Annotated in this window: 50 protein-coding genes, 1 tRNA gene and 3 pseudogenes (1 of these 54 only partly in view); 29 read left to right on the top strand and 25 right to left on the bottom strand. The window is 61.1% G+C overall.

Annotation, left to right across the window (positions count from 1 at the left end):
• From HJC00_RS17355 to HJC00_RS17320, 8 genes are all read right to left on the bottom strand, one after another.
• A protein-coding gene (locus tag HJC00_RS17355) for a metallophosphoesterase (protein ID WP_210630354.1) crosses the window boundary here: on the bottom strand, window positions 1-566 show its 5' portion. The gene continues 175 nt to the left of window position 1, outside the view; 566 of the gene's 741 nt are visible here — the first part of the coding sequence; its start codon is at window positions 564-566; its stop codon lies off the left edge, out of view.
• Window positions 567-923 carry a hydroxyisourate hydrolase gene (gene uraH, locus HJC00_RS17350; protein WP_210630353.1) on the bottom strand — a complete coding sequence of 119 codons (357 nt, stop codon included), beginning with the start codon at window positions 921-923 and terminating at the stop codon, window positions 567-569.
• Window positions 920-1,441 carry an ureidoglycolate lyase gene (locus tag HJC00_RS17345; RefSeq protein WP_221146933.1) on the bottom strand — a complete coding sequence of 174 codons (522 nt, stop codon included), beginning with the start codon at window positions 1,439-1,441 and terminating at the stop codon, window positions 920-922. The genes uraH and HJC00_RS17345 overlap by 4 nt, the downstream gene beginning before the upstream one ends.
• Window positions 1,425-1,787, bottom strand: a complete 363-nt coding sequence (locus HJC00_RS17340) for a DUF86 domain-containing protein (protein WP_210630351.1) — start codon at window positions 1,785-1,787, stop codon at window positions 1,425-1,427. Before HJC00_RS17340 ends, HJC00_RS17345 begins: the two co-directional genes overlap by 17 nt.
• Window positions 1,784-2,284: a 2-oxo-4-hydroxy-4-carboxy-5-ureidoimidazoline decarboxylase gene (gene uraD / locus HJC00_RS17335; protein ID WP_221123051.1), complete on the bottom strand. Its 501-nt coding sequence runs from the start codon at window positions 2,282-2,284 to the stop codon at window positions 1,784-1,786. Before uraD ends, HJC00_RS17340 begins: the two co-directional genes overlap by 4 nt.
• On the bottom strand, window positions 2,284-3,207 hold the full coding sequence (gene puuE, locus HJC00_RS17330) for an allantoinase PuuE (RefSeq protein WP_221164404.1): 924 nt from the start codon (window positions 3,205-3,207) through the stop codon (window positions 2,284-2,286). The genes uraD and puuE overlap by 1 nt, the downstream gene beginning before the upstream one ends.
• 113 nt (window positions 3,208-3,320) lie before the next feature.
• Window positions 3,321-4,028 (bottom strand): DUF1045 domain-containing protein, encoded by a 708-nt coding sequence (locus tag HJC00_RS17325; protein ID WP_221123053.1) that lies wholly within the window; start codon window positions 4,026-4,028, stop codon window positions 3,321-3,323.
• Between the two features lie 114 nt (window positions 4,029-4,142).
• Window positions 4,143-5,321: an FAD-binding oxidoreductase gene (locus HJC00_RS17320; protein ID WP_221164403.1), complete on the bottom strand. Its 1,179-nt coding sequence runs from the start codon at window positions 5,319-5,321 to the stop codon at window positions 4,143-4,145.
• Between HJC00_RS17320 and mnmD the strand changes: the two genes are divergently transcribed.
• Window positions 5,320-6,048: a tRNA (5-methylaminomethyl-2-thiouridine)(34)-methyltransferase MnmD gene (mnmD, locus tag HJC00_RS17315; RefSeq protein ID WP_210630344.1), complete on the top strand. Its 729-nt coding sequence runs from the start codon at window positions 5,320-5,322 to the stop codon at window positions 6,046-6,048. The genes HJC00_RS17320 and mnmD overlap by 2 nt on opposite strands.
• Window positions 6,049-6,052: 4 nt before the next feature.
• Here the strand turns inward: mnmD and HJC00_RS17310 are convergent, their stop codons facing one another.
• Window positions 6,053-9,448, bottom strand: coding sequence for a response regulator (locus HJC00_RS17310; RefSeq protein WP_210630342.1), 3,396 nt, complete (start codon window positions 9,446-9,448; stop codon window positions 6,053-6,055).
• A gap of 321 nt (window positions 9,449-9,769) precedes the next feature.
• On the opposite strand from HJC00_RS17310, the gene HJC00_RS17305 reads away from it, so the two are divergent.
• From HJC00_RS17305 to HJC00_RS17285, 5 genes and pseudogenes are all read left to right on the top strand, one after another.
• A complete protein-coding gene (locus tag HJC00_RS17305; protein WP_210630340.1) occupies window positions 9,770-10,075 on the top strand; it encodes a hypothetical protein in 306 nt (101 codons plus the stop codon).
• Window positions 10,076-10,144: 69 nt separating this feature from the next.
• Window positions 10,145-11,259: pseudogene (locus HJC00_RS17300) on the top strand (DNA alkylation repair protein).
• A gap of 248 nt (window positions 11,260-11,507) precedes the next feature.
• The gene (locus HJC00_RS17295) at window positions 11,508-13,229 is read left to right on the top strand and encodes a DEAD/DEAH box helicase (protein WP_210631580.1); all 1,722 of its coding nucleotides are present in this window, start codon (window positions 11,508-11,510) and stop codon (window positions 13,227-13,229) included.
• A 310-nt stretch (window positions 13,230-13,539) separates the two neighbouring features.
• Window positions 13,540-14,529, top strand: a complete 990-nt coding sequence (locus HJC00_RS17290; protein WP_221164402.1) for an AraC family transcriptional regulator — start codon at window positions 13,540-13,542, stop codon at window positions 14,527-14,529.
• 59 nt (window positions 14,530-14,588) lie between these two features.
• Complete coding sequence (locus tag HJC00_RS17285) at window positions 14,589-15,797, top strand: MFS transporter (RefSeq protein ID WP_210630335.1); 1,209 nt, start codon at window positions 14,589-14,591, stop codon at window positions 15,795-15,797.
• A 133-nt stretch (window positions 15,798-15,930) separates the two neighbouring features.
• Here HJC00_RS17285 and HJC00_RS17280 read toward each other — a convergent pair whose 3' ends face one another.
• The gene (locus tag HJC00_RS17280) at window positions 15,931-16,830 is read right to left on the bottom strand and encodes a DMT family transporter (protein ID WP_210630333.1); all 900 of its coding nucleotides are present in this window, start codon (window positions 16,828-16,830) and stop codon (window positions 15,931-15,933) included.
• Window positions 16,831-17,443: 613 nt separating this feature from the next.
• Here HJC00_RS17280 and HJC00_RS17275 point away from each other — a divergent pair.
• Genes HJC00_RS17275 through HJC00_RS17265 form a run of 3 tightly spaced genes read left to right on the top strand, consistent with a single transcriptional unit; the run spans window position 17,444 to window position 20,631 of the window.
• Window positions 17,444-18,853 carry a circularly permuted type 2 ATP-grasp protein gene (locus HJC00_RS17275; protein WP_041678724.1) on the top strand — a complete coding sequence of 470 codons (1,410 nt, stop codon included), beginning with the start codon at window positions 17,444-17,446 and terminating at the stop codon, window positions 18,851-18,853.
• Complete coding sequence (locus HJC00_RS17270) at window positions 18,853-19,794, top strand: alpha-E domain-containing protein (RefSeq protein WP_210630331.1); 942 nt, start codon at window positions 18,853-18,855, stop codon at window positions 19,792-19,794. The genes HJC00_RS17275 and HJC00_RS17270 overlap by 1 nt, the downstream gene beginning before the upstream one ends.
• Window positions 19,795-19,806: 12 nt before the next feature.
• Window positions 19,807-20,631, top strand: coding sequence for a transglutaminase family protein (locus HJC00_RS17265; protein WP_210630329.1), 825 nt, complete (start codon window positions 19,807-19,809; stop codon window positions 20,629-20,631).
• A gap of 21 nt (window positions 20,632-20,652) precedes the next feature.
• Here HJC00_RS17265 and HJC00_RS17260 read toward each other — a convergent pair whose 3' ends face one another.
• From HJC00_RS17260 to chvE, 8 genes are all read right to left on the bottom strand, one after another.
• A complete protein-coding gene (locus HJC00_RS17260) occupies window positions 20,653-21,063 on the bottom strand; it encodes a type II toxin-antitoxin system VapC family toxin (protein ID WP_221123062.1) in 411 nt (136 codons plus the stop codon).
• A complete protein-coding gene (locus HJC00_RS17255) occupies window positions 21,060-21,302 on the bottom strand; it encodes a type II toxin-antitoxin system Phd/YefM family antitoxin (protein WP_210630325.1) in 243 nt (80 codons plus the stop codon). Before HJC00_RS17255 ends, HJC00_RS17260 begins: the two co-directional genes overlap by 4 nt.
• A gap of 146 nt (window positions 21,303-21,448) precedes the next feature.
• Entirely contained in the window at window positions 21,449-23,188 is a 1,740-nt protein-coding gene (gene araD / locus HJC00_RS17250) for an L-arabinonate dehydratase (protein WP_221164401.1), read from the bottom strand.
• A gap of 61 nt (window positions 23,189-23,249) precedes the next feature.
• A complete protein-coding gene (locus HJC00_RS17245; RefSeq protein ID WP_210630322.1) occupies window positions 23,250-24,683 on the bottom strand; it encodes an aldehyde dehydrogenase family protein in 1,434 nt (477 codons plus the stop codon).
• Window positions 24,684-24,750: 67 nt separating this feature from the next.
• Window positions 24,751-25,746, bottom strand: coding sequence for an AraD1 family protein (gene araD1 / locus HJC00_RS17240; protein ID WP_210630320.1), 996 nt, complete (start codon window positions 25,744-25,746; stop codon window positions 24,751-24,753).
• A 116-nt stretch (window positions 25,747-25,862) separates the two neighbouring features.
• A complete protein-coding gene (gene mmsB, locus HJC00_RS17235; RefSeq protein WP_210630318.1) occupies window positions 25,863-27,074 on the bottom strand; it encodes a multiple monosaccharide ABC transporter permease in 1,212 nt (403 codons plus the stop codon).
• Window positions 27,071-28,609, bottom strand: a complete 1,539-nt coding sequence (mmsA, locus tag HJC00_RS17230; protein ID WP_064804299.1) for a multiple monosaccharide ABC transporter ATP-binding protein — start codon at window positions 28,607-28,609, stop codon at window positions 27,071-27,073. Before mmsA ends, mmsB begins: the two co-directional genes overlap by 4 nt.
• A gap of 96 nt (window positions 28,610-28,705) precedes the next feature.
• Window positions 28,706-29,770, bottom strand: coding sequence for a multiple monosaccharide ABC transporter substrate-binding protein (gene chvE / locus HJC00_RS17225; RefSeq protein ID WP_004668889.1), 1,065 nt, complete (start codon window positions 29,768-29,770; stop codon window positions 28,706-28,708).
• 271 nt (window positions 29,771-30,041) lie between these two features.
• Between chvE and HJC00_RS17220 the strand changes: the two genes are divergently transcribed.
• The 3 genes from HJC00_RS17220 (at window position 30,042) to HJC00_RS17210 (ending at window position 32,762) form a co-directional block, all read left to right on the top strand.
• Window positions 30,042-31,049 (top strand): LysR family transcriptional regulator, encoded by a 1,008-nt coding sequence (locus HJC00_RS17220; RefSeq protein ID WP_210630316.1) that lies wholly within the window; start codon window positions 30,042-30,044, stop codon window positions 31,047-31,049.
• A gap of 93 nt (window positions 31,050-31,142) precedes the next feature.
• Window positions 31,143-31,604: a hypothetical protein gene (locus HJC00_RS17215; protein ID WP_221164400.1), complete on the top strand. Its 462-nt coding sequence runs from the start codon at window positions 31,143-31,145 to the stop codon at window positions 31,602-31,604.
• Between the two features lie 306 nt (window positions 31,605-31,910).
• Complete coding sequence (locus tag HJC00_RS17210) at window positions 31,911-32,762, top strand: Hint domain-containing protein (protein ID WP_221164399.1); 852 nt, start codon at window positions 31,911-31,913, stop codon at window positions 32,760-32,762.
• Window positions 32,763-32,935: 173 nt separating this feature from the next.
• Here HJC00_RS17210 and HJC00_RS17205 read toward each other — a convergent pair whose 3' ends face one another.
• A complete protein-coding gene (locus HJC00_RS17205; protein ID WP_221164398.1) occupies window positions 32,936-33,220 on the bottom strand; it encodes a hypothetical protein in 285 nt (94 codons plus the stop codon).
• Window positions 33,221-33,377: 157 nt separating this feature from the next.
• Between HJC00_RS17205 and iolG the strand changes: the two genes are divergently transcribed.
• On the top strand, window positions 33,378-34,370 hold the full coding sequence (gene iolG / locus HJC00_RS17200; RefSeq protein ID WP_221164397.1) for an inositol 2-dehydrogenase: 993 nt from the start codon (window positions 33,378-33,380) through the stop codon (window positions 34,368-34,370).
• A gap of 273 nt (window positions 34,371-34,643) precedes the next feature.
• On the opposite strand, the gene HJC00_RS17195 is transcribed toward iolG, so the two are convergent.
• Window positions 34,644-35,867, bottom strand: a complete 1,224-nt coding sequence (locus tag HJC00_RS17195) for an ROK family protein (protein ID WP_210630306.1) — start codon at window positions 35,865-35,867, stop codon at window positions 34,644-34,646.
• A 273-nt stretch (window positions 35,868-36,140) separates the two neighbouring features.
• Between HJC00_RS17195 and xylF the strand changes: the two genes are divergently transcribed.
• The 5 genes from xylF (at window position 36,141) to HJC00_RS17170 (ending at window position 40,709) form a co-directional block, all read left to right on the top strand.
• Window positions 36,141-37,181 carry a D-xylose ABC transporter substrate-binding protein gene (xylF, locus tag HJC00_RS17190; protein ID WP_085860222.1) on the top strand — a complete coding sequence of 347 codons (1,041 nt, stop codon included), beginning with the start codon at window positions 36,141-36,143 and terminating at the stop codon, window positions 37,179-37,181.
• 262 nt (window positions 37,182-37,443) lie between these two features.
• Window positions 37,444-38,757 carry a sugar ABC transporter permease gene (locus tag HJC00_RS17185; protein WP_210630304.1) on the top strand — a complete coding sequence of 438 codons (1,314 nt, stop codon included), beginning with the start codon at window positions 37,444-37,446 and terminating at the stop codon, window positions 38,755-38,757.
• 14 nt (window positions 38,758-38,771) lie between these two features.
• Complete coding sequence (locus HJC00_RS17180) at window positions 38,772-39,554, top strand: ATP-binding cassette domain-containing protein (RefSeq protein ID WP_085738045.1); 783 nt, start codon at window positions 38,772-38,774, stop codon at window positions 39,552-39,554.
• A 202-nt stretch (window positions 39,555-39,756) separates the two neighbouring features.
• A tRNA-Arg gene (locus HJC00_RS17175) sits at window positions 39,757-39,833 on the top strand.
• A gap of 534 nt (window positions 39,834-40,367) precedes the next feature.
• Window positions 40,368-40,709: an NIPSNAP family protein gene (locus HJC00_RS17170; protein ID WP_138393473.1), complete on the top strand. Its 342-nt coding sequence runs from the start codon at window positions 40,368-40,370 to the stop codon at window positions 40,707-40,709.
• A gap of 595 nt (window positions 40,710-41,304) precedes the next feature.
• Here HJC00_RS17170 and HJC00_RS32635 read toward each other — a convergent pair.
• Window positions 41,305-41,508, bottom strand: a pseudogene (locus HJC00_RS32635) (ATP-dependent DNA ligase); the annotation flags it as partial.
• A gap of 2 nt (window positions 41,509-41,510) precedes the next feature.
• Here HJC00_RS32635 and HJC00_RS32630 point away from each other — a divergent pair.
• From HJC00_RS32630 to HJC00_RS17160, 3 genes and pseudogenes are all read left to right on the top strand, one after another.
• Window positions 41,511-41,624, top strand: a pseudogene (locus HJC00_RS32630) (thermonuclease family protein); the annotation flags it as partial.
• A 760-nt stretch (window positions 41,625-42,384) separates the two neighbouring features.
• Window positions 42,385-44,361 (top strand): acyltransferase family protein, encoded by a 1,977-nt coding sequence (locus tag HJC00_RS17165; protein ID WP_210630302.1) that lies wholly within the window; start codon window positions 42,385-42,387, stop codon window positions 44,359-44,361.
• A gap of 128 nt (window positions 44,362-44,489) precedes the next feature.
• Complete coding sequence (locus HJC00_RS17160) at window positions 44,490-45,857, top strand: DUF882 domain-containing protein (protein ID WP_221164396.1); 1,368 nt, start codon at window positions 44,490-44,492, stop codon at window positions 45,855-45,857.
• A 538-nt stretch (window positions 45,858-46,395) separates the two neighbouring features.
• Here the strand turns inward: HJC00_RS17160 and HJC00_RS17155 are convergent.
• Window positions 46,396-46,683: a DUF982 domain-containing protein gene (locus HJC00_RS17155; RefSeq protein ID WP_259665254.1), complete on the bottom strand. Its 288-nt coding sequence runs from the start codon at window positions 46,681-46,683 to the stop codon at window positions 46,396-46,398.
• Between the two features lie 271 nt (window positions 46,684-46,954).
• Between HJC00_RS17155 and HJC00_RS17150 the strand changes: the two genes are divergently transcribed.
• The 4 genes from HJC00_RS17150 (at window position 46,955) to HJC00_RS17135 (ending at window position 49,089) form a co-directional block, all read left to right on the top strand.
• Complete coding sequence (locus HJC00_RS17150) at window positions 46,955-47,227, top strand: BON domain-containing protein (RefSeq protein WP_210630298.1); 273 nt, start codon at window positions 46,955-46,957, stop codon at window positions 47,225-47,227.
• Window positions 47,228-47,350: 123 nt separating this feature from the next.
• Window positions 47,351-47,746, top strand: coding sequence for a DUF1236 domain-containing protein (locus HJC00_RS17145; protein WP_221164395.1), 396 nt, complete (start codon window positions 47,351-47,353; stop codon window positions 47,744-47,746).
• Window positions 47,747-47,840: 94 nt separating this feature from the next.
• Complete coding sequence (locus HJC00_RS17140; protein WP_221164394.1) at window positions 47,841-48,629, top strand: DUF1236 domain-containing protein; 789 nt, start codon at window positions 47,841-47,843, stop codon at window positions 48,627-48,629.
• Window positions 48,630-48,762: 133 nt separating this feature from the next.
• A complete protein-coding gene (locus tag HJC00_RS17135) occupies window positions 48,763-49,089 on the top strand; it encodes a GYD domain-containing protein (RefSeq protein ID WP_210630292.1) in 327 nt (108 codons plus the stop codon).
• A 91-nt stretch (window positions 49,090-49,180) separates the two neighbouring features.
• Here the strand turns inward: HJC00_RS17135 and HJC00_RS17130 are convergent, their stop codons facing one another.
• Both HJC00_RS17130 and HJC00_RS17125 read right to left on the bottom strand, forming a co-directional pair.
• Window positions 49,181-50,179, bottom strand: coding sequence for an ABC transporter permease (locus HJC00_RS17130; protein ID WP_085779084.1), 999 nt, complete (start codon window positions 50,177-50,179; stop codon window positions 49,181-49,183).
• Window positions 50,180-50,211: 32 nt separating this feature from the next.
• Window positions 50,212-50,955 (bottom strand): ATP-binding cassette domain-containing protein, encoded by a 744-nt coding sequence (locus HJC00_RS17125; protein ID WP_210631578.1) that lies wholly within the window; start codon window positions 50,953-50,955, stop codon window positions 50,212-50,214.
• 243 nt (window positions 50,956-51,198) lie between these two features.
• Between HJC00_RS17125 and HJC00_RS17120 the strand changes: the two genes are divergently transcribed.
• Both HJC00_RS17120 and HJC00_RS17115 read left to right on the top strand, forming a co-directional pair.
• On the top strand, window positions 51,199-52,179 hold the full coding sequence (locus HJC00_RS17120; RefSeq protein WP_210630291.1) for an NAD(P)-dependent oxidoreductase: 981 nt from the start codon (window positions 51,199-51,201) through the stop codon (window positions 52,177-52,179).
• Between the two features lie 46 nt (window positions 52,180-52,225).
• Window positions 52,226-53,218, top strand: a complete 993-nt coding sequence (locus HJC00_RS17115) for a sugar-binding protein (RefSeq protein WP_210630289.1) — start codon at window positions 52,226-52,228, stop codon at window positions 53,216-53,218.
• A 42-nt stretch (window positions 53,219-53,260) separates the two neighbouring features.
• Here the strand turns inward: HJC00_RS17115 and HJC00_RS17110 are convergent, their stop codons facing one another.
• Window positions 53,261-54,136: a LysR family transcriptional regulator gene (locus tag HJC00_RS17110; protein WP_221146919.1), complete on the bottom strand. Its 876-nt coding sequence runs from the start codon at window positions 54,134-54,136 to the stop codon at window positions 53,261-53,263.
• Window positions 54,137-54,260: 124 nt separating this feature from the next.
• Between HJC00_RS17110 and ampC the strand changes: the two genes are divergently transcribed.
• Window positions 54,261-55,415, top strand: a complete 1,155-nt coding sequence (gene ampC / locus HJC00_RS17105) for a class C beta-lactamase (protein WP_221146918.1) — start codon at window positions 54,261-54,263, stop codon at window positions 55,413-55,415.
• Window positions 55,416-55,785: 370 nt separating this feature from the next.
• Window positions 55,786-56,766, top strand: coding sequence for an NAD-dependent epimerase/dehydratase family protein (locus tag HJC00_RS17100; protein ID WP_221164393.1), 981 nt, complete (start codon window positions 55,786-55,788; stop codon window positions 56,764-56,766).
• Window positions 56,767-57,369: the final 603 nt, after the last annotated feature.

Raw genomic sequence — 57,369 nt, 5'->3', positions numbered from 1 at the left:
TGATAATAGGGCAGCACGTCATCATAGGCAGGGCAGCCGACACTGCCGGGATTGACGATAAGCCGGCCATTGGAGAGGCGAACGGCGCGAGGCACATGGCTGTGGCCGCAGAGGATCAGCGGCAGGTCGATGCCTTCGGCGAGCGCCTCGATCGCTTCGATCGGCTTCAGGAAGACAAGCCCTTCCGGCGAGACGGACTCAAGCCAGTAGAGATTGTCGTCCTTCGGCGTTGCGTGGCAGAGATAGGCCTCGCCGCGATAGACGGTATCGAACGGCAGACCCCGCAGCCAATCGAGATGGGATGGCGTCAGTTGCCGGTAGGCGACGGCATCCGAGGCGTGCATTAGGGCCGGGTCCTGCTCGATGAGATAGCGGTCGTGATTGCCGCGCACCGAGGTCAGGCCGAGCGCCATCAGCAGATCAGCTGTCCGGCCGGCATTCAGCGGACTGCTGAAGAAATCACCAAGATTGACGATCTCCTCGATGCCCTGCGCCTGAATATCGGCAAGCACCGCCTCGAGCGCCAGATAGTTGCCGTGAATGTCGGCGATTGCGGCAAAACGCATCTAGCTTCCCCGGTAGGTGGAATAGCCATAGGGCGAAAGCAGCAGCGGCACGTGATAGTGCGCAGTGACATCCGCGATACCGAAGCGGATCGGCACTAGGTCGAGGAAGGCCGGATGCGGCAGCGGCGTGCCGCAGGCCCTGAGATACTCACCGGCGTGGAAGACCAATTCGTAGGTGCCGACGTGAAAGTTTTCGCCGGCAAGCATCGGGCCACCATCGACTCGGCCGTCCGCATTGGTCTCCACCGTTTTCAGATGTCTGCGGATCTCGCCGTCGAGCTGGAAAAGATCGATCCTGAGGCCCTCGGCGGGCTTGCCGAGGGCGGTGTCGAGCACATGTGTCGTCAGTCCGGTCATGGGGCTGGCTCTTTGATGACATAGGGGGTTTCGAAGAAGAATTCCTCAAGATTATTGCCAGGGCCGTCGCGGTCGACGACCAGGAAATCGGAGGTCTGGCCGAGCGCCATCAGGGGGTGATGCCAGACATTGCGGCGATAGTTCACACCCTGGTTTCCGCGCGCGAAAAACACCTGCGGCCTGCCCGGACGTCCGCCCTCGTCCTCGGAGACGACGACGAGGAAGGGGCGGCCGGAAATCGGCGAGAAACTCTGACTGCCGAACGGATGGCGCTCCATCATGTCGACGTCATAGGGGAAGCTGCGCGGCTGGCCGCGAAAGATATTGATGATGACGCGCGCGCCCTCGCCCGCCGCCTCGGCTGCGGCCAATGCATGAAAGCGCTCGGTCGTGCCGCCGTTGATGAGCCGCATCGAGGCTGGATCGGCTTCGATCACTTCGCCGAAGGGGGCGAAGGCCGATCTGGTAAGCGGGCGGATGTCGAGAAAATCAGACAATGGTTCACTCGCCTTCGGCATGCCAGTGACGAATGGCGTCGATCTCGACGAGAAGTTCCGGCAGCGTGCGATAGGTTGCATCCCAGATGTCGGAGGCATCGAGGGCGAAGACGTCTTCCAGGATACGGTTGCCCGTTCCGCAGATTTTTGTCCACGGCAGAGTGGGATGCTCGGTTGCGAATTCCGGATGGGTTACGAGCAGTCGGGACGCAGCCGCGCCGATGGTGAAGTGGCAGAAGGCAACCGCCTTGAAGGTGAGATTGTCCTCGGCGAAGGCCGCCTCATCCATTCCGCCCACGAAGTATAGCGCTTCGGCTGCCGCCTTCTGCATTTCATTGAGATAGTCGATAGCACGATGCTCGCTCATTCGCCCTCCGGCAACATCGATGTCAGGCGCAGCAGCGCGATCCGCTCGACCTGTGTCGTGGCGGTCGCGAATTCCTCATCCAGGTCATTGCCGATCCGCGTTTCGAAGGCAGAAAGGATATCGTCCTTGTCGAGCCCTTTGACGGCGATGATGAAGGGAAAGCCGAATTTTTCGACATAGGCTGCATTAAGTTCGGTGAAGCGGGCATGTTCGGCCGGGCTCAGCCGATCGAGACCGGCGCCGGCCTGCTCCTTGCGGCTGTCTTCCGTGAGTTCACCTGCTATCGCCAGACGCCCGGCAAGATCGGGATGGGCGCGCAGAATGCCGAGACGCTCATCCCGGCTTGCCGCACGGAAGACGGCGGTGAGCGCTGCGTGCACAGCTGATGCCGTCAGCGGCTCCGTTAGGCTGCCCGCGTCATAGGCGCGTTCAGCAATGAAAGGGGAATGCTCGAAGACGCCGCCGAAGCGGGAAACGAAATCCTCGCGCGACAGCATTAAAGCGCATCCGGCTGATGATGCTTGTGCCAGTGCTCGGCGATCTCGATGCGGCGCGGGATCCAGACCTTGTCATGTTTCAGCACATATTCGATGAAGCGCCTCAGAGCGGCCGCCCGGCCCGGACGCCCGACGAGGCGACAATGAAGGCCGACCGACATCATCTTCGGGCTGCCGTCCTTCCCTTCCTCATAAAGCGTATCGAAAGCATCCTTGAGATAGGTGAAGAACTGATCGCCGGCGTTGAAACCCTGCGGCGTGGCAAAACGCATGTCATTGGTTTCGAGCGTATAGGGGATGATCAGGAAGGGCTTCCCGTCGATGCCCTTCACCCAGTAAGGCAGGTCATCAGCATAGGAATCGGAGGAATAGAGGAAACCGCCCTCTTCCTGCACCAGTCGCAGCGTGTTGTCGGAAGGTTTTCCCTGGTACATCCCGAAGGGCCGCTCGCCGGTAATTTCGGTATGCAGGCGCACGGCTTCGAGAATGTGCTTGCGCTCCAGATCCTCGGGGAAATCCTTGTATTCCAGCCAGCGATAACCGTGGCTGGCGATCTCCCAGCCGGCCTCTTTCATGGCCGCGACGGCTTCGGGATTGCGGGCCATCGCCAGCGTCACGCCGTAGACGGTCGCCTGCACCTTGAGACCGGTTAACATCCGCCAGAGCCGCCAGAAGCCTGCCCGCGAACCATATTCGTAGATCGATTCCATGTTGAGATTGCGCTGCCCCGGCCAGGCGGCCGCGCCGACGATCTCCGACAGCAGGTTTTCGGAAGCCGGATCGCCTTCGAGGATGCAGCTTTCGCCGCCCTCTTCGTAATTGATGACGAACTGCACGGCGACGCGGGCGTCGCCCGGCCACTTCGGATCGGGCGTCTGACGCCCGTAGCCGACGAGATTGCGCGGGTAGGTCTCGGATACCATCAAATCACCTTCTGAAAAGACGGGGAACGGTATCATCCGCAGCCGGAATGTCGAGACGGAAACTGCGCAGCAAAATTTCTCTGTCATTCACAATGGCTTAGCTTGATATCGGCTCAGGCGATCCTGCGCGCGCTGACCTTGCCCATCGGGTGGAGCGAGTGAACGCGGAAGGGGCCGCCGGTGCCTTCCTCGATCATCAAAGCCACATTCGAAACCATCACCGGCTCCCTCAAGACGGGCTCGAAGATCGTTCGCAGCACCGGCTCGATGCGGGGCATGTCGATCGCATTGATGGGGCCCGTCACCGGCATATGGAAGCGGAACTCCTCCATCACATAGGGATTGCCCCAACGATGCAGATTGGCAAATTGCGCCGCCGACAACCCGTCGGGATCACTTCGCTCGATGTCGGCTTCACTCAGCGGCGCCCGGAAACGATCAAACTCCTGGACGATCGCCGAAGCCAGATACTGGATCGGCTCACAGGGAGCGCTCGGCATCAGGCTGTAAAAACTGCCGAGCCGGGCGATCTCCAGACGGGGAATCTGGAAAGGGGCATAGGTCCCGGCAAAACGCATGAGATCGCGCAGGAGTTGCGATTCCGACGTGCCGGCGGACAGGTGAAAAGGCGCCTTCAAAACACCGTGAAAACCATAGCGTCGCGGCACGGCGGTATAAAAGGCGATCTCGTGAATGCCGAGGCCGCGGACGGCCGGAGGCTCCACCATATCGCCCGAAAACACGTTTCGGCCTAGCCAATTGGCGGCCACGAGCGACAGGGGGTCGCTCGCCGGAGGCGTGAAGCAAATGGCATAGCGCATGCAATTTCCTCCATCAAGGAAGTGAGCGCCGGCAAGATCCGGCGCTTCCAATGCGCAAGCAGATAGGTGATTTGCATGACAGAATAACGAAACGCAGCTGTATCTAATTCACGTTTAACGTGAAGCGACAGCAATATGGCTTGATATCGCGAAGCTTTCCGGCAGCGAAAATTCACAATCTGTATCGCCGGCGATACAAATCGCAGCTTCCGCCAGCCGATGCGCCAGTCCGAAGCTGACCTTGAAACCGCCGGTCAGTGCGATCAATCGGGGATGGACGGGATGGCGGCCGATCATCGGATCGCGGTCGATGGCCTTCGGGCGAAGCCCTGCCCAGCGCTCGATGACAGGGGCGTTGCGGAGCGCCGGCGCGATCGCCCGCGCCGCCTCGATCAGCGCGTCGAGTTGCGCGTCGGTCGAGCCGGGATCGTCAAAGCGGTTCTCGCTGGTGCTGCCGATTGCCGCATACCCGCCTTCGTGCGCCACCAAGTAGAGCCCATCGAGGAAGATCGTCGGCAGCGCCGGGTCGACATCGGCCCTCAACAGCGCCGCCTGCCCCTTCACTGGCTGGCCGAGCGGCCTTTTCGCCCCCGGCGTCAGCTCCTGCAGCAACGGAAAGGACTGATGGCCGGCAGCCAGGATGCAGCGGCTGAAGGCAATGGTTTCGCCGCCAATTTCCGCGGTGCCACGATCGGGATCGAGGGCGGCAACGGCCGCATGCTCCATGATACGCACGTGTTTTGCCCGCCGCAGCAAGGCGATGAGCGCTGAGATCAATGAGCGGGGCGCAACACGGGCGGCGAGCGTATCATGCACGAAGCCACTTTCGCCGGCAGATGCGTCGGGCCAACCACCGACTGGCGCCCTGTCGAGCACATGCCAGTGGAAGTGGCGTTCGCCTGCCCGCCAATGGCGTTCGGCGTTCCCGGAATGGCCGCGGGCGATGCGCTTGAGATGCGGCTTCGGCAGCGGGATCAGCCGCCCAGACCTGTTGTAGCCAGCCGAAAGCCCGGTTTCGGCCTCAAGCGTGGCAATTTCGGTTTCAAGCGAGACCAACGCGTCGAACTGGAACTGCTTTTTCTCCGACCACTGGTCCGGCATATGCGGCATCAGCGCGCCGAGCAGGCCGCCGCTCGCGCCTCCGCCCAAGCTGCCGGCGTCGGCGAGGAGGGTGCTCATGCCGCGGCGTTCGGCATGGACGGCAGCCCAGAGACCCATGATGCCACCGCCGACGATCAGCAAATCGCAAGAAGATTGACCGGGCGCTTGCTGAGGACTATCGGCTTTTTCCATGAAAGACGTGAACCCCGATAAGATTGGCGCGGGCGCGCCGCAGCCGCTCGAATGGCGCGACGGCGATATGCCCTATTCCACCGCCTTTGGCGATCATTTTTATTGCCAGACCGATGGCCGGCTGGAATGCGGGCACGTCTTCCTGGCCGGCAACGGCCTGCCGGAGCGTTGGAGTGGGCGGCCCGAATTTGTGATCGGCGAACTCGGCTTCGGCACCGGGCTCAACTTTGCCGAGACCTGGCGGCAATGGAAACTGCACCGAGCAGACGGTCAGCACCTGCATTTCATCTCCTTCGAACTGCACCCGATGCGCGGCGAAGAGATCGGCCGGGCGCTCTCGCACTGGGGCGAAATCGATGCCGAGCGCGAAGCCCTGACGGCGGCATGGCCGCAGACGCCTGTTCGCACTGTCTCGCTCGATCTCGATGCCCAGACGCGGCTCAGCGTCGTCTGCGGCGCGGCGCTCGACGGCGTCGCGGCGGCAAAGCCCGGCTTCGACGCCTGGTATCTCGATGGCTTCGCCCCCTCGCGCAACGGCGACATGTGGTCGGTGGAACTGATGCGTGAGGTTAACGAAAAGACCGTGGCCGACGGCACCTTCGCAACTTACGCCGCGGCCGGCTTCGTGCGCCGCAACCTCATCGCCGCCGGCTTTGCCGTCGAACGCCGCAAGGGCTTCGCCGGCAAGCGCGAAATGCTCTGCGGCATAAAGGCGTTCAGCGAATAAAAGATCAGTAGCTGGTGCGCTCCGGCTGCAGCTCGTCCTTGCCGAGCCATTGCCGGATCTTCTCCTCCAGCAGTTCCGGGCTGATTGGCTTCGACATGTAGTCGTCCATGCCCGCATCGAGGCAGGCCTCGCGGTCGCTTTCGAGCGCATGGGCGGTGACGCCGATGATCGGCACCCGATGGCCCTGCCCCTTTTCCCTCTCGCGGATCGTCCGTGTCGCCTCATGACCGTTCATGACGGGCATCGAAACGTCCATCATGATGATGCGCGGCGTGTGGCTCTCCCAGGCGGTAACTGCCTCCTGCCCGTTGTTGACGACCAGGAAGGAAAGCCCCGTCGACTGCAGGATCTGGGTGAAGACGATCTGGTTGACCTCGTTGTCCTCGGCGACGAGGACGTCGACGAATTCGGCCGTCCGCTTCTGCGGCACCAGGGCAGGCGCGGGCGCCGGCACGGCCGCCTCAACCCGCAGGCGGGCGATCTCGGCTTCCGAAGCCTGCTTCACGCGGCGGGCGCGCACCACTTCGACGACGGTGTTGCGCAGCACGTTGGCGCGTGCCGGCTTCATCAGATGCGCATGGCCGTTCAGCGCCGCGAATTCCTTTTCCGTGCCGGAAATATCCATCGACGTCAGGAAGATGATCGGCAGTTCGACGAAGCGGGGATCGGCGCGCAGCCGGCGCGCGACATCGGCGCCGTTCATGTCGGGCATGTGATAGTCGAGCACGACGGCGTCCACGGTGACACCGAGATCGACCGCTGCCTTGAGGATCGCCAGACCGGTGCCGCCACCCTCGGCAGCCACTCCGTCGAAGCCCCAGAGCGAAAGCTGCTCGGTGAGAATGCGGCGGTTCACCTCATTGTCGTCGACGACGAGGATGCGCGCGCCCTGTACATTGATCGGCAGCGGCTTCGGCTCGAGGCGGGCGGCCGCCACCGCTAAAGGCAGATTGATGGTGAAGACAGAGCCCTTGCCCCATTCGCTCTCGACATTGATATAGCCGCCGAAGAGATCGACGAGGCCGGCAGTGATCGCAAGGCCGAGCCCCGTTCCCTCATGCCGGCGGGTCGACGAGGTGTCGACCTGCGAAAACTTGTCGAAGACCGTTTCGAGCTTTTCTCGGGGAATGCCGATACCGGTATCCTCGATGCGGATGATCGCCATGATCTCCCCACCAGCGATCGTCTCGAAGCCGACATCGACGAAGACATGGCCGCGCTCGGTGAACTTGACGGCGTTGCCGACGAGATTGGTGACGATCTGGCGGAAACGACCGGCGTCTCCGATCACCGCGGCCGGCAGGTCCGGTGCTGCCCGCACCAGGAGTTCGATATTCTTCTCGGCTGCATGCGAGGAGAGGAGTGTCGCCACATCCTCCACCGCTTCGGTGATATCGAAAGCGGCTTTGCGCAGTTTCATCTGTCCGGCATCGATCTTCGAAAAATCGAGGATGTCGTTGATAATAGTCAGCAGCGCATTGCCCGACTTGACGATGATGTCGATGAAGGTTTTCTGGCGCGCGTCGAGATTGGTCTTGGCCAGCAGTTCCGCCATGCCGAGTACACCATTCATCGGCGTGCGGATCTCGTGGCTCATATTGGCAAGGAATTCGGATTTGGCGCGGTCGGCGGCTTCGGCGCGCGACAGGAGCTGGCGCAATTCCTCCTCGCGGCTCTTGAGTTCGGTGACGTCGGTGAACAGCGCCACCCAATGCTGTCCCCGGCTGACCGTTGCATCCATGTTTACCCAGCGCTCGCCGCCGACATGGAAGGCGGTGGAAATCGGCTGCCTGGCCGCGATGTTGGCGCGCCACTCTTGCAGGATCTGTTCCGCCGCATCGTGGAAATCGCCGCGCGCCGCACAGAATTCGAACATGCCGAGCCAGCCTTGGCCAGCCTCGATATAGTGCGGCGGGATCTGCAGGATATCGGCCATCGCCTCATTGGACATCTTGATGATTCCGTCCTGAACGATGGCAATGCCCTGCGACATGGCGTGCGTCGCGTCGCGCATCATTTCGCCGAGCCGCTCAAGGGCTGCACGCGTCTCGTGGATTTCCTTTTCCCGCTCGCGCACCGCCGAAATATCGGCATAGGTCAGCAGGATACGATCGTTGGAGATGCGGCGGCTGTCGAAGATCACGGATTTGCCGCCCGCCCAGCCAAGCTCGATCGGCTCGGGCTCTTCGGCCTCGAACAGATGTTTGCGGAAGGCGTAGATCTCTTCCGGCGTCTGCGTCCCGTCGTAGCGGCCGAGCTCGTCATTGCGGCGGATGACGTCGATGAACGGGCGGCCGTCGAAGCGATCGTCGAGCGGCAGTTCCCAGATGCTGTAGAATTCGTCGTTGACGTAGAGAATCTGGTGGTCGTTATCGAGGATCAGCACGCCGATCGGCAGCGAACGCAGAATGCTCTCGATGTCCCGATGCAGTATCTCTTGCTGCTTGCGCGATTCAATCAGCGCCTTTTCGCGTTCCTTGAGTGGCGAGATGTCGGAAAAGGAGCCGACGACATAGGTTCGCCCATCCGCCGTCATGACACGGTTGACGCGCGAGATGACGGGATAGACATGCCCGCTATTGCTCGGCATCTCGCTCTCGAGCTCCACCGAAATGCCGTCCCTGAGCGCCAGCAGGTTTTCCTGGTAGATCGCCTCAGCACCTTCCGGCCCGAACATTTCGTGTTCGGTCATTCCCAGATACTCGGAGCGGGCGCGCCCGCTGAAGGTCTCATAATATTTGTTGGCATAGACCAGGCGGTGCTTGTCGTCGCGGACGAAAACCGCAACCGGCAGGTCCTCCAGGACGGTACGTAGAACGTCGAGTTCGTTGACGCTCTCTCCCCAAGCCGATTCGCCGGCGGCCACCGGCGTCGCGCCGTTGCGATAGGCTGCATTGACGACCAGCGGGCGCCCGTCCGCCGCAATGATGCCGATCGGATGAGCGAGATTCTCCAGTGCCTCGCGCACCTGGGCGAGGTCGGCGGCAGTTCCGGAATCGTTTACAGCCTGAGAGCTGCCGGCGGCCTTCCTGCCGGCAACGGCCCGGCGCTCGCGGTCTTCAAAGATGCCGAGGACGTAAATCCGCTCCGGCGACGGCGAGAAGCTTTCGATCTGGATGCGCTCGTGGCCAACGCCCGCGGCATCAAAGCAGACGGCGTTTTCCTCGGTGCCGAACACCAGCGCACGGCGCTCCTTATCCTCGCGATCCTCTTCCTCGGGACGGTCGAAGAGCTCGCGGCTCCGCCTGCCGATGAAATCGGAAATCTCGCGGCCGAGGAAATCGGCATAGGCCTCGTTGACGGCGATGTAGCGCAGCTCGCTATTCTTGACATAGGCCGGGGTGTCCAGATCAGCGATCCGGCGGCAAGCCAATTCCAGAATGTCGCCGGCTGATTTCAAATAATTGTCGCTCCCGCAATGAATGAAATATCAACGACAAAGACTATAACGCCGAGGCTTTTAACAAGGTTTTAACCATAAATTTCGAGAGCGGAATTTTACACGCCGGCTTATCAGGCGAAGAGGCCGCATTTTCTGCGCGAACCCGAAGCATCGTCGGCAGCAAATGCGGCCGGCCGCAATCCGTTTCGCTCTCGACTGCCGTTGAAATCATGACCAAAATTTAATCCGGAGAGCCCTTGTGCGGCCATCGCTCCGCCGCGATCCGGGCGGAGTCTGGCCATGGCTTTAGAGAAGCCAGTCTAAATCAAGGAAAATACCATGTCCGTTCTTCATAAGACCATGGCGACGGGCCTAATCGCGCTGACCTGTGCCGGCGCCTCTCTCGCCACCGCCACCACAGCCGATGCCCATCCCCGCGATGCCTTCTGGGGCGGCCTTGCCGCTGGCGTCGTCGGCGGCGCCCTGCTGTCAGAGGCCGCCCGCCCTGCCTACCCCGTCTATCCGGCCTACCCCGCCTATCGCCCTTATCCCGTCTACCGGACCTATTACCGGCCGTCTTGCCACATCGAATGGCGGCACGACGATTGGGGCGACCCCTACCGCGTCAAGGTCTGCCCGGAATAAAAACCACATCCGGCGCCGCTTGACCTCCCGGCGGCGCCGGTCCAATCCTGCCACAGAGGGAGGATCAGCATGCCGGAACCGCTCAAGAACCTGCTGCATGAAGGGCTGGCTGGCGATATGGCCGATCGCATCGCCTTCAACGCGCCGTCCTTCGACAGGGAGCGCTTCATAAGGCTCGCGACCGACGGCATCGCAGCGCTGGAACTAATGGAGCGCTCGGCGCTAATCCGCGACGCGCTGTTCGCCACTCTTCCCGGCGATTTCCCCGAAGCCGCCGCCATCCTGATAGCGAGCCTGCCTGCATCGGGCAGACCCGGGCTTTCCGGCTGGATGCTGTTGCCGGTCAATCAGTTCATCGCTGCCCGTGGCCCTGATCATTTCGATCTCGGCCTTGATCTCCTGAAGGCGCTGACGCCGCACTTCACCGGCGAATTCGGCATCCGTCCCTTCATCCATCGTGACCAGGAGCGCGCGCTTACCATCATCTCCAGCTGGGTCGGCGATCCCGACCAGCATGTGCGCCGGCTGGCGAGCGAAGGAACGCGGCCGCGCCTGCCCTGGGCCATGCGGCTGCCGCAGCTCGTGAAAGATCCCGCGCCAATCCTGCCGATCCTCACCGCGCTGATGGATGATCCGGAGGATTATGTGCGCCGCTCCGTCACCAACAGTCTGAACGATATCGCCAAGGATCATCCGGATCTGGTCGCCGCCCTCATCGCCGGCCACATCGAGGGTGCATCGGCCGAGCGCCGCCGTCTGCTGAAACATGCCTCTCGCACACTCCTGAAGAAAGGCCATGCGCGGGCGCTTGCCAATTTCGGTTTCGGTGCCGCTGCCGCGCTGACGTGCGAGCTGCGGCTTCTGAACGGCAGGTGATGTTCGGCGAAGGGCTGGATTTCGAAATCCGCCTGACCAATTCAGGCGAAACCACCCACTCACTGATGATCGACTACGCCATCCACCACGTGAAAGCCGATGGCTCGCTTTCGCCCAAGGTCTTCAAATGCAAGACGGTTACATTAGCCCCCCGCCAAACCCATGCGATCGGACGCCGCCACGCCATGCGGCCAATCACCACGCGGCGCTACTATCCCGGCGAGCATCGCATTGCCATCCTTGTCAACGGCGCGGAAAGCGCATCGGAAAGTTTCGTCCTCAGAATGCCCTCGCCCGACCGGAGCTAATGCCTTTTTGTGCGCTGCACTTGACTTTTCCAGCGAACTAGCCCAAATGCGGCTCAGCTTTCACCCTTCCGGCCGCCGCGTGAGCGTGCCCCTGCTAGAAAATACGAAACGCAGGAAGAAGGGACAAAAGCGCATTTCGATAGAACGCCGCACTCCCAATCAGCGGCCAGAAGCGCTGGAAAGCTTTTTCCAACTTGCAAGTTCCCACTTCACGCGGGGTTCTTGACGCCAGAATGAAACCGGATCGCATGGTGCGTTCCGGCGCTAATCATTGTGGCGCCCCGAAAGGTTATGCCTTGACTAATTTTGAATCGCTTGGTGTCTCCAAGCCGATCGTCGCAACCTTGTTCCAGCTCGGCATCGAAACACCGACGCCGATCCAGGAACAGGCCATCCCCCTCCTCCTCGAAGGCCGCGACCTGATCGGCCTTGCCCAGACCGGGACCGGCAAAACAGCCGCCTTCGGCCTGCCGCTCATCGAAAAGCTGCTCGCTGACGAGCGCCGCCCTGATAACCGGACGACGCGGACGCTGATCCTGGCGCCGACCCGTGAGCTGGTGAACCAGATCGCCGACAACCTGAAGAAGTTCATCCGCAAGTCGCATCTGCGCGTCAACGTCGTCGTCGGCGGCGTCTCGATCAACAAGCAGCAACTGCAGCTCGAAAAGGGCACCGACATCCTGGTCGCCACGCCCGGCCGCCTGCTCGACCTCGTCAACCGCCGCGCCATCACGCTGACGACGGTGCGTTATCTCGTGCTCGACGAGGCCGATCAGATGCTCGACCTCGGCTTCGTGCACGACTTGCGCAAGATCGCCAAGCTGGTGCCGAAGAAGCGCCAGACCATGCTGTTTTCGGCCACCATGCCGAAGGCGATCGCCGATCTCGCCGGCGAATATCTCGTCGATCCCGTGAAGGTCGAAGTCACGCCGCCCGGCAAGGCTGCCGACAAGGTCGAGCAGTATGTGCATTTCGTCGCCGGCAAGAACGACAAGACGGAACTGCTGCGCAAGTCGCTGACCGAAAACCCCGACGGCCGCGCCATCGTCTTCCTGCGCACAAAGCATGGTGCGGAGAAGCTGATGAAGCATCTCGACAATATCGGTTATTCCGTCGCCTCCATCCACGGCAACAAGAGCCAGGGCCAGCGCGAGCGAGCGCTGAAGGCCTTCCGCGACGGCAGCATCAAGACGCTGATCGCCACCGACGTCGCCGCCCGCGGCATCGATATCCCGGCCGTCAGCCACGTTTACAACTACGACCTGCCGGAAGTGCCGGATGCCTATGTCCATCGCATCGGCCGCACGGCGCGCGCCGGCCGCGACGGCATCGCTATCGCCTTCTGCGCCCCCGACGAGGCCAAGCTGCTGCGCGATATCGAGCGCCTGATGGGCATCGACATATCAGTTGCCAGCGGCGAGCCGCCGGCACATATCAGTGCCAGCGGCCCGCGCCGCGGCAACGGCAATGGCAACAACCGCAATCGCGGCGGCGGCCAGGGCCGCGGCGAAGGCCGTGACGATGCCAACCGTTCGGAACATCGCGGCAGCCGCCAGGAACGCCGCCCGCGCCGCGACGGCGAAGGCAGCGAAACCCGCGCCGGCGGTGAGGAACGCCGTGAGCGCCGTCCGCGTCCCGAGCGCCCAAGCCGCAACGCGGACTTCCGCGGCCAGCGCCGCGGCGAAGCGGCCCCGGATTTCGGCCCCGACAATGATCTGGCCTCGACCTCCGATTTCCGCCCGGCAAAGCCGCAGCGCCCCGCCCATGGCGGCAATGGCCACCACGCCAATGGGGAGCCGAGCGGTCATCACCGCGGCAACGGCCGGCACGCCCACGGCCGCCCGGCCCGCAAACACGGCGAAGATCGCGGCCCACACCAGGCCCAGGGCGGCGAACAGCGCCGCGACGGCAACGGCGGCAACCGCCGTGGCGGCAACCGCAACGGTGGCCAGCGCCGCGAACGCGCCTGAGGCGCCGATTGATTTCAAGGCGAAAAGGCCGGTGCTTCGGTCTTGAATATGAGGCCGGAGCATTGGGTGAGATGCCCCGGCCTTTTCTCAGCGTGCAGACGGCAACACCGCGACGGCAGTACTCGGTCGCGCTTCCCGTTTTCTGAACGGCCCCGGTTGAGGAGATCGAAGCCGCCTTCGCAGCACTGGCGGGAGCCTTGCAAAACAATGCGCTGTGAAGCCGCCGTCGACGGGCAGCATAACGCCGCAAAGACCGCGCCGAGAAGCCGGACCGCTTGCATCCCGGACGCTTGAGACCTAAATTGGCTCCATGCTTGACCATCCGTCCCGGCCGTTGTCGCCGTCAACCATCCCAGTGGATGCCCTGAGCGAAGTCCTGCAGGACTTTCGCTTGAGTGGAGTCAACTATGGGCGCTGTGAGCTCAGGCATCCATGGAGCATCGCCTTTCCGCAACAACAGCTGCTTCGTTTTCACTTCGTCAGCCAGGGTCCGTGCTGGATCCATACCGAAGCCCACGGTTGGCAGGAGTTGAACGATGGCGATCTGGTGCTGCTGCCGCAAGGCATCGCACATCGATTGGCGAGCGCGCCGGACGTTGAGGGCGACTCGCTTAAAAGCTGTCAGATTACAAATTTGGGCAGCAACGTCTGCGACGTCTTGCGGGAAGGAACGGGCGCCACTAGCACCCTCTTCTGCGGCTCCATGACTTTGGGCGCCCATGCGCTTAACCCCTTGATCGCCCTGATGCCGCCGATCATCAAGGGCTGCGACGTGGCCGGTAATGACACGATCGTAGGCCCCCTGCTGGCCGCTATGTCGGCGGAGGCGGCACAGCCCCAGATGGGAAGCGCGACGGTCTTGTCGCGTATGGCGGACTTGCTCGCAGCCCGGCTTATCCGCTGCTGGGTCAACTGCAGTGGAGCCTCCACCACCGGCTGGCTCGCCGCCATCCGCGATCCCAATATCGGTCGTGTGTTGGCGGCCATGCATAGGGATCCTGGCCATAACTGGACCCTCGAAAGCCTCGCTGGTGTGGCAGGCCAGTCGCGCTCGATCTTCGCCGAGCGCTTCAGCGCTATCTTGGGAGAAGGCGCGGCACATTATCTCGCCCGTCTGCGCATGCAGCTTGCCCGCGACTTGCTGGCGCAAAACGGCATGTCGGTTGCCGAGGTTGCCTCCCGGTTGGGCTATGAGTCCGAGGCGTCTTTCGCGCGTGCCTTCAAGCGCGTCACAAACGTTTCACCTGGGATTGTGCGTCGCACAAGTTCCGGACGAATGGATATGGATTTCGGATTTTGAGACACATATCATCCTGACAACTTCGTCTATGAAGATCTCCGAACACAGGAGATCCATCAATGACGGACACAACATCACAATTTGACGGGGCCGCAATTGGCCTGGAGACGCCTGAACCATCGGCGTGGAGCGCGGCAACCTGGTTTGCCGTTCTTTCGATGGCGGCCACCAGCTTTGCACTGGTATCTGCTGAGTTCCTGCCGGCGGGCCTGCTGACGCCAATGGCGCGCGACCTCGGCATTTCCGAAGGAACGGCCGGACAAGTCGTCACCGCCACCGCTTCCGTCGGCGCCGTGGCCGCCCTGTTGAGCAATGTTCTGATCGGCAGACTGAACCGCAAGGCGGTCTTGGTCGGTCTCAGTGCGTTGGCTGTCGGCTCTAACATACTTGCATCGTTAGCGACCGATTTTTGGCTGTTGTTGCTGGGCCGGGCTGGGTTGGGCATCGCGCTGAGCGGTTTCTGGGCGCTTTCAGTGGCCGTCGTTGCGAGGCTGGTCGGCGCAAATGCGACAGGTCGGGGCATGGCTATCGTCACCCTCGGCGTTTCGCTCGCCACGATCGCTGCCCCATCAATGGGTGCTTTGATCAGCGATTGGCTGGGATGGCGCAGCGCCATGGCAATGACAGCCGGGCTTGCCGCGCTTGCCATGCTGCTGCAGCTGCTCAGCCTGCCGACGCTCCCTACAAGCACAAGCAACAGCCTCGCCGACGTTTTCCGGCTAACGCGACGGGGCGGCATTCAACTGGGAATGCTTGCCATCCTTTTGCTGATGACCGGGCATTTTGCCGGATCGGTGTATGTGCGTCCCTTCCTAGAACAAGTGACGCTCCTTGAAACCAAATCGATCGCCCTGGCGCTGCTCGGGTTCGGCATCGCCTCCGTGATCGGCAATGTTGCCGGTGGCCGGATGGCCGACGCGAGCATCCGCATGGCACTGGCTGTCACGGCTGTATTGATGGCGTTTGCCGCACTCGCTCTGGTGCTTTGGGGCGCTCATGCCGGCGTTGCGTTTGCACTCGTCACGCTTTGGGGGTTTGCCTTCGGCATGGCGCCGGTAGTGCTGCCGACCAATCTTTCCCGCGCGGCCGCCGACGCTCTGGAGGCGGCGGGTAGCCTGATGGTCGTCTCTTTCCAGGTGGCCATCAGTATCGGCGCGGTTTTTGGCGGCTATATCGTCGACCACTACGGCGCTGTGGGACCCTTGACTCTCACCGCTGTGCTGGCTGCGTCAACGGTTGCCTTGGCGCTGCTGCAGCCCCGCAACTGATCGTTGCTTGCTGCTTGATGTGCCGAGTAGCGCTCTACGGCGCTTTGGATGTGAGGTCGTCGGCAATCGCCGGCGACCTCGGTCAGTTGAGGTTCAGGCCATCCGCTTGTTCGACATTGGCGCAGCGATCAGCCTATACGCTCGCCTGGGCCTGCTGAAGGACCCTGCGGTTTGTCATATATACGCCCGTCACGACGATCACCGTGCCCAGAATCAACGGCAGCGTCAGCCGCTCCCCGAACGCGATGAAGGCTTCGATCGCGACGGCCGGCGGCATCAGGTAGATCAGCGAAGCGGCGCGCGAGACCTGCCCGCGGCGGATGAGGTAAAGCAGCAGCCCGACACCGCCCATCGACAGGCCGAAGACCGACCAGAGAAGCGCGCCATAGGCCTGCGGGGTGCCGTCGAAATGCTGGTGTTCGAAAATCAGCGACAGCGGCAGGGTGAGGATGAGAGCGCCGACATATTGCAGCGTCGCGATGGTCCTGAGGTCGCCGGATTGCAGATGTTTCTTCTGATAAAGCGTACCGTAGGTGACGGAGCCCATGGCGATGAGGTTGATCGCCAGCGGCAGGGCGGCATGGCTGAGATCGGCCGTCGCCGGATCGAACAGCTTCGGCGAAATCGCGATGGCAATACCGATGAAGCCGAGAGCGAGGCCGACCTGTTGGGTCTTCTGCAACCGCTCGCCGACGAGAAAGGGAGCCGCCGTCGCCGTCAGCAACGGCTGCAGCGCCGCGATGATCCCAGATATGCCGGCCGGCACGCCGTTGGCGATCGCCCACCAGAGACCGGCGAGATAGAAGCCGTGCAGGAAAAAGCCGGAATAAATGGCCCGCAGCACCGTCGCCCGACTCTTCGGCCATTGGGCCTTGGTCACTAGGCAAAAGGCCAGGAAGGCCAAGGCCGACAGCGCATAACGTATCGAAAGAAAGGTAAAGGGCTCGGAATGCAGCGCCGCAAATTTCGCCACCACCCAGCCCGTGGACCAGAGGAAAACGAAGAGAGCGGGGGCAAAGCGGTCGAGGGGCATCGGGACATCTCGGGTAAAGAGTTACCGTGCTGATAGCGGCAACCGAAGGCCGCAGTCAAAGGCGAAGCGTTGATGCTTATTTGAAATTTCGCTGATGGGTGGGTGGAGAGTTACAGATTAGACATCCCGTATGGCACCCCCTCTGGCCTGCCGGCCATCTCCCCCACAAGGGTGGAGATCGACAAGCGGTTGGATCATCCGTCCCTCTCTGCTGGATCGAATAGCTCTGCCGTCGTTGTTTGGGGAAGCCAGTGCGCCCAGCCAATCTCCCCACCTATGGGGGTCCGAAGGACGGGTCGAGACCGGTGGCTCGACCCTGGGGCCGGCAGGCCAGAGGGGGTGCCGCACGGCATGCCTTCTCCTCGTCACAGGAATAAGACGTTCGAATTTGCGCCTGCACCACCAACGCATTGCGATCGACCGAAAACCAATCAAATGCTCACATTTTGCGCAATCCCGGGCGAGCAGTCATCCGCCATACCGCGCGACGCTGCTCCAAACGCCCGAATTTTCACTCTTTCCCGCACCGCAAAATCTTTTCTCCGAACTGCGCATGGTTCTTGCATTGCAATTTGCGTTGTATTCAAATGAACAAAAAAGGGGAGCCGCACCTTTGGCATTTGATGAAATGATTACCGGGGACGAGAGCCCCCGCCCGCCTTATGAAAAATATTTCGAGTGGTACAACAGCCAAGACCGGTCGCATCTGATTGCCAAGTCCCGCGACGCGGAAAATATCTTCCGGAAGACCGGCATCACCTTCGCCGTTTACGGCCATGCCGACAGTTCCGAAAAGCTCATCCCCTTCGATATCATCCCCCGCATCATCTCCGCCCGCGAATGGCGCAAGCTCGCCCAGGGTATCGAGCAACGGGTAATCGCGCTCAACGCCTTTCTGGATGATATCTATCACAAGCAGGAGATCATCCGCGCCGGCCGCATCCCGCGCGAACTGATCGAAAACAATGTCGCCTTCCTGTCCGAGATGATCGGCTTCCGCCCGCCTGGCGGCGTCTACACCCATATCGTCGGCACCGATATCGTACGAACAGGCGAAGACCAGTTTTACGTGCTGGAGGATAATGCCCGCACCCCTTCCGGGGTCAGCTACATGCTGGAAAACCGGGAAACCATGATGCAGATGTTCCCGGAGCTCTTCCATGAGAACAAGGTGCAGCGCGTCGAGGATTATCCCTACCTCTTACGCCAAAGCCTCGCCTCGCTGGCTCCTCCCGGCTGCACCGGCAAGCCACGCGTCGCGGTACTGACTCCGGGCATCTACAATTCTGCGTACTACGAACATTCCTTCCTGGCCGACATGATGGGCGTCGAACTGGTCGAGGGCTCGGATCTGCGCGTCATCGACGGCAAGGTGAAGATGCGCACGACCCGCGGCTACGAGGCGATCGACGTGCTCTACCGCCGCGTCGACGACGACTTCCTCGATCCGCTGACATTCCGGGCCGATTCCGCCCTCGGCATTCCCGGCATCATGGATGTCTACCGCTCCGGCAACATCACCATTGCTAATGCGCCGGGCACCGGCATATCGGATGATAAGGCGATTTATTCCTACATGCCGGAGATCGTCGAATTCTATACCGGCCGCAAGGCGCTGCTCGAAAACGTCCCGACTTGGCGCTGCTCGGAAGCATCGAGCCTGAAATACGTGCTGGAGCACCTGGAAGAGCTGGTCGTCAAGGAAGTGCACGGCTCCGGCGGCTACGGCATGCTTGTGGGACCGACGGCATCGAAAAAGGAGCGCGCCGATTTCGCTGAGAAGCTGAAGGCCAAGCCGAACAATTACATCGCCCAGCCGACGCTGTCGCTCTCCACCGTGCCGATCCTCGTCAACAAGGGCATCGCGCCCCGCCATGTCGACCTTCGCCCCTATGTGCTCGTTTCCGACAAGGTCCAGATTATTCCGGGCGGGCTTACCCGCGTGGCGCTGAAGCAAGGCTCGCTGGTCGTCAATTCCAGCCAGGGCGGCGGCACCAAAGACACCTGGGTACTGGAGGACTGATGCTCGGAAGAACCGCAAACGGCCTCTACTGGATGTTTCGTTACATCGAGCGCGCCGAAAATATTGCCCGTCTGGTCGATGCCGGGCTGCGCATGTCGCTCACCCGCAGCAGCGCCGGCGACGACAACTGGGACGGCGTGCTGCAAAGTGCCGGCGTACGCGAGGCCTATGACGAGGGCCACGCCAAGCTGACCAATGCCGACGCGATCGATTATCTCCTGCGCGATCGCTCCAACCCGTCGAGCGTCATGTCCTGCATCGACTTCGGCCGCAACAATGCCCGCATGGTGCGCACCGCGCTGACGCGGGAGACCTGGGAAGCGACCAACGAATGCTGGATCGATCTGAAATCCCTGCTCGAAAAGCGCGTGAAAGCCGCCGACCTGCCTGAGGTGATCGACGTCATCAAGCGCCGCGCCGGCCTCATCCGCGGCGCCTTTCATGGCTCGACGCTCAGAAACGAGCTCTATAATTTCGCCCGCATCGGCACCTTCATCGAGCGCGCCGACAATACCAGCCGTATCCTCGACGTGAAATATTACGTCCTGCTGCCCTCGGTCTCGTCAGTCGGTTCGTCTCTCGATAACGTGCAGTGGGAGTCGATCCTGCGCTCGGTGTCCGCACACCGCGCCTATAGCTGGGCCTACGACGGCGAGTACCGGGCGATGAACATTGCCGACTTCCTTACCCTCAATGTCCAGATGCCGCGCTCGCTTGCCTATTGCTACGAGAAGATCGTCAGCAATCTCGGCTATCTCGCCCAGGATTACGAGGAGCGGCTTCCCGCCCACGATACTGCCGACGCGATCCGCACCACGCTGCAGACGCGGGCGATCCGCGACATCATGGATCAGGGCCTGCACGAGTTCCTCGAGGACTTCGTCTCACGCAACAACCAGCTCGGTGCCGAGATTTCCGACGGCTACCGGTTCTACGTTTAAGCGGATCAGCACATGAGACTGAAAATCAGCCATCTCACCGAATACCGCTACGACGAACCGGCGCAGTTCTCGCTGCAACGGCTGAGACTGACACCGCCGACAACGGCAGCCCAGAACGTGCTCGGCTGGTCCCTGAAAGTCGAGGGCGCCACCCCGGAGGTGGAATACGACGACCAGTACGGCAACCACGTCAACCTGGTCTCGCTGGAAGGCACGCAGCACGTGACGCGAATCCTCGCCGAGGGCGAGGTCGAGACCGCGGACAATAACGGCGTCACCGGCCCACATACCGGTTTCTGCCCGCTCTGGCTCTTCCTGCGCGAGACGCCGCTCACCAAAAGCGGCAAGCTGGTCAAGGAACTGGTTAAAAGCGTCAGCGGCGATAACGAGCTCGCCCGTCTGCATGCGTTGATGGCCGCCATCCACGAAACGGTCGACTACCGCCCCGGCACCAGCGACACGGCGACGACGGCGGAACAGGCGCTGGAGAAGAAAAGCGGCGTCTGCCAGGACCATGCGCACATCTTCGTCGCCGCCGCCCGCGCCCTGCAGGTGCCGGCGCGTTATGTCTCCGGCTATTTGATGATGGAAGAAAAGATCGAACAGTCGGCGACCCATGCCTGGGCCGAGGCCCATATCTCCGGGCTCGGCTGGGTCGGCTTCGATCCGGCCAACGAAATCTGCCCGGATGAACGCTATGTCCGCATCGCCTCCGGCCTCTGCTACCGCGACGCGGCCCCGATCTCGGGCATGCGTATCGGCACTCCGGGGGAAACGCTGTCCGTCACCGTGAAGGTGGAAGACAACGGGCAGATGCAAAGCCAGAGCCAGAGCTGAGCGAGGGCGGTAACGGCGTATCTATCCAGCCGCGACGACCTGGAGGTGGCCGCGCGCTCCGTAGCTGAGGATTGCCTGATCCGCCGTCAGCAACGGCACGCGATGAAATCGGGCTGTAGCCGCGATGATGCGGTCCGCGGGGTCAGCATGAAACTCGCCGGGCAGCCGGACGCTGTCTATCGCGATGGAAGGCTCGATCGGCGCGAGCTGAATCCCGGGGAGCGACAGAGCGCTGTCGATCCATCGCCCGACATCGTCGCCGAGCGCCAAGCGCCCCTTCTGCACGAGCATGGCGATTTCCCAGGGTGTGATCGCCGAAATCAGAATCCGGCTTTTGCCGGTCATCTCGTCAATGATGCCCCGGGCCTGTGAACCCAGACGCGCATCGTCCTGCATTGCCCAGACGAGGATGTGCGTATCGATGACGATCAACGGAGGGCGTCCCAATCCTCCGGCTCGAGGGCCGGAGACAGAGGATCGTCATAGCGCAATACGCTGCCCTTCATCGCGCCGATGATGCTCTTGCGTTCGCCTGTGTCGCGCGCCGGGGAAAGCACGGCAACCGGCTTGCCGCGCTTGGTGATAACGATGGATTCATCGTCGCTGCGCATCTGATCGATCAGATTCAGGCATTTCGCCTTGAATTCCGCAGCACCGATTACCTTTGACATGACCATATCTCCTGTACACTTGTACAGCATATAGCACTATATCCGCATTCAACAAGTTCGAGCGCGAACGGTTCGAAAGAAATCTTCAGCAAAAAGGCGGGGCAAAAAGCCCCGCCTCTTCGCGATTCCAGATCGGCAAGCCCTGCTCAGTGGCTGTCCTTGCCGACCGCATTTCCGCGACATCCCTTGAGGAAGTCGAGATCGGCGCCAGTATCGGCTCCTTCGACATGCTGCTGATGCAGGAAGGCATAGCCCGATGTCGGCAAGTCATGGTTCGGCTGCCATTCGGCGAGACGGCGCGCCAGTTCCTCGTCTGATATGTCGAGATGCAGGCGACGGTTCGGCACGTCGAGTTCGATCATGTCGCCGTTCTTGACGACCGCCAGCGGTCCACCGACCGCCGCTTCCGGCGAGGTGTGCAGCACGACGGTACCATAGGCCGTTCCCGACATGCGGGCGTCTGATATCCGCACCATGTCGAGGATGCCCTTCTTCAGCACCTTCGGCGGCAGGCCCATGTTGCCGACCTCGGCCATGCCGGGATAACCCTTCGGGCCGCAGTTCTTCATGACCATGACGCAATTCTCGTCGATGTCGAGATTGTCGTCGTTGATCTTCGCCTTGTAGTCGTCGATATCCTCGAACACGACGGCCCTGCCCCGGTGCACCAGGAGATGCGGCGAGGCTGCCGAAGGCTTCAGCACCGCGCCCTTCGGCGCCAGGTTGCCGCGCAGCACGACGATGCCGCCCGAAGAGGTCAGCGCCTTTTCAGCAGGCAGGATGACGTCCTCGTTCCAGTTGATGACGTCCTTGACCTCGTCCCAGACGGTTTCGCCGGAGACCGTCAACGCATCCTTGTGCAGGAGGCCCGCCTCGCCGAGGCGCTTCAGCACGACGGGCAGGCCGCCGGCATAGAAGAACTCTTCCATCAGGTATTTGCCCGACGGCATCAGGTTGACGATCGTCGGAACGTCGCGGCCGCAACGGTCCCAATCGTCGAGCGTCAGATCGATGCCGACGCGGCCGGCGATCGCCAGCAGATGGATGACGGCATTGGTCGATCCGCCGATCGCCGCATTGGTGCGGATGGCGTTTTCGAAGGCCTGCTTTGACATGATCTCCGAGGGCTTCAGATCGTCCTTGACCATCTGCACGATACGGCGGCCGGTCAGTTGCGCCATGACCTTGCGGCGGGAATCGACGCCCGGGATTGCGGCATTGCCCGAGAGCGCCATGCCCAGCGCTTCGGCCATGGACGCCATCGTTGACGCCGTGCCCATCGTATTGCAGGTGCCCGACGAGCGGCTCATCGAAGCTTCCGCTTCGAGGAATTCGGCCTGCGTCATCTCGCCGGCCTTCACCATTTCGGAGAACTTCCACAGATGCGTGCCGGAGCCGACGCGCTCGCCGCGGAAATAGCCGTTCAGCATCGGCCCGCCGGTGACGACGATCGACGGCAGGTCGCAGGAGGCCGCCCCCATCAAGAGCGACGGCGTGGTCTTGTCGCAGCCGACGAGCAGCACACAGCCATCCATCGGCTGGCCACGGATCGCTTCTTCAACGGCCAGTGCCGCAAGGTTGCGGTACATCATCGCGGTCGGGCGGAAGGTGTTTTCCGATGCCGAGAACACCGGCACTTCGAGCGGGAAGCCGCCGGCCTCCCAGACGCCCGCCTTCACCTTCTCGGCGAGCTCTCTGAGATGACCGTTGCAGGGGGTCATATCCGACCAGGTGTTAAGGATGCCGATGACAGGCCGTCCGTCGAACAGGTCGTGCGGATAACCTTGGTTTTTAAGCCAGCCGCGATGATAAATCACGTCGCGGCTCGTGCCGCCGTACCATTCCTGCGACCTCAGCCTGCGCGGCCATTCCGCTTTCTTCTTCATAATCTCTGTCCTTCAGGTGATTGCCGGGCCGCCTCGTACGGCCCGGGTCATCGGATATGTCTCAAGCCAACGTGTAGGCCGTCTTGACCACGGTAAAGAATTCGCTCGCATACTTGCCCTGCTCACGCGGGCCGTAGGACGACCCCTTGCGGCCGCCGAACGGAACGTGGAAATCGACTCCCGCCGTCGGCAGGTTGACCATGACCATGCCGGCTTCCGAATTGCGCTTGAAATGCGTCGCATGCTTCAGGCTGGTCGTGGCAATGCCGGCCGAGAGCCCGAACGGCGTGTCGTTGGCGAGGGCAAGCGCCTCGTCGTAATCCTTCGCCCGGATCACCGAGACGACGGGTCCGAAGATTTCCTCGCGCGAAATGCGCATCTGGTTGGTCGCTTCGGTAAACAGCGTCGGCTGCAGATAGAAACCGGGCGTTTCGCGCGAGATGACCTCGCCGCCGAAGGCGAGCTTGGCCCCTTCCTTTTTGCCGATCTCGATATAGTCGGTATCGGTCTTCAGCTGCCGTTCGTCGACGACCGGACCGATATGGGTGCCGGCCTTGAGCGCATTGTCAACGACGAGCGTCTTCAGCTTGTCGGTGAGCGCCGCGACGAACTTGTCGTGGATGCCTTCGGTGACGATCAGACGCGAGGAAGCAGTGCAGCGCTGGCCCGTGGAGAAGAAGCCGGAATTGGCGGCAGCCTCGACGGCGACGTTGAGGTCGGCGTCGTCGAGCACCACCATCGGGTTCTTGCCGCCCATTTCCAGCTGGAACTTGCGGTTATGCTCGATGGACGCGGCGGCGACACGTCGGCCGGTGCCGGTGGAGCCGGTGAAGGTGATGCCGTGAACATCGGGGCTTTCGAGCATGGCCTGGCCTACGACCGAGCCCTTGCCCATGACGAGGTTCAGGACGCCCTTCGGCAGCCCTGCCCTATTGAGGATGTCGACGATCGCCCAGGAGCAGGCCGGCACCAGTTCGGCCGGCTTGAAGACGATCGTGTTGCCGTAGCAGAGCGCCGGCGCGATCTTCCAGGCGGGGATGGCGATCGGGAAGTTCCACGGCGTGATGATGCCGATGACACCGAGCGCTTCGCGGGTGATCTCGACACCGATATTCGGGCGAACTGACGGGATGACCTCGCCTGCGAGCCGCAGGGCCTCGCCAGCGAAGAATTCGAAGATCTGCGAGGCGCGGATGACTTCGCCGGTCGCCTCAGGCAGCGTCTTGCCCTCTTCGCGGGCGAGCAGCGCGCCGAGTTCGTCCTTGCGGGTCATGATCTCGTCGCCGGTCTTCTTCAGGATGACGTGGCGTTCCCAAATGCCCGAGCGCGACCAGGCCGGAAAGGCGGCCTTGGCGGCGGCGATAGCGTTTCTCGTGTCTTCCGCGCTGCCGTTGGCGTAGAGGCCGACGACCTCGTTCGTATCGGACGGGTTGATGTTCTTCGTCGCGTCCGTGCCGACCCATTCGCCGGCGATCAGGTTTTGATAAATGGTCATGGGCCCAACAAGCCTCCTTTACCGTTTACAAACACGGCCGGCCGCCGACGCGGCCAGGCCTCGAAAATCAGAGTTGCTTGACAACAATCTCTTCTTCGGCCGCCACCTTCAGCGGATTGCGCAGCGGCAGGCCGAATTCGGCGACTTCGATCTCGAAGAGGTCCCCCTCTTCCGTCTTGATGCCGTCGGCAAAGGACAGCGTCGCCGTGCCGAACATATGGACATGGACATCGCCCGGAACACGGAAGAGGCCATATTTGAAATGGTGATATTCGAGGTTCGCAAAGGTGTGCGACATGTTCGCCTCACCCGACAGGAAGGGCTTTTCGAAGATCACCTTGTCGCCGCGCTTGATGCGCGAAGTGCCGCGGATATCGTCGGGCGCGGCGCCGATGCGGATTTCCGGACCATAGGCCGCCGGGCGCAGTTTCGAGTGGGCCAGATAGAGATAGTTGATCCGTTCGGTGACGTGGTCCGAAAACTCGTTCGACAGGGCAAAACCGATGCGGAACGGCGAGCCGTCCTTGGCGATGACATAGATGCCCGCCATCTCAGGCTCTTCGCCGCCGTCAAGCGCGAAGGAGGGCGAGACGAGCGGAGCACCGGGGGCAGCCGTGCCATAGCCGTTGCCCTTGTAGAACCATTCGGGCTGCACGCCCTTTTTGCCAGCCTTCGGCTTGCCGTTCTCCAGCCCCATCTTGAACATCTTCATCGAGTCGGTCAGCGTTTCCTCGGCCGCCTCGGTGGTCTTCTTGTGCATGGAATCACGAGTGGCGGCAGAGCCGAGATGGGTGAGGCCGGTGCCGGTCAGATGCAGGTGGGCGGCGTCGGGATGGGTGATCGGCGGCAGGAAGCGGCCTTCAGCATAAGCCTTCTCAAGGTCGACGGTCTCGCCGTAACCATGGGCCTCGATAACAGCGGCAAGCGACTTGCCGCCGTCGGCGGCTTCCATCGCCAGCGCATAGACGCTGCCGGCGTTGTTGACCGACCTGGCCGCGCCGCCCTGCTCGCGCACGGCGACGACGATCTCTCCGTTGGCACCCTTGATCTGGGAAATAAGCACGACTTCAATCCTTCTCGTTTCGGCGAGTTTTAGAAAAAGCTCCGCCCGTCCGGCTCCCACGGGAGCCGGAATCCATCATTCATATGACTGCGAATGCCTGGGCTGCGCTTAGGCGCTCAGCCCTTGTTCTTGTTGTAGACGTCGAAGAACACGGCGGCGAGAAGCACCGCACCCTTGACCATCTGCTGCGAGTCGGTGCCGAGACCGTGGATCGACATGCCGTTGTTCATGATGCCCATGATAAGCGCGCCGATCACCGCACCCGTCACCTTGCCGACGCCGCCCTGGGCCGACGCGCCGCCGATGAAGCAGGCGGCGATGACGTCGAGCTCGAGACCGAAACCGCCCTTGGCCGTCGCCGAGTTGAGGCGCAGCGCCACGATCAGGCCGGCCAGACCGGCAAGCAGGCCCATATTGGCGAAGGTCAGGAAGGTCAGCCGCTCGGTATTGATACCGGAAAGCTTGGTCGCCTTCTCGTTGCCGCCCATGGCGTAGATGCGCCGGCCGATCGTGGTACGGCGAGTAATGAAGGCATAGGCAGCGACGAGGACGAGCATGACGACAAGCACGTTCGGGAAGCCGCGATAGATTGACAGCTGGTAGCCGAGCCCCAGGATGGCAAGCGAGACTATGATGTTCTGGGCCAGGAAGAAGCCCATCGGTTCGACGTCATTGCCATGCTTCTCGTTCGACAGGCGCTTGCGCCAGGCCAGGTAGAAGAGAGTGACGGCGCCGACGACGGTCAGGATGATCGAGGTCGAGTTGATGCCGCCCATGTCGATGAGGTTGGGCAGGAAGCCGATGCTGATCAGCTGGAACTCCGGCGGGAACGGACCGATGCTGGTGCCGGTGCCCGATGCCGTCATCACGAACAGCGTCAGGCCACGGAAAACCAGCATGCCAGCGAGCGTGACGATGAAGGACGGGATCTTGTGATAGGCGACGAAATAGCCCTGCAGGCCGCCGACCAGCGCGCCGAGCGCCAGGCAGACGACACCCGCCAGGACATAATTGACGTGCCACTGCACCGTCATCACCCCGGCGATGGCGCCGATGAAGCCGACGACCGACCCGACGGAAAGGTCGATATGGCCGGCGACGATGACCAGCAGCATGCCGAGCGCCATGATGACGATGAAGGAGTTCTGCAGAATGATGTTGGTCAGATTGAGCGGCCTGAAGAGAACGCCACCGGTCGAGAACTGGAAGAACACCATGATCGCGATGAGTGCGATGAACATGCCGTATTCGCGGATGTTGCCGCGGATATAGTCTCCGATCGAGACGACACGCCCCTGCTCAGCGATGGGTTGATTGATCGGCGTCATTGTTTCTTCTCCCCTGAGCGCATGATAGCGCGCATGATGGTTTCCTGGCTTGCTTCTCCCTTCGGCAGTTCAGCGACGATGCGTCCTTCGTTCATCACGTAGATGCGGTCACAAGTGCCAAGCAGTTCCGGCATTTCCGATGAGATCATCAGAACGCCTTTCCCATCGGCGGCAAGCTGGTTGATGATAGTGTAGATTTCGTATTTCGCGCCGACATCGATGCCGCGCGTCGGCTCGTCCAGGATCAGGACATCGGGACCGGAAAACAGCCACTTCGACAGAACCACCTTCTGCTGGTTGCCGCCGGAGAGATTGACCGTCTCCTGGAAGATGCTCGAGGAACGGATACGCAGCTTCGACCGATAGTCGGTGGCAACCCGCGATTCCTTGACGCTGTCGATCACCGAGGCATTCGACACCGCCTTCAGATTGACGAGCGTCGTGTTGTGCAGGATCGTGTCGTTGAGCACCAGGCCGAGCTGCTTGCGGTCTTCGGTGACGTAGGCGAGGCCGGCGTCGATCGCCTTGCGCACGGTGCTGACGTCGACCGGCTTGCCGTGCATCAGCGCCTCGCCCGAGACCTTGTGGCCATAGGACTTGCCGAACAGGCTCATGGCGAATTCGGTGCGCCCTGCCCCCATCAGCCCGGCGATACCGACAACTTCGCCCTTGCGAACGGTAACGTTGATATTGTGCAGGACCTGGCGGTCGCGGTGCTGCTGGTGATAGGCGTTCCAATTCTTCACTTCGAGAATGGTTTCGCCGATCGGCACCGAACGCGGGGGATAGCGGTCTTCGAGATCGCGGCCGACCATGTTGCGGATGATAATGTCTTCGCTGATCTCGTCGGCGTGACAGTCGAGCGTCTTGACGGTCATGCCGTCGCGCAGGACGGTGATCTGGTCGGCGACCTTGCGGATCTCGTTCAGTTTGTGGGAAATGATGATGGAGGTGATGCCCTGCTTGCGGAACTCCATCAGCAGGGTGAGCAGCGCATCGGAATCGCTTTCGTTGAGCGACGCCGTCGGCTCGTCGAGGATGAGCAGCTTGACGCTCTTCGACAGCGCCTTGGCGATCTCGACGAGCTGCTGCTTGCCGACACCGATGTCGGTCACCAGCGTGTTCGGAGATTCGGACAGGCCGACTTTCTTGAGCAGCTGCTTCGTGCGATTGAAGGTCTCGTCCCAGCTGATGACGCCGCTCTTGGCATTCTCGTTGCCGAGGAAAATGTTTTCGCCGATCGACAGCAACGGCACCAGCGCCAGTTCCTGGTGGATGATGACGATGCCGATTTCTTCGGAGTCCCTCAGCGCCTTGAAGTTGCGCGTCTCGCCTTCATAGACGATGTCGCCGTCATAACTTCCGGTGGGATAGACGCCCGATAGCACTTTCATCAGGGTCGATTTTCCGGCCCCGTTTTCGCCTACCAATGCGTGAATTTCACCCTTGCGAACCTTGAGGTTCACGTTCTCCAGCGCCTTGACGCCCGGGAACGTCTTGGTGATGCTCCGCATTTCGAGGATGGTATTGTCCATAGTCAAAGTTCCAGCGCCCCCAGCCCGTCAATGGATGGGTAATCATAAAATCGAAGGCCGGAACCCGCAAGCGCGAGCTCCGGCCTCCAGCTTAACTTACTTCAGCTTGTCTTCGGTGTAGTAACCGCTGTCGACGAGGATCTGCTTGTAGTTGGTCTTGTCGACGGCAACCGGCTTCAGCAGATAGGACGGAACGACCTTGACGCCGTTGTCGTAGGTCTTCGTGTCGTTGACCTCAGGCTCCTTGCCGGACATGACGGCATCGACCATGGCAACCGTGACCTTGGCGAGTTCGCGGGTGTCCTTGAAGATCGTTGAGTGCTGTTCGCCAGCAATGATCGACTTGACCGACGGGATTTCAGCGTCCTGGCCGGTGACGATCGGCAGCGGCTGAGCAGCCGTACCGTAACCAACGCCCTTCAGCGAGGAGATGATGCCGATCGAGAGGCCGTCATAGGGAGACAGGACGGCATCGACCTTGGCGTCGGTGTAGTTTGCCGAGAGCAGGTTGTCCATGCGGGCCTGGGCCGTTGCCGGATCCCAACGCAGCGTGCCGACCTTGTCCATGCCGGTCTGGCCGGACTTCACGACGAGCTTGCCCGAGTCGATGTAGGGCTGCAGGACGGACATTGCGCCATCATAGAAGAAGAAGGCGTTGTTGTCGTCCGGCGAGCCGCCGAAGAGTTCGATGTTGAACGGGCCCTTGCCGTCCTTGAGGCCGAGGCCGTCAACGATGGAGTTGGCCTGAAGAACGCCGACCTGGAAGTTGTCGAAGGTGGCGTAGTAGTCGACGTTGCCCGAATCGCGGATCAGACGGTCATAAGCGATGACCTTGATGCCGGCGTCGTGTGCCTTCTGCAGAACGTCGGACAGCGTGGTGCCGTCGATCGAAGCGATGACGAGGACCTTGACGCCCTTGGTCACCATGTTTTCGATCTGCGACAGCTGGTTCGGAATGTCGTCGTCGCCATACTGCAGGTCGGTGCCGTAACCGGCAGCCTGCAGCTGCTTGACGATGTTGTTGCCGTCATCGATCCAGCGGGCCGAAGCCTTGGTCGGCATGGCAATGCCGACGGTGCCCTTGTCGGCGGCCATCGCCGGTGCAACGAACGAAGCGACGCCGAAGGCAGCCGCGGCCATCAATGAGATAATGGATTTCATTTCTCTCTCCCTTGTTAATAGAGCAGCGGACGAAAAATCGCCCGCCCCGAAACTGTGGCAGGTTCCGTATTGGATAGTTACTTCAGATGGTGAGAAACGAAGTAGGTCTCCTCCACGATCTCACACGTGTTGAGTGCCAACCAGCACACGGCGGCAAACTGGTATGGATTCCTATAACTGTCAAATAGAATAAGTGGTAATGTGCATAACAATTTTGGTATATCGTTAAAAAGTATTACTTTTGATGGAGCGCAGTGGGGAGGCTGCAACCATGACGATCGTTTCAGAGCCCGTTTCGATGGATCACGTCGATATCCACAGCGACAATTTTGGCGACGACAGCTTTCTCCGTTCGGGACTTAAGCTAAATCACCTGCGCATCATCGTCGCAATCGAAGATAGCGGACAAATTTCCGCAGCCGCTGATGTGCTCAACATCTCGCAGCCCGCTGCATCGCGCATGCTGTCGGAAATGGAGGCGATCACCAAGACATCGCTCTATGAACGCGTCGCCCGAGGCGTGGTGCTGACAACCTTCGGCGCGGCCCTTGCCAGACGCGCCCGCAAGATCCTGCTGGAGCTGCGCGAGGCGAGCCGCGAGATCGGCGAATTGAAGAGCGGCAAGGGCGGCCCGGTGTTCATCGGCGCGGTGACGGCGCCGGCCATGAGCCTCGTCGTGCCGGCGATCAACAGGGTGCGCAAGGCCTATCCCGGCATCGAGATCAACATCCAGGTGGAGACGAGCAATGTGCTGGCGCGCGAGCTGCTTGCGGCCCGCCACGACTTCATCATCGGCCGCATTCCCGACGACCTCAACCCGCGCCTGTTCGAAGTGAAAGAGATTGGCATCGAACGCGCCTGCCTGATTGTGCGCAACCGCCATCCGCTCCTCAAAAAAAAGAAGACAAGCAGTCTTTCCGACGTCAGGGATTACGACTGGGTGTTCCAGCCGCCGGGCACGCTGCTGCGCCGCACGATCGAAGACATTTTCCTGTCGCGCGGCGTGGCGCTGCCGGGGAACATCGTCAACACCTCTTCGCTATTGCTCACCTGCGCCATCGTCTGCGAAACCGATGCGATCGCCCCCGTCGCCGTCGATGTCGCCCATTTCCTCGCCAGCCAAGGCGCCAAGGCGTCCGACGTGCGCATGCTGCCGATCGATTTCGACATCAACGTCAAGCCATACAGCCTGATCACGGCGAGAGAACGGGCGCTGCCGCCGAGCGCCAAGCTGCTCTACGACATCATCCTCGAGGAGAGCCGCAAGCAGGGCGGCTAGATGTGAGCTTTCCGGGCGACATCATGCTCCACCGATTTGACCGCAAGCCCTGCACCATCTTGCCAGGATCTAACGTCTTCGAGAGGAAGGCGCATGCTGTTCGGACAATCAGTATTTGAATCGGTGCTCGAGCGGCTGAAGGCGGAGGAAGAACCGGTCGAAGAGACGCAGGGGCCGGCTGCCCACCGCGTATCCGGGCTTGCCACCGGCCTCGCATTCGATGTCATGGAAGGCATTTCGGTCGCATCGCATCGGATCGGCGAAGCATATTTCGATAATCTGGGCAGCGAGCCTGCGGCCGAGGAGGCTCCCCCGCCGGCGCCGGAACCGGTCATGCCGGACCACCTCGCCCGCATCGCCCCGGAAGAGATCGCCGCCGAACTGGCGATCGCTGCCGCCGATACCCAACAGACGCTGAACGAGAAGCGGCGCGCCTTTGCCAGGGCCAATCATCCTGACGGCGTCGCAGAGCCTTTCCGCGACAATGCCAACAGGCGCATGATGATCGCCAATCTGCTGATCGACGAGGCGATGCGCCGCCTGCCGCAAAGCTGACGCTATCTCGAACGCCGGCAAACTCCCGACGCTATGGAAGAGAGCCGCCATCCGGCTCAATCCGAGCACGCTATATGTGCTGTTTTCCCGCGATTCAACCGATCATCATCGTACTCAGTTCGATTATTTCGCGCTGAGGTAGCGGATAAACCTCCTGCTTTTTGGTATCGGACATAGCGTATTTTCAGGATCCTACAGCCATGCCTACGCCCTTTTCAGTAGGGCACAGCGCTAACTGGCGAAATTGAATGCGATACAACACGTTGTAGCATCGAGCGGTTTAAATGTTTTCAGGAGACCGCCCACATGTCATCTACGGAAGATCCGAAGCAACCGCGCAACACGGCGCGCAGACATTTTCTAGGTGTAGCGGCAGCCGCCGGTGCTCGCCTTGCCGGCCTGGCAGCCATGGCCACGGCAATTTCCATCTCTCCGGCCAAAGCGATGGGTCGGCGTTGGGGACGGGGCGGCTCCGGTGGACACGGAGGTTCCGGCGGGAGCGGTGGCCATGGCGGCAGCGGCGCAAATTGCTTCCTGCGGGGAACGGCGATCCTCACCGATGGCGGTGAGAAGCCCGTCGAGGATCTCAGCATCGGTGATCGCGTTGCCCTTCCTGATGGCAGCACCCGTGCGGTAAAGTGGGTCGGCCGCCAAAGCTTCAAGACGAGCGGCGGACGCTGGCAAAAAGACGTCGTGCCGATCCGAGTTTGCCGCCGCGCACTGGACGGGCACACACCCCATTCGGATCTTTATCTGTCGCCTGGCCACGCGCTGTACCTGAACGGCGTTTTGATCCAGGTGAAGGAGCTCGTGAACGGCACGACGATTGCACCGGTCGCTCCCGCCCCCGACCGATCGATCGACTACTATGCCGTCATGCTCGATACGCACGAAGCTATCCTTGCCGAAGGTGCTGCGGCTGAGTCCTTCCATCTGAAAAACAGCAATCACGAGAACTTCTGCAATTTTGCAGAATACCAGCGTCTCTATGGCGAGGAACACATCGTGATGACATCTTTTGCGCCTTTGTTGGGAGGCGGCTGGTCGCATTTGAAAGCGCTTCTTCTGCTCGGCGTCTCGCCACTTTTACCGATACGCGATCCCTTCGGGGATGCTTGCGAAAAGATCGCCGCGCAAGCCAGGGAATTGTCACTCTGACAGGACGGGAATGCGCATAGACCGCGCTCGCTTCACCCGAAGCCGTGCGCCGGCTTTGCGACAATATCGAACAAAGATGTCAAGCGCGGCGCGCATCGGAAAGAGCGCGGCGCGCTTCGGCTGCGACGAAGCCGATGAGCTCGCCGATCTCTTGATCGGCGAATCGCCCGCTACTATTCCGCCTGCCCATCTTTCGAGGGCTTTTTGGCGGATGTCTCATCGGCCTCGTCCTCTCCCTCGACGCCAGGCTGCGCAGCCGGCTCTGCCGACTGCTGTTGCGGCTTGAAGGTCCAGAACAGCATATAGAAGGCATAGGCGCCGGCCGCCGCGGAGATCACCGCCCAGAAGGGATCACCGCCAATAATCTCGACCGCGGCCCAGCCGAAGCAGACGGCAACGATGCCGACACGCACCCAGAGGCGCTGGTATGCCGGATGATTCGGATCGATCAGTTGCATGTCTGTCCCCGCGGTCGCATTTTGTCGCACTGTCCTTTAGTTGGAATCTTGCAAATGTGAAAGAGTCGCGGGCTTGACGCGACGCGCAGATGATGGAATGAAAATTCCAGATTTATGGTAATTCGGTTTATTTGTTCCGAATTCAAGGGAGATTGAAATGACTGTAAGATTTGGTCTTCTCGGCGCCGGCCGCATCGGCAAGGTCCACGCCAAGGCCGTCAGCGGCGATGCCAATGCGACGCTGGTTGCGGTCGCGGACGCCTTTCCGCAGGCGGCGGAAGCAATCGCTTCTGCCTATGGCTGCGAAGTCCGCACCATCGGGGCAATCGAGGCGGCAAAGGATATCGACGCCGTCGTCATCTGCACGCCGACCGACACCCATGCCGACCTGATCGAGCGCTTCGCCCGCGCCGGCAAGGCGATCTTCTGCGAAAAGCCCATTGATCTCGACGTCGCCCGCGTCAAGGCCTGCATCAAGGTGGTGGAAGCGACCGGCGCCAAGCTGATGGTCGGCTTCAACCGCCGCTTCGACCCGCATTTCATGGCGGTGCGCAAGGTCATCGACGACGGCAAGATCGGTGATGTCGAGATGGTGACGATCACCTCGCGTGATCCCGGCGCCCCGCCGGTCGACTATATCAAGCGCTCGGGCGGCATCTTCCGTGACATGACGATCCACGATTTCGATATGGCCCGCTTCCTGCTCGGCGAAGAGCCGGTCTCGGTGCTGGCGACCGCCGCCGTGCTCGTCGACAAGGCGATCGGCGAAGCCGGCGATTATGACAGCGTCTCGGTGATCCTGCAGACCGCTTCGGGCAAGCAGGCCATCATCTCCAACTCCCGCCGCGCCACCTATGGCTATGACCAGCGCATCGAAGTGCACGGTTCCAAGGGCATGGCGGCAGCCGAAAACCAGCGCCCGGTCTCGATCGAGGTGGCAAACGGCGACGGTTACACCCGCCCGCCGCTGCATGATTTCTTCATGACCCGCTACACCGAAGCCTATGCCAACGAGATCGCCGCCTTCATCGCGGCGATCGAGAAGGGCACGAAGTTTGCCCCCTCCGGCGCCGATGGCCTGGCAGCGCTGGCGCTCGCAGACGCCGCCGTCCAGTCGGTCAAGGAAGGCAAGCTGATCAAGATCGGCTGACGGTCCTCTCCCGACCGGAAGTCGTGCATGAGATGGCCGGGCTCTGCCCGGCCGTTTTGCGTTTGGCTGTGCTCGGCCTTGTGTCAGGGCTGGCCGACTTGTGACGGGGCTGCCCCTCATCCGGCTGCTGCCATAACGGGGCGAAGGGAATATGCCGCGGCCTCTCCGTCCCTCGCTACCTCTCGCAGGGCAAGTCCCCTCGCCCCGTTATTACGGGGAGAAGGTTAGGGTGAGGGGCAGCCATCAACGCCGAAGCGCCGCCAGGATCTCTCCCTAATCCGCCCCCTGCCCCCCCGACAGCACAATATCCTGGTCGATCACCGAGAGCGCCCGGTTGAGGTGGCCCTCGAAGACGAGGATGGGTTCGTCGGCGACGACGCGGATCTCCGGCATGCCTTCCATGCGCACGATATGCGACTGCCCGAGGCCCTCTTCGATGCCCTGGCGCAGCAGGTCATAGTAGCGGGTGCCGGGGCCGGTGATGGCGATCGGCATGCGTTCGGTGAGGCTCAGCATGCGCGACAGACCGTTGCCGAGCGCCAGCCCGGCCTGGCGGAAAGCGAACGCCGAGGTTCGGTGGCCCTGGCGGGCGCGGGCGGCGATCTTGTCGAGTTCGGCGACGGGCACGAATTTGGCCGGGATCGTATCGAGCGGCACTTCGAAGGCGCTGCGCAGGATGGCGTAGAAACCGGCATAGGCTTCGATGCAGCCGCGGGTGCCGCAGCGGCAGAGACCGCCACCCGCCATGTGCAGCATGTGGCCAAAATTGGGAGCGGAGATCTCCTGGCCGGTCTGGCCGCCGCGCCGGACGATTCCGAGTCCGATGCTGTGGCCGAGCGACAGTGCCGCGAGCGAACGGAAATCGGTGCCCTTGGCGATCTCCTCGCGGGCGCCGAGCGCGGCGGCGACGAGCAGCGTCTCGTTGTCGAGGATGACCTTGGCCTGCCAGTCCGGTCGCAGCGCCGATGCGAAATCGATCTGGTCACTGCCGAAGATCGGCGACCACAGAAGAACCGGCTCGGCGGAATGGACGAGGCCCTTGGAACTGATCGAGATCAGCAGCACCTTGTCCTGGGAGATCCGGGAGCGATCGAGAATGCGCGAAAGCCCGGCCTGCACCCGGGCGACGAAGCGGACGGCACCCGCCGGATCATGCGAACGCTCCTCGCTGAAGCGGTCGATCAGCTTGCCTGCATAATCCACCAGCGAATATTGCACGGCATCCGAGGAGATGATGACGACGATCAGATAGCCGCAATCGCGCCGCTGGCGCAACAGCACGCGCGGCCGGCCGCGGCCGCTTGCCGCCTGCTGCTCGGACTTTTCGATGATCTGGGCGCGTTCCAGATCGGCTGTTATCGCCGAGATGGTGGCCGAGGAAAGGCCGGTGAAATCGGATATTTCGGTATGGGCGAGCGCGCCGTGGCGCCGCAGCACGGACAGCACGAGCACGCTGTTTCTCTGCCGGACCAGCTCCGTGCTCGACTTGGTCAGCATGGATGCCGCCCTCTCCTCCTGCTTTCGTGAGACCATGACGCCGCCTGAAAACCGCTTACGGTTTTCGGCATCATGCTCTTCATCCGCCCTCACCTTCCCCTGCATCTCCGGTCGCTTTTGCGCAAGCGAATTAAGCCGGCGATGCAGAGTTGACAGTTGAAAAAATCTCTGACAGTTAATTTCTCGACTGTCGAGAAAAAAATCTCGACAGCTTTCGCGGTGGCCGGAGGAAGCATGGGCTGGGCCGGTCGCAACTCACTCGGGAGGACACTTATGAAGTCTATTATGAAACTGATGGCAGGGGCTGCCATTCTCGTTTCCGTGCATACTGCCGCCATGGCTGCCGATCTCGTCGTCGGCGTTTCCTGGTCGAATTTCCAGGAAGAGCGCTGGAAGACCGACGAAGCCGCCATCAAGAAGGCTCTCGAAGCCAAGGGCGCCAAATATATTTCCGCTGACGCGCAGTCCTCGGCCGCCAAGCAGCTCACCGACGTCGAATCGCTGATCTCGCAGGGCGCCAATGCGCTGATCATCCTTGCCCAGGATTCCGACGCCATCGGCCCGGCGATCGAAAAGGCCGCGGCCGAAGGCATCCCGGTTGTCGGCTACGACCGGCTGATCGAAAACCCGGCTGCCTTCTACATCACCTTCGACAACAAGGAAGTCGGCCGCCTGCAGGCCGAGGGCGTCTTCAAAGCCAAGCCGGAAGGCAACTACGTCTTCATCAAGGGCTCTTCTTCCGACCCGAACGCCGACTTCCTGTTCTCGGGCCAGCAGGAAGTGCTGAAGGCTGCGATCGACGCCGGCAAGATCAAGAATGTCGGCGAAGCCTATACCGACGGCTGGCTGCCGGAGAATGCTCAGCGCAACATGGAGCAGTTCCTGACCGCCAACAACAACAAGGTTGACGCTGTCGTCGCCTCCAACGACGGCACGGCCGGCGGCGCGATCGCAGCGCTCGACGCCCAGGGCCTCGCCGGCTCCGTTCCGGTGTCCGGCCAGGACGGCGACAAGGCGGCGCTGAACCGCATCGCGCTCGGCACGCAGACGGTTTCCGTCTGGAAGGACAGCCGCGAACTCGGCAAGCGCGCCGCTGAAATCGCTCTCGACCTCGCGGGCGGCAAGGATATGAGCAAGATCGACGGCGCCCAGGCCTTCAAGGGCGGGCCGAAGGGCGTGGAAATGCAGTCTGTCTTCCTGAAGCCGCTTGCCATCACCAAGGACAATCTGAACGTCGTCATCGACGCCGGCTGGATTTCCAAGGCTGAAGCCTGCCAGGGCGTCAAAGCCGGCACGGTTGCTGCCTGCAAATAGGCCAGCTTTGAATTAGAATAACCGGCGCCGCAGCGGATACCGTTGCGGCGCCGGATGCGGACGGGAATTCCAACGACGAAGTTTTCTCCGCCTCGCCGCACCATCGCAGACTTGCATTCCCTGCCGGAAGAGCGTCGCGACGCCACGCGACCGGCTTCCGGAAGCATCGCGATGGTCAGTTGAAGACAGACGAATGACGCCTTTGGCAGCCTCTCGCATGCTGGCGCAGCCGTCCAAACAAGAATGGGGGAACGGCAAACCCATGGCCGAAATGGTAAAATCAACGACCTCAAGCGGGCCGCGAACGGCGGAAGCCAATCCGGTGAGCCGCTTCTTCCGCGCCACCGAGATCGACACGCGCCTGCTCGGCATGATCGGCGCGCTCGTCATCATCTGGATCGGTTTCCACATCATCACCGGCGGCCTGTTCCTGACCCCGCGCAATCTCTGGAACCTCTCGGTCCAGACGACCGACATCGCGATCATGACGACGGGCATGGTGCTGATCATCGTCACCCGCAACATCGACCTTTCGGTCGGCTCCGTGCTCGGCCTCTGCGGCATGATCATGGGTGTGACGCAGGCGAAGATCCTGCCCGAATATATCGGCTTCGACAGCCCCTTCACCTGGGTGGTCACGCTGCTCATCGGCATCATTGCCGGCGGCCTGATCGGCACCTTCCAGGGCATGATCATCGCCTTCCTCAACGTTCCCTCCTTCATCGTCACCCTCGGCGGCCTGCTCGTCTGGCGCGGCGCGACCTGGCTCGTCACCAGCGGCCAGACGGTTGCCCCCATGGACCAGACCTTCCGCATCATGGGCGGCGGCGCCGAGGGCTCGATCGGCGCGACCTGGAGCTGGGTCGTCGGCATCGCCGCCTGCCTCTTCGTCATCGCCAGCATCATCGGCTCGCGCCATCAGCGCCGCCGCTTTGGCTTTCCGCGCCGGCCGATCTGGGCGGAATATTTTCTCGCGACCTTGAGCTGCGTGCTGATCCTCGGCGCCGTCTCGATCGCCAACAGCTATTACTGGCCGATCAATATCGCCAAGAAATATGCCGAGACCAACAATATCCCCTGGCCGGAAACCGGCCTCGATATTCCCTACGGCATCGCCGTGCCGGTGCTGATCGCCATCGTCGTCGGCATCATCATGACCTTCATCGCCACCCGCCTGCGCTTCGGGCGCTATGTCTTCGCGATTGGCGGCAACCCCGAGGCGGCCGAACTTGCCGGCATCAAGACCCGCTGGGTGACGGTGCGCATCTTCGCGCTGATGGGCGTACTCGCAGCCATTGCGGCGGCGATTTCCACCGCCCGCCTCAACGCCGCGACCAACTCGCAGGGCACGCTCGACGAGCTCTACACCATCGCCGCCGCCGTTATCGGCGGGACGTCGCTGGCAGGCGGCACCGGCACCATCGCCGGCGCCATGCTCGGCGCGCTCGTCATGCAGTCTCTGCAATCCGGCATGGTGCTGGCGCATGTCGACACACCGCTGCAGAGCGTCGTCGTCGGCACCGTCCTTGTCGTGGCGGTCTGGCTCGACACCGTCTACCGCGCCCGTGCCAAGTGAGAGGAGCTCCAGATATGGCTGATCAACGCACTCCCCTCGTGGAACTGAAAAACATCTCGATCTCCTTCGGCGGCATCCACGCCGTGGACAACGCCTCGGTCGATCTCTACCCCGGCGAAGTGGTGGCCCTGCTCGGCCATAACGGCGCCGGCAAATCGACGCTGATCAAGATCCTCTCCGGCGCCTACAAGCGCGATGGCGGCGAGATCCTTATCAATGGCGAGCCGGCCGAGATCCGCAACCCGCGCGATGCCAAGAAATACGGCATCGAGACGATCTACCAGACGCTTGCTGTGGCAGACAATGTCGACGCCGCCGCCAACCTCTATCTCGGCCGTGAACTGAAGACCCGCTGGGGCACGCTCGACGACGTGGCGATGGAAGCCTCGGCGCGCGAGGTGATGGGGCGCTTGAACCCCAACTTCAAGCGCTTCAAGGAGCCGGTGAAGGCGCTTTCGGGCGGCCAGCGGCAATCGGTGGCGATCGCCCGCGCCATCCTCTTCAACGCCCGCATCCTGATCATGGACGAGCCGACGGCGGCCCTCGGCCCGCAGGAGACGGCGCAGGTGGGCGAGCTGATCAAGCAGCTGAAGAAGGAAGGCATCGGCATCTTCCTCATCAGCCACGACATCCACGATGTCTTCGACCTCGCCGACCGCGTTTCGGTGATGAAGAACGGCCAGGTGGTGGGCCACGCCCGCACCGAGGACGTGACCAAGGACGAGGTGCTCGGCATGATCATCCTCGGCAAGGTGCCGCCGAAAGCCATCCCCGGCCCCGGCGCCATGCAGATCTGACCGCCGGCGCCCTGCCCTAGACAACCAAGCTCCGCCGCCCACAAGGCCGGCGGAGTTTTTATGTGGCATTCCGCAGGCTGACGGATAAAAACGCCCGCCAAATTGCAAGCATCGGTATTTCCGAGAATTTCGCGATTGAAGCCGGCCGCAAGCTAGGCTAAGAACCACCCATCGGACAGGCGATTCAAACCGCCTTCGGCATGCACCCGTAGCTCAGCTGGATAGAGTGTTGGATTCCGATTCCAAAGGTCACAGGTTCGAATCCTGTCGGGTGCGCCAATTTTTTCAGGCATTTTCGGGATTTGCATCAGCGGCGAAAAGCTGCAGGAAGCATATAGGAATCAAGCTCCAATAGCCTTGTCCACATCTCTCATGCCTCACTTCGCCGTTTAGCTGTGGCGGGGCGAGATCTTTGGCGCAACCTGGCACGAGGTTGTCACACGAAAACAAAAGATAACGTCGCCGCCAAAATCGTCCGGCCCGGCAGTTGTTCTTTCGATGCGAGTTATGTGCATTTAACTGCTCCTTGCGGCGGATTTGCCTTGATGCCAATGGCAGCGACCCTGACCTTGCCATGCCTCTCGACAATCTGGCTGCCATTCTATCCGAGCAGCTGAAGTGTTGGCTGACGACATCGCTGACATGGAAGATGACGACACTTACGATCTGAGCGGTTCAGCCAAATCTCTTAAATCGCGGATCTGAGGGGCACCGCGGAACCATTGATTGCCTTACGGAATTTCGTAAACTACCCTTCATTTCCGAGAGCGGTTTGAGGACGCTCCAAAGGGCATCCCGCATGAGGAGCATACAATGATCCACGAATTGCGCATCTATACATGTTTGCCGGAGAGGCTGCCGGCACTACAGCAGCGTTTCGAGACCGCGACGCTGGCGATCTGGGAACGCCTCGGCATCCGCTCACTCGGCTTCTGGACGACGATGATCGGTTCTTCCAGCAACGATCTGACCTATCTGCTCGAATGGCGGTCGCTGGCGGAGCGCGAGCAGAAATGGGCCGAATTCATCGCTGATCGTGAGTGGCAGGAAGCGAAGGCGAAGAGCGAGGCGGATGGGGCGATCGTCGCCAACATCACCAGTTCGCTGCTGAAGCCGACACGCTTCTACCGCGGCTTCTCCAACCCGTCGGAATAACGGTTACGGCCGGCCATGACCACGCGCGACACCGTCACCCTCCCTGAAGACGCCGCCAGCCGGATCGCAGATAGTTCGCGAGCTGATTTGCCGATCATGCGATGTTGATGGAAGTGCCTAAACCGTATTATGGCGAGCACCTACGTGCGAAATGATGACAGCCAAGCGGTCTACTTACACCTCTACCTTCATCGAGCCGTACGGGAGCGGCCTAGCGAGCTTAGTCATCATGCCTTCTAGCGCCATTTCTGTTTGAGCGCGCCGCCAACCGTGGACATTTGAGGCTCCCGAGTTCGACGGAACAGCCTCGATCCCACAGAGAGTCGGACAGCAGGCATTTAAGTCACTGCTAATGCTCCCCATATAAGATGCTGCGCCGGTCGGGTTCTTCGTCCGGCGTAGCGGCGTGCTCCTGCGTTCATGGATGGTGCAGTTGAGCCGCCGCACTTCTTTCTCAACGGAAGCCGAAGAAGCTCAGGATAGCGAGTACGATGACTACGGCGCCGACGAGCCAGATTAGGTTATTCATGTGAAATCTCCTTCAAGATGAAATGAGCCAAGCTGCAAGCACATAATGTGTGGCGGCAGTTCATGTTCCATTTCTCATTGCCTGGACATAGACGAGCTGCCCTCCTTTGCGCGCGGCGAGCAGAAGCCTGCCGATGCCGCCGAACGAGGCTGTCGACTTCTCATATCCAATGATCGCGAAGCTGTCGCTCTGGATGCATTTGATCTTCAGTCACTCGCCGCCTCGGCCGCTCCGATAGGTGCTGTTCCGATCCTTGGCGATGATCCCCTCCCCGCTCCCTCGTAAACATCTATCGAACGAATGGGGAAGAGATCGGGAAGAAGCTCCTTGTGGAATGCTTCGCTCGCAGCTGGAGCCCGAGGCGACGCAACGATTGGTGTGATTGAGGTCGAATAGGGGATGGCCGCCCAACGCACAGGAGATACAATGCTCGGGGTATAGCAAAGTGATCGCTGAGCAGCCCACCCACCTCAATGTTACGAGATATTACTGCAAGTAGAAGTCAATTTGTGTTTTCGTGCGAAATCGAAAAATATTCCCACTGGTTGAAAATTCATTTGTGAACGCAGAACCGTTAAAAGTAATATTTTTGAAAAATTTCTGAGCTCGTGCAAAGTAATTTGCAGCGCCCAGGTGCGCGATTCCTTCAAAAGAACCCCACTGTGCCAACCCCCGCTAAGCTGCGGGGGCGCTGTTTGTCCAGCATCGTACCGGAACCGCATTGGACAATACAGGTTAACTCACCGGATCGCGGGAGAAGCCAGTACTTCAGATCGCATAAGGCCTTCCTCTCGGCGATCCACCCAGAGTTGGGTCGTGCGGAGGCAATTTTCCGGTCCACTCCCAAGCGACGCTCCGCGCGACCCTCCTCAGCAAGGCTGAGCGCCCTCAGTGGCGCGTCAGAAATCAATCCTGTCTGGTGCGAAGATGATAGCAGTTGCGTCGCTTCTTCTGATTGTCCGTTGAGGAGGGTTCCGGAATGCTGAACTACAACAGCGCAGAAAATTAAGGTCGGAATCGACCCCGCCCCCAAACCTTTTAGCAGGCCCTACTGTTCTCCCGCCAAGATCTCTGTGCTAGGCAGCCCCGAAAGCGCCACTGATGCGCGCGACCAGAGTTACCCTCTCGATATCGAAGGCAGTACGCTTGAAGGTTTACCGACCAGAGATTGACGGCCTAAGGGCCATATCGGTGATAGCGGTTATTCTCTATCACGCCGAGTTCACGGTTGCCGGCCACACGTTGCTTCAGGGTGGATACATCGGCGTCGATGTGTTTTTTGTGATCAGCGGCTTCCTGATTTCCCGGATTTTGCTGACAGAAATCGAAGCGACGGGACGTATCGATTTCCTCAAATTCTATGCCCGGCGTGCCCGAAGAATTCTGCCTGCATTGTTCGCAGTCATTTTCGCGACGATGCCCTTCGCCTATTATTTTTTGTTGCCGTTGGAACTCACTGACTACGCGAACTCCATAGGCTCTTCGCTCCTGTTTGGATCGAACATCTATTTTTATTTTACCGCCGCGCAGTACGGGGAGCCCAATACCCTTCTCAAGCCTTTTCTTCACACCTGGTCGTTGAGCGTCGAAGAGCAATTTTATATTGGGTTTCCGGTCTTGTTGCTGATCGTGCGCCGATACCTGAAATCCAGGTTTTTGCCGTGCGTGTTGGTCGCGGCAGCCCTGAGCTTTGTATTCTGTTTCGTCACGGTACGGCACGATCCGCAACAGGCCTTCTACTCGCCGCTCACCCGGGCCTGGGAACTGCTGGCCGGAACACTGCTCGCCTATTACGAGGTACGGCGTGGACGGCCTCGCCCCCAGCCGTTGCTCGCGGCGGCCGGGCTTATCCTCGTTGTTGGTTCACTCATCTTGTTTGAAAAGGGTACGGTTCATCCTGGCCGGGTCACTGTGATTCCAGTTCTCGGGACCTGTCTGGTGCTCGCATTCGCCAGCCGCGAGAACGCAATCGGGCGCCTGTTGGCTTCTCGGCCTGCGGCGCTCACCGGATTGGTGTCCTACTCCTTATATTTGTGGCATTATCCGGTCTTCGCCTTCTGGCGGCTGACGAGCTTGGATTTCGGCAACAGCGACAAGTTTCTCGCCATCACGGTGACGGTCCTGGTCTCCGTCGTCAGCTTTGTCGTCGTCGAAAAGCCCCTTCGCCACAGCAGGAGAAGCCGCGCTCTCTGGGTCACCTTAAGCTCATCCGTTGCAACCATCGCGGCTGCTGTCCTTTCAGCAATCATGATGGCCGGTTTTCCTCACAGGTTGGATGACGTCTATTCACCTCTCGCGCAGGCGAACGAAGCACGGCTCGAAAGCACGTTTTTAAGCTTGAACGACAACATTCAAGCTGAGAAGCCCGTGATCTTCATCATTGGGGACTCGCACGCCAGAAACTGGTCGATTGCGCTGAAAAATTACATCGATACCGACCGGTATCAAGTCGTGGCCCTCAGCTATTTGAACTGCATGGTCGAGATCAAGAACGATAATGTCAAAGCCCCCTCTCGCGCCAGCATTTACGACAAATACTGCATTCCCTTTGAACAATATATCAACGACAAATCATTGCTCAGCCGAACGAAAGCGATCTTCCTCACGAGCCTTCGGCCTTTCGAGTACACCGCCAACGCGTTCAGGTTCGAGCTTATTTCCTGGATGAAAAGCCACTCGGATAACGCGCGCGTTTTCGTTTTCGGAAACTATTTCCAGCTCGACGAATCGCACTCGTGCCTGGGGCTGATGTTTCAGAGAAAATCCGATGCCTCCATATGCCTGCGGGAAGCGAGCTATCCGCCGGCCAACCAGCCTTTGGCGCAATTGCCGTTGTTCCCTTCCGATCTTGCGTTCACCTATGTCGATATCGTCAAGCTTCACTGCGATTACGACAAGGAGAAATGCCTCACCAGCAGCAAGGGTGTTCCGTTCATCACAGACTGGAACCATATGACAGCAGAATTTCTGACAACCTTGATTGGTGACATTCTGGAAAAGAGAACCGCCGATCTACGCAGCGACGGCCTGCTCGATTTCCTGGTACCGCCGCACGCCAGCCAAGCCGAACGAACGGCAAGTTCTCAGCCGAACGCCACCTCTTCCGCTTCTCCATCGAATTAAGCGGTGAGACGCCAAGCTTGCGCAACTGATCGTTAGGAATTTGTTGACCATAAACTGGCTTTACTGAGCCTGATGGATGCGGCGTTCCCGCGCGTCGTCCGAGTGTTTGGTGTGGGACGGGTTTGTTCGTGTTGAAGTATTCACAGGGTTTATCGGGTGAAGCCTTGGGCGGAATTGCCGCGCTCCTGTCGCGTGCCAAACGCTTCGCAGCGCAGACCATTCTGCCGGCTCTATTTGCGCTGCCGGCACTTATCGGTTCTGCGTCCCTCGCCTCAGCGGAAGATCGGGCGCTGAAGCTGTTCTTTACCCATACGGGCGAAAGGGCCACGATTACCTACAAGCGGGATGGAAAGTTCGATCCCAGGGGCCTGTCTCAGATCAACCGGTTTCTGCGCGACTGGCGAAGGAACGAGCCGACGCGGATGGATCCGCGGCTGCTGGACCTGGTCTGGGAGGTGTACAAGAAGAGCGGCGGCAAGGATTATATCCACGTCGTCTCCGCCTATCGGTCCCCTGCCACCAACAACATGCTGCGCAATCGCTCGCGCAGCACTGGAGTCGCCAAGAAGAGCCAGCACATGCTGGGCAAGGCGATGGATTTCTACGTTCCCGGCGTGAAGCTTTCAACGCTGCGTGCCATTGCCATGCAGATGCAGGTCGGCGGTGTCGGGTATTATCCGACCTCGGGATCGCCCTTCGTGCATCTCGACGTCGGCAATGTCCGGGCCTGGCCCCGCATGTCCCGGCAGGAACTCGCGCGCATATTCCCGAATGGGAAGACGATGCATCTTCCGGCCGATGGCCGCCCGCTGCCGGGATATAACCAGGCGGTTGCAAACTACAGGAAGCGCGTCAGTGCCACCGCGATCGAGATCGCCAGCACCGCCGGAGAAGACGAAGACGTGGCGGCGTCGAGCACGCCGAGCGGCGACACCAAGGACAGCAAGCTGGTGACGGCGCTGCTGCCGGCGCCGAAGAGCCGGGCCTTGAATGCGCTCGCGCAGCAGACTGGCGCGGTCGAGCGGGATGACAAAGGCTCTGCTTCGGATCTTTCATCTCTCCCGATTCCGATACCGGCGATGCGCCCGTCAGCCGTTGCGCAGGACGCGGGCGCGGACGACAGGCTGGAAACTGCCTCGATCGGCCCGATTGCAGCCCTTCCGGAGAAACGGCCGCCCGCATCGCCGGCTCACGCGCGCTTCCATCCCGTCGTCGGCGCACAGCAGACCTCCAGGCAGGACGTTGACATGATCGCCTCCCTGCCGATGATCGCGTCTTGGGAAGAAGCAGATTTCCTTGGATCGACGTCCGAAGCGGCGCTGATGCAATGGGCGCTGCATTCTCCCGGGGCGGCGTTTGGCTTGAGCGCGCCTCGCCTTTCTCCCCGCACGGTTCATCGCGAAGCGCATGTCGCGGCTTCAGACGAGAATCCCGTTCCGGTCGCCGCCACAGGTCCGTTCGACGCCAGCCGGTTTTCGTCGCTCCCGGAGGGTTGACCACTGGAAAACGATAGAAGGCGTTTCTAGGCTTGCGTCAGAGAATTGCTCAGTTGCTGTAGGGACAATGGCGGAGAGCTGATGGCGACGCGGCAATAACAGAGATGCTCTTCTCTCTCTTCGCGATCAGATCAGAGCGATCAAAAAGTTTCAACGCAAAGTTTGAACTATATCATCACTCGCCCAGTGCTCAAGATCCGTATTGATAGATCATGCGTCGCAGGAACTTCTTCAGTACCGGTGCGTTAGGAGTGCGAATGTGATCGTCGCTCGGTCGACCTCGCATTTGTCCTTTCCAACTCTTTGCAGCCCCGCAAGTCAGCGGGGCTTTATTTTGCAGAAGTACTTTGCTCCGTACGGCACCGTACGGAAACTCTTGCGGCCCGCGGGCGTTTCTTGCTTCGGATCGCGCAGAGGGAGCCTCTCCTGTCTCCGCGCGCACCCCTATGCTCTGTGCGATCCACAATACCTCAAGACACCGACCCACCATTTCATGCCGCCGTACAAATGCCGCCGCCTCAGGCAACATCTCACTGGCTCAGTGAACAACCGCGATCACCCGTATTCCGGCTTCCTCCGCGGCGCGAATGAGTGCGGCGCGCGCTACATGGGGCGAAATATTGCCCTGGATCGCGTCCAGGCAGGTCTTTACAGCCGCTATATATTCCCGGCCGTCATCCGTCGGCCAGGCGGCGATAAGCGCGCCGGCGACCTCGCCGAGCGACCGGACCAGCCTGTGTTTTTCCTGACCGTCCATTACAAGCATCAGAGGCGCGAAGTCTTCGCTTGTGTGCCAGTCCACGATACCGACCGTCTGTATTGCCATTCGTTGCTTTACCCTCACAAGAAGCCTTCCCTATCCCCTGAAACGCGGGGCCTGGATCGGCAGGTTGGCGCTTCGCCAGGAGGTCTCGGCGGTGTTTCGCGACAGACCAAAACCTTCCTGAGATGTCCCTTGAATCGGACGGGAAGCATCTAAGGCAGGTGATGCCGGGGAAAAGCCGGACCTAAGTCGGACTGGAAGGGCGGCACCTGCTGTTCATATAACAGAGTCATGTAACCTGCAGGTCCGTGGAGGGGCGGAACGGGAGGAGGAGATGAAGTTCGGCCCTGACAACAACAACCACGAAGAGCGCTGTCCGCAAGGCCACAGTTCGGCAGCGACCATCGCCACAATCGAAGCAGCCCTTTCCGCTGATCCCGACATCGACAGCAGCGCTATCGAGGTCAGGATGCTCGGTCCCGTCGTGCTGCTGGAAGGCTATATTACAAAGCCCGCCGACCGCGAGAAAGCCATCTCGCTGGCGGCGATGATCGTCGGCCAGGAGAATGTCCACGACCGGATGCTGAGCCGTTTCCCGACGCAGTAGCGAGGAGTCGGCGGCTGGGACCAAGGTCGGCTAAAGCCCCGGCCTGAAGACCTAACTCCGGAACCGTTCCTCCATTAGCCGGTTGGCACTCCAGCGGAACCAACCGCATCAATGGAGCAATAAATGAATATCAAAGCAGTAACAACTGCCGCTGGCATCCTGCTGGCATCGGCGTCTGCCTTTGCGCAGCAGTCGACGGTCACAGGTGCGGTCGGTGGCGCCGCGACGGGTGCCATCGTCGGCGGCCCGGTGGGTGCCGCCGTCGGGGGCATTGTCGGCGGCGTCGCAGGCAGCGTCATCGATCCGCCGCCGTCAAAGGTGGTGACCTATGTCGAGCAGGCTCCCGCCCCGGCTGAGCGCGTCGTGGCGAAGGAGAAGGTTGTCGTCGGGCAACCCCTGCCGGAGACCGCCGTCGTGACGCCAATTCCCGATGATCCGAAATATGCATACGCGATCGTCAACGATCAGCGTGTGATCGTCGAACCTTCCTCGCGGACGGTCATCCAGGTCATCGAATGACCCCTGGGCGGCAAAGCCGCCATTCCAATCAGGGCGCGCATGTCACACATGAGGGTGCAGGCGGCATCGCGCGTTCGAACTTCGGAGATTGATCATGAAAAGCAACCATCTCACCATGCTTCTGGCAGTGCTGTCGCTTAGCGTGTCGCCGCTTGCCACACTGCCGGCCGCGGCCCAGCAGGACGCCACCAAGAGCAGCGGCCAGACCCAGTCCGGTTCTCAAAGCACGGATTCCGGTTCGCAGGCCGGCTCCGGCAAGACCGACTGCACCCCCGATGCTTCCGGAGCCTGCCCGCAGGGCAAGGGCCAGACGACGCAACAGAAATCCGGCCAGGGCTCCGACATGAAAAAGAGCGCTGAACAGCCTTCGAACGACAACGGTTCGACGAGTGGAAGCCCCTCGGGCAAGGCTTCGACGGAAACCAAGCCCGCATCGCCGGACGCCAGCGGCGCCACCACGACCGAACAGAAGCCCGCCGCCAAATCCGGCACCACCACCACGCAGAGCGGCGATACGTCGAAGCAGCCGAGCGATCAGAACGCGACGATGACAAACAAGAGCTCGTCCGAAACCAACGTCAACAACAACACGACGACCAACAACCAGACGAACACCAAAACCAACGTCAACATCTCGGTCGAGCAGCAGACCGAAATTCGAACGGTCGTAAAGGAGGCCCATGTCAAGCCGGTGAAGGAAGTGGACTTCACGGTCTCCGTCGGGGTGAAAATCCCGAAGAAAGTCCGGCTTGAACCACTGCCCCCACGCATCGTCAAGATCGTTCCGCAGTATGTAGGCTATCGCTTCTTCATCCTTGCGGATGGCCGGATCGTTATCGTCGATCCGAATGCTCTGACGGTTGTCTACATCATCGAGGCCTGACAGCTGGTCCCGGCGGCGCCCTCTTCGCCGCCGGGCCGTCCCCCGGCACCCTCCATTGGATACGCACATTGAGTGACTCGCCTTCCTCTTGGCTTAAGCGTTTACTCAGTCGGTCTGGCGGAGGAAGCAGACCATGGCCATGTATCTCACACGCTTCAGCTACACGCCCGAGACCTGGGCGCGCATGATCGAAAAGCCTGAGGATCGCCGCGAGGCGGCACGCAGCTACATCGAATCCGTGGGCGGCAAACTCCATGGGTTCTGGTACGCCTTTGGCGAGCATGACGGATGGAATTTGTGGGAGGCGCCTGACAACGTATCGATGGCGGCCGTCACGCTTGCGATCGGCGCCGGCGGCGCGCTCAGCTCGATCGAGACCACCGTGCTGCTCGAAGTCGAGGATACGATCCTGGCCCTGGAAAGAGCGAAGTCGATCCGATACCGCCCGCCGGCAGCCTAGGTTGCGGTAGCATCAAAGCGCGCCGAGACCTTTCGGATCCGCTCGCGCTTCAGCTCATGGTTTACGCAGGCGGCTGTCGAAGGATCGCAGCCTACTCGCTCTGCCTGAAATTCCGGATGCGATCGAACAGCACCGCCAGCACGATCGCGCCGCCGATAAAGGTCCCCTGCCAGAAGGCGTTGATGCCGAGCAGGCCGAGGCTGTTGCGGATCACTTCGATCAGCGCCGCGCCGACCAGGGCGCCGAAGGCGGTGCCGACGCCGCCGGCGAGATTGGCGCCGCCGATGACGGCGGCGGCGATGACCTGCAGCTCCATGCCGGCACCGATATTGGTGGTGACGGCGCCGAGCCAGCCGGTCTGGACGATGCCGGCAATGCCGGCAGACAGCGCCGAGATCATGTAGACGGCGACCTTGATGCGGCGCACGGGAACCCCGGTCAGCGTTGCGGCGTGTTCATTGCCGCCAATGGCAAAGATATAGCGGCCGAAGCGCGTCCAGCGCAGCACGAAGCCGGTGAGCAGCGCCAGGATGATCATGTAAAGGACGGGATTGGCAATGCCGAGGAACCAGGCGCCGCCGCCGAGCGCCAGCAGCTTGTCGTGATCGGGACCGAACTGGAAAACCACGGTGTTGTTGGAGGCGACCATGGCGAGGCTGCGCGCCACTGACAGCATGCCGAGCGTCACCACGAAGGGCGGGAAATCGAGATAGGCGATCATCACGCCGTTGAAGGCGCCGACGACAAGCGCCGTGCCGATCGCGGCCGCGATGCCGATTTCGATGCCGTAGCCGGCATGCATGGTGACCGCCAGCACCATGCTGCAGAGGCAGAGCACCGAGCCCACGGAGAGGTCGATGCCGCCGGTGATGATGACGAGCGTCATGCCGAGCGCGATGATGGCGACAAAGGTGACGTTGCGGGTGATGTTGTAGAGGTTCTTCGCCGTCGCGAAGGAATCGGTGGCGAAGGACAGGAAGAGGCAGGCGAGAATGACGGCGATCAGCACCCAGAAGGTCTGGCTGCCGACGAACTCCGAAAGCCGGCTTCGCTCTCTCTGCGCAATCGTCTGGTCAAGGGTAACTGCCATTGCTGACCTTCTTTTCTGCCGTGCCGCGCCGCTCAAACCTGTTCGATGGCGCCTGTTATGAGACCCGTCACTTCCTCCGGCGAACTCGCCGCAATCGGTTTGTCGGCGACTTTCCGGCCGCGGCGCATGACGATGACCCGATCGGCGACGGTGAACACGTCGGGCATGCGATGGCTGATCAGCACGACCGCAATGCCGCGATCGCGCAGCTCGCGGATCAGGTTCAAGACCTCGGCCACCTGGCGAACCGAGATGGCGGCCGTCGGCTCGTCCATCAGCACGATCTTCGCCTCCGACAGCATGGTGCGGGCGATCGCCACCGCCTGCCGCTGACCGCCCGACATCTGTTTGACGAGATCGCGCGGGCGGGTTTCCGATTTCAGCTCCTTGAAGATCTCGCCGGCGCGCCGATACATCGTCTTGTAATCGAGAATGCGGAACGGGCCGACGCCGCGGCTGAGCTCCCGGCCGAGGAAGACGTTGGCGGCGGCCGTCAGATTGTTGCAGAGCGCCAGATCCTGATGGACGATCTCGATGCCGTGCTGGCGCGCCTCGACCGGCCGGTGCATGACGATCTCCTTGCCGTCGAGGCGCATCGTGCCCTCGCTCGGCCGGAAGTTGCCGGCGATCATCTTGACCAGCGTGCTCTTTCCGGCGCCGTTATCGCCCATCAGGCCGACGACCTGGCCGGCTTCGAGCGTAAACGACACGTCATTGACAGCCTGGATGGCGCCGAAGTGCTTAGAAATATTGGTGAGTTCGAGAACCGCAACCAGCCGACCACCCTCCCCGGAACCTGCAGGTCTGCCTTCGCCGCCAGTTGCCGGTCAGACGCCTGCGATCTCGCTTTTGCCGATCTCCTCCCGGAAGAGCGATTGGGTTCATTAATGCAAAAGCGCCAGGAATCGTCAATCGAATGTCCGCTAAAACGGCCCCTCATCACAAAAATCTATTTAGTACGACAAATACAGATTGACGCGGGAAACGCGCGCATATTAGCTGTTGCTGGGGAGAGAGGTATGCTGATCCTTGTCACCGGGGCTACGGGCAAGGTCGGGCGGCGCTTCATTACTGGGCTGCTTGACGAGCCGCGATTTTCCAAAGCACGCATTCGCGCGCTTTGCCATAATCGCGTGCTTGATGAAACCGACCGCGTCAGTGTCGTGAAGGGTTCGATCGCCGACAGCGACGTCGTCGCAGCGGCGATGGACGGTGTCACCCATGTCGTGCACCTCGCCACCTGCAAGGAGATCCCCGCGGATGTGATGGACATCACCGTCAAGGGGCTGTTCTGGCTGCTCGAGGCGTTCCGCGCCAGCCCCACGGCAAAGCAGTTCATCCTGATCGGCGGCGATGCCGGCATCGGGCATTTCTTCTATCGCCATGACGGACCGGTGACCGAAAAGACGCCGCATAGCGCCTATCCCGGCTGCTACGCGCTCTCCAAGGTGCTGGAAGAGGTGATGCTCGAGCAGTTCGCCATCCAATACGGCATCAACAGCTGCTGCCTGCGCGCTCCCTGGATCATGGAGAAGGACGATTTCAAGTTTACCCTCTCTTTTGGTGACGATGTCTTCGGCGGGCCGGACTGGAAGAGCCTGGTGCCGCCGGCCGATGCGGAACGTTATGCGCGCGCCGGCACGGTGCCGCTGCTGCGCGATGCCGACGGGCGGCCGCTGAAGCGCAATTTCGTCCATGTCGACGATCTTGTCACGGCGATCCTGGCGGCGATCGACAATCCGCGCGCCGTGGGGCAGCTTTTCAACATCGCGATGGACCGGCCGGTCGATTACGGCGAGGTCGCCGCTTATCTCGCCCGCACGCGCGGGCTCGGCTCGGTCGACATCCCGAGCGAATATCACTCGAACTGGATGGATAACAGCAAGGCGAAGTTCCTCTTGGACTGGCGCCCCGTCTACGATCTGGAAAAGCTCATCGATTCAGCCTGGGAATACCGGCGTTCAAGGGAGGAGCCTCGTATCGTCTGGTATCCCGGTTGATAACAGGGCGGGCGAAGGCGTCCGCCATTTCAAAAGGGAGGAAGCTATGAGGAAGGCATTATTGCTGGGTGCTGCTGCAGTCCTGGCGTTCACGGCCGGTGAGGCCATGGCCGCCAAGAAGCAGCTGGTCATCGTCGTCAAGGGCCTCGACAATCCGTTCTTCGAGGCGATCAACCAGGGTTGCCAGAAGTGGAACAAGGAAAACGCCTCGGCCGAATATGAATGCTTCTATACCGGCCCGGCATCGACCTCGGACGAGGCCGGCGAAGCGCAGATCGTCCAGGATATGCTCGGCAAGGCCGATACGGCGGCAATCGCCATCTCGCCCTCCAACGCCAAGCTGATCGCCCAGACGCTGAAGACGGCCAATCCGAGCGTGCCCGTCATGACGCTCGACGCCGATCTGGCGGCCGAAGATTCGGCTCTGCGCAAGACCTATCTCGGCACCGACAACTACCTGATGGGCGCCAAGATCGGCGAGTATATCAAGAAGGCCAAGCCGAAGGGCGGCAAGATCTGCACCATCGAGGGCAATCCCGGCGCCGACAACATCCTGCGCCGCGCCCAGGGCATGCGTGACACGCTGAGCGGCAAGAAGGGGCTCGACGCCCTGAAGGGCGAAGGCGGCTGGACCGAGGTGGCGGGCTGCCCGGTCTTTACCAATGACGACGGCGCCAAGGGCGTGCAGGCGATGACCGACATCCTTGCCGCCAATCCCGACCTCGATGCCTTCGGCATCATGGGCGGTTGGCCGCTGTTCGGCGCACCGCAGCCCTATCGCGACCTGTTCAAGCCGATGGCCGACAAGATCGGCAAGAACGAATTCGTCATCGGCGCCGCCGACACGATCGGCGACGAAGTGGCGATCGCCAAGGAGGGCCTCGTGACCGCGCTCGTCGGCCAGCGGCCCTTCGAAATGGGCTACAAGGCGCCGACCGTGATGATGGATCTCATCGCCGGCAAGAAGGTCGACGATCCGGTCTTCACCGGGCTTGACGAGTGCACCAAGGATACGGTCGACACCTGCATCCAGAAATGACGCCCTAATCGGAGCGCCCATTCCGGTGGGCGCTCCCCTGCATTACCCTTCGATTTCCGAAAAGATCCAGTCGGAAAAAATGCGCATGGCCGGCGTGACCGGCCGCGACTGCAGGCGCGTCAGCCAATAGTTTCCGAGCGAGATGGCGGTGGCGAAAGGCTGAACGATCGCGCCCGAGCAGAGGTGCCTTGAAAACATCGCGGGCGGGGCGAGCGCCACGCCGAGCCCTTGCAGGGCCGCCTCCATCATGCCGACGGAGGAATCGAAGACGATGCCGGCATTGACTTGGGCGGCCGGCGGCACGCCCGCGGCCTGGAACCAGGTGCTCCACTCATCCGTGCGGTAGCTGCGAAGCAGCGTCACTCCGGCAAGGTCTGCCGGCGATTGGAGATCATCGGCCAGTTTCGGGATGCAGAGAGGCGAAAACGGCGCTTCGAACAGGCGCTCAGCCTGCGTGCCGTGCCATGAGCCGCTGCCGAAGCGGATGGCGAAATCGAGCCCTTCCGCCGCCGGATCGACGCGGTTGTTGTTGGTGGAAATGCGCAGATCGATGAAGGGATGCCGGCGCTGGAAATCCGCAAGCCGCGGCAGGAGCCAGCCGACGGCGAAGGTTCCGACGACGCCGAGGAACAGCAGCTCGCGCACCTGCCCTGCCTCGATCCTGCCGAGCGTCGTCGCCATCTGGTCGAAGGAGGCGGTGACCGTCGGCAGCAGCGCTTCGCCTTCCGCGGTGATCTTCAAGCCGCGGGGAAGGCGCTGAAACAGCGCCACCCCCAACCGCTTCTCCAGGCCCTTGACCTGCTGGCTGACGGCCGCCTGGGTGACGCAGAGCTCGATTGCGGCGCGGGTGAAGCTCAGATGTCGCGCGGAGGCTTCGAAGGCGCGGAGACCGTTCAGCGGAAGGAATGGACGAACCATGTAAGCCCTAGATTTTCTTTTATCTCCCGCGAGATATCATCGTTTGTGATCGGAAAACAGCGCCTTTAAACGCGGCCTGAGTGCGCTTCACGCTCTGTTGACCGACCTTTGGAGGATGACCGATATGAATATTATTGGGGTAAGAATTTTATCAGCCGCTTTGATCTCGACATGCACTTGCGCAAGCGGCTTTGCCGCCGATGCCGCGAAAGTGAGGGCGATCGCCGACGCCGCGATCAAGCCGGTCATGGAGAAGAATGCCATCCCGGGCGTTGCCGTCGGCATCACCATCGATGGAGAGCAGCATGTCTTCACCTATGGCGTCGAGTCGAAAGAGACCGGCCGGTCCGTGGCGCCGACGACGCTGTTCGAACTCGGATCGATCAGCAAGACTTTCACTGCGACGCTGGCATCTTACGCTGACGCGAAGGGCGGGTTTTCGCTTGACGGCAAGGTGAGCACATATCTGCCGGCGATGAAGGGCAAGCCGTTCGGCGATGTCGCGCTGATCAATCTCGCCACCCATGCCGCTGGCGGATTTCCGCTGCAGCTGCCTGACGACGTCAACACCGAAAAGCGGCTGCTTTCCTATTTCGCTGCCTGGGAGCCCTCTTACGCGGCGGGGACGCAGAGAAGTTACGCCAATCCAAGCATCGGCATGCTCGGCTACATCACGGCGAAGGCGATGGGCGGCGATTTCACCGCCCTGATGGAGGGCAAACTGTTTGCCGCTCTCGGATTGAAGAACACCTTTATCAAGGTGCCAAAGTCGCGGCTGGTCGATTATGCCCAAGGCTATAAGCGCAGTGGCGAGCCGGCGCGGCTGACCCCTGCCCTGCTCTCCTCCGAAGCCTATGGCGTGAGATCGACCGCCGGCGACATGATCCGCTTCGTCGGCGCCAATATGGGCCTGGTCAAGCTCGACCAAACGCTGCAGCAGGCGATTGCCAGGACCCATACCGGATATTTCAGCGTCGGGGCGATGACCCAGGATCTGATCTGGGAGCAATATGCCTATCCCGCCACCCTGGCGAGCCTGCTCGAGGGCAATTCGGCCGCGATGCTGAAGACAATTCCGGTCTCTGAGTTCAGGCCACCGATGAAACCGCGTGACGACGTCTGGATCAACAAGACAGGCTCGACCAACGGCTTCGGCGCCTATGTCGCCTTCATTCCCAAGGAACGCCTCGGAATCGCCATCCTGGCCAATAAAAATTATCCCAATGAGGATCGGGTGGCCGCCGCCTATCAGATTTTGACCGCGCTTGCGGCCGACTGATCGCAAAGGGTGCAGTCTGCGTGACGGACGCGGAGCGGACTGTTTACGCGTCGTCCGCGAAGCACAGCGAGGGCAATGCTCTGAATCAAGTGCTCGTCTCGAGTCGGACCTTAGCCCGATGCGCGACTGCGCCCTTATGATAGAGAACTCTTTGCGACTGACGGACATGCTGTAGTCGAGCCGGCTATAGCATGTCCAACAGTCCGCAACTTCGCCCCGCAGTACACAGGTCGATGCTACCTTAAGTACTGAACATTAATAATTAAGATTAACGCGCGAGTATTTCTTAGAATTTCTCTAGGTAATTGCCAGTTCTTATAGGGAATGCTAATAGACAATTACCTTTTTGAAGTCATCAGGAGCAATGCAAATGAAAACTGTATTGATTTCGGGCGGAGCTGGTTTCATCGGATCTCATCTGTGTGACCGACTTCTGCTCAGGACTGACGTTCAGAAACTCGTCGTTGTCGACAATCTTTGGACCGGACTTTTCGAAAACATAGAGCACATCAAGGACCCGCGTTTCCACTTCGTGAAATCGGACGTCGAAACCCTGCAGACCTCCGATAAATTCGACGAAATCTACCACCTTGCCTCTCCCGCGTCGCCGCCCTGGTATATGAAGGAGCCGAAGCGGACGATTTCCGCCAATCTTCTCGGGGCAATGCGGCTTCTCGATCTTCTGAAGAAGGGCGGTCGCTTCGGCTTTGCTTCGTCTTCCGAAGTCTATGGCGATCCGCTGGTCTCGCCGCAGCCGGAATCCTACAAAGGCCAGGTCGACTGTACCGGGCCACGCTCGTCCTACGACGAGAGCAAGCGCTGCACGGAATCGCTGCTGTTCGAAATGCAGCGCACCCAGGGGCTCGACGTCAAGGTCGTCCGCCCCTTCAACATTTATGGCCCCCGCACCCGCGCCGACGATGGGCGCGCGGTCTCCAACTTCATCACCCAGGCGCTCTTGGGCCGGCCGATCACCGTATTCGGCGACGGTCTGCAGTCCCGCAGCTGGGGTTATGTCGACGATATCGTCGACGGTTTCGCCCGATATTTCTGGATAAACCAAACCGACTATAAGGGGCCCCTGAATGTCGGCAACGATCGCGAGATCTCGGTTCTGGAGGTCGCGCAATATGTCTCCCGCCTCGTCGGCGGCGCGCCGATCGTCTTCGAGCCCTCCCCCCCGCAGGATCCCACCAACCGGCGGCCGGACCTCAGCAATGCGAACTACGTCATGCCCGAGTGGTCGTGCAAGATCACTTATGAACAGGGTGTGGCTCTGACGCTCGACTGGTTCAGGGAAAAACTGAAGACGGACCAACAGTCATCGCAATTGCGAACGGCGCGGCGCTAATCGGGCAGCTTTCGGACGCACGAAGGCTACTCCGATTTTCCGAACTGACGCATCGTGCCTTCCGAAGATCGATCTCGATTCAGGTTCGATGCGCACGGCTCAAGGGTGCGATCGAGAGTGTATGGATGCGAGTACCAATTCCGTCTGATCTCAAGGATATGAATTTTCCGGTACCCCTTCACTATCTAGAGCTTTTCCGGGTTAGATTGAATCATTCTGTTGGCTCAAACGGAGTCGGATGGTCGACCGGCCGGCGCGCGTCGTAGCCCAGTTCTACGGCCAAGCGGGCCGGTCGATCAGCCGGCCCGTTTCAGCCAACCCGAAGGGCCGGGCATGCTTCCGCCAGGATCAAAGGCGATCGGCTCGGACGTACCTGGGTATGCCCGTCGCCAATCGCCTTTGCCCTGACGAAAACCTGCTCCGGCAGAATGCTTCAATCTAGCCCGGAAAAGCTTGTCTTATGATTTCCACGCTTTTTGTTGAGATAAAGAAGCGCCGGAGAGGACGGCCATCCTTCTCCGGCGATGGGGGACGGATCGTGAAATGGCAGGTCGACGTTCTTGCGAATGCCGGGCCGAGCTAGAGTTTGATCGCCCCCATCTT

Origin of the sequence: Rhizobium sp. NLR22b, assembly GCF_019685295.1 — a bacterium.
Taxonomy (GTDB): Bacteria; Pseudomonadota; Alphaproteobacteria; order Rhizobiales; family Rhizobiaceae; genus Rhizobium.
Note: the sequence above shows the minus strand (reverse complement) of the source record. Positions and strands in the feature narration are given on the sequence as shown.

Bases quoted from the DNA above. Each gene is read 5' to 3' on its own strand.
- uraH (WP_210630353.1), bottom strand. From the start codon at position 923: ATGACCGGACTGACGACACATGTGCTCGACACCGCCCTCGGCAAGCCC.
- HJC00_RS17345 (WP_221146933.1), bottom strand. From the start codon at position 1,441: ATGCCGAAGGCGAGTGAACCATTGTCTGATTTTCTCGACATCCGCCCG.
- HJC00_RS17340 (WP_210630351.1), bottom strand. From the start codon at position 1,787: ATGAGCGAGCATCGTGCTATCGACTATCTCAATGAAATGCAGAAGGCG.
- uraD (WP_221123051.1), bottom strand. From the start codon at position 2,284: ATGCTGTCGCGCGAGGATTTCGTTTCCCGCTTCGGCGGCGTCTTCGAG.
- puuE (WP_221164404.1), bottom strand. From the start codon at position 3,207: ATGGTATCCGAGACCTACCCGCGCAATCTCGTCGGCTACGGGCGTCAG.
- HJC00_RS17325 (WP_221123053.1), bottom strand. From the start codon at position 4,028: ATGCGCTATGCCATTTGCTTCACGCCTCCGGCGAGCGACCCCCTGTCG.
- mnmD (WP_210630344.1), top strand. From the start codon at position 5,320: ATGAAAGACGTGAACCCCGATAAGATTGGCGCGGGCGCGCCGCAGCCG.
- HJC00_RS17320 (WP_221164403.1), bottom strand. From the start codon at position 5,321: ATGGAAAAAGCCGATAGTCCTCAGCAAGCGCCCGGTCAATCTTCTTGC.
- HJC00_RS17305 (WP_210630340.1), top strand. From the start codon at position 9,770: ATGTCCGTTCTTCATAAGACCATGGCGACGGGCCTAATCGCGCTGACC.
- HJC00_RS17295 (WP_210631580.1), top strand. From the start codon at position 11,508: ATGGTGCGTTCCGGCGCTAATCATTGTGGCGCCCCGAAAGGTTATGCC.
- HJC00_RS17290 (WP_221164402.1), top strand. From the start codon at position 13,540: ATGCTTGACCATCCGTCCCGGCCGTTGTCGCCGTCAACCATCCCAGTG.
- HJC00_RS17285 (WP_210630335.1), top strand. From the start codon at position 14,589: ATGACGGACACAACATCACAATTTGACGGGGCCGCAATTGGCCTGGAG.
- HJC00_RS17280 (WP_210630333.1), bottom strand. From the start codon at position 16,830: ATGCCCCTCGACCGCTTTGCCCCCGCTCTCTTCGTTTTCCTCTGGTCC.
- HJC00_RS17270 (WP_210630331.1), top strand. From the start codon at position 18,853: ATGCTCGGAAGAACCGCAAACGGCCTCTACTGGATGTTTCGTTACATC.
- HJC00_RS17265 (WP_210630329.1), top strand. From the start codon at position 19,807: ATGAGACTGAAAATCAGCCATCTCACCGAATACCGCTACGACGAACCG.
- HJC00_RS17255 (WP_210630325.1), bottom strand. From the start codon at position 21,302: ATGTCAAAGGTAATCGGTGCTGCGGAATTCAAGGCGAAATGCCTGAAT.
- araD (WP_221164401.1), bottom strand. From the start codon at position 23,188: ATGAAGAAGAAAGCGGAATGGCCGCGCAGGCTGAGGTCGCAGGAATGG.
- HJC00_RS17245 (WP_210630322.1), bottom strand. From the start codon at position 24,683: ATGACCATTTATCAAAACCTGATCGCCGGCGAATGGGTCGGCACGGAC.
- mmsB (WP_210630318.1), bottom strand. From the start codon at position 27,074: ATGACGCCGATCAATCAACCCATCGCTGAGCAGGGGCGTGTCGTCTCG.
- mmsA (WP_064804299.1), bottom strand. From the start codon at position 28,609: ATGGACAATACCATCCTCGAAATGCGGAGCATCACCAAGACGTTCCCG.
- chvE (WP_004668889.1), bottom strand. From the start codon at position 29,770: ATGAAATCCATTATCTCATTGATGGCCGCGGCTGCCTTCGGCGTCGCT.
- HJC00_RS17220 (WP_210630316.1), top strand. From the start codon at position 30,042: ATGACGATCGTTTCAGAGCCCGTTTCGATGGATCACGTCGATATCCAC.
- HJC00_RS17215 (WP_221164400.1), top strand. From the start codon at position 31,143: ATGCTGTTCGGACAATCAGTATTTGAATCGGTGCTCGAGCGGCTGAAG.
- HJC00_RS17210 (WP_221164399.1), top strand. From the start codon at position 31,911: ATGTCATCTACGGAAGATCCGAAGCAACCGCGCAACACGGCGCGCAGA.
- HJC00_RS17205 (WP_221164398.1), bottom strand. From the start codon at position 33,220: ATGCAACTGATCGATCCGAATCATCCGGCATACCAGCGCCTCTGGGTG.
- iolG (WP_221164397.1), top strand. From the start codon at position 33,378: ATGACTGTAAGATTTGGTCTTCTCGGCGCCGGCCGCATCGGCAAGGTC.
- HJC00_RS17195 (WP_210630306.1), bottom strand. From the start codon at position 35,867: ATGCTGACCAAGTCGAGCACGGAGCTGGTCCGGCAGAGAAACAGCGTG.
- xylF (WP_085860222.1), top strand. From the start codon at position 36,141: ATGAAGTCTATTATGAAACTGATGGCAGGGGCTGCCATTCTCGTTTCC.
- HJC00_RS17185 (WP_210630304.1), top strand. From the start codon at position 37,444: ATGGCCGAAATGGTAAAATCAACGACCTCAAGCGGGCCGCGAACGGCG.
- HJC00_RS17180 (WP_085738045.1), top strand. From the start codon at position 38,772: ATGGCTGATCAACGCACTCCCCTCGTGGAACTGAAAAACATCTCGATC.
- HJC00_RS17170 (WP_138393473.1), top strand. From the start codon at position 40,368: ATGATCCACGAATTGCGCATCTATACATGTTTGCCGGAGAGGCTGCCG.
- HJC00_RS17155 (WP_259665254.1), bottom strand. From the start codon at position 46,683: ATGGCAATACAGACGGTCGGTATCGTGGACTGGCACACAAGCGAAGAC.
- HJC00_RS17150 (WP_210630298.1), top strand. From the start codon at position 46,955: ATGAAGTTCGGCCCTGACAACAACAACCACGAAGAGCGCTGTCCGCAA.
- HJC00_RS17145 (WP_221164395.1), top strand. From the start codon at position 47,351: ATGAATATCAAAGCAGTAACAACTGCCGCTGGCATCCTGCTGGCATCG.
- HJC00_RS17140 (WP_221164394.1), top strand. From the start codon at position 47,841: ATGAAAAGCAACCATCTCACCATGCTTCTGGCAGTGCTGTCGCTTAGC.
- HJC00_RS17135 (WP_210630292.1), top strand. From the start codon at position 48,763: ATGGCCATGTATCTCACACGCTTCAGCTACACGCCCGAGACCTGGGCG.
- HJC00_RS17130 (WP_085779084.1), bottom strand. From the start codon at position 50,179: ATGGCAGTTACCCTTGACCAGACGATTGCGCAGAGAGAGCGAAGCCGG.
- HJC00_RS17120 (WP_210630291.1), top strand. From the start codon at position 51,199: ATGCTGATCCTTGTCACCGGGGCTACGGGCAAGGTCGGGCGGCGCTTC.
- HJC00_RS17115 (WP_210630289.1), top strand. From the start codon at position 52,226: ATGAGGAAGGCATTATTGCTGGGTGCTGCTGCAGTCCTGGCGTTCACG.
- HJC00_RS17110 (WP_221146919.1), bottom strand. From the start codon at position 54,136: ATGGTTCGTCCATTCCTTCCGCTGAACGGTCTCCGCGCCTTCGAAGCC.
- ampC (WP_221146918.1), top strand. From the start codon at position 54,261: ATGAATATTATTGGGGTAAGAATTTTATCAGCCGCTTTGATCTCGACA.
- HJC00_RS17100 (WP_221164393.1), top strand. From the start codon at position 55,786: ATGAAAACTGTATTGATTTCGGGCGGAGCTGGTTTCATCGGATCTCAT.